This window comes from Frigoribacterium sp. CFBP9030 (genome assembly GCF_034045195.1).
Classification (GTDB): Bacteria; Actinomycetota; Actinomycetes; order Actinomycetales; family Microbacteriaceae; genus Frigoribacterium.
This window is the reverse complement of sequence record NZ_JAXCWG010000014.1, coordinates 1-57,671: the sequence shown is the minus strand read 5'-3', so window position 1 is coordinate 57,671 and position 57,671 is coordinate 1. Positions and strand designations below refer to the sequence as shown.

The window sequence follows — 57,671 nt, the reverse complement described above, 5'->3', positions numbered from 1 at the left end:
ACCCCTCTAGGAAGGACCCACCCGTGGCACAGAAGGCAGTGGGCATCGACATCGGCGGCACCGGCATCAAGGGGGCGATCGTCGATCTCGAGTCGGGAGAGCTGCTCACCGACCGGATCAAGAAGCCGACCCCCGAGGGCGGCGAGCCCGACGACATCGTCGCGGTCGTCAAGCAGATCGTCGACGAGCTCGGGGTCGACGACGACTCGATGCCCGTCGGCGTGTGCTTCCCCGCCGCGATCATGGACGGCACCACCCTCTCGGCCGCGAACGTGTCGAAGAAGTGGATCGGCTTCGAGGCCGAGAAGCTCTTCGAGGAGACCCTCGGCCGCGACATCCACTTCGTGAACGACGCCGACGCCGCCGGCTACGCCGAGACGCGCTTCGGTGCGGCCCGCGGAATCAAGGGTCTGGTCATCATGACGACCCTCGGCACCGGCATCGGCACGGCGCTCATCAACGACGGCGTCCTGATCGTCAACGCCGAGCTCGGGCACCTCGAGATCGGCGGCAAGGACTACGAGACGAAGGCCTCGTTCGCCGCCAAGGAGCGCGACGACCTCACCTGGAAGCACTGGGCGAAGCGTCTGCAGAAGTACTACTCGCACCTCGAGGCGCTGCTCTACCCGCGCCTGATCATCGTCGGCGGCGGAGTCTCGAAGCACCACGCCGAGTTCCTGCCGCTGCTCGACCTCCGCGCCGAGATCGTGCCGGCGACGCTCCGCAACAACGCGGGCATCATGGGCGCCGCGGCCCTCGCGGCGTCGTCCGACCCCGCGGCCTGAGCCCGCCCGCCTCTCGCGACCCGCGCCTCCCGGGGTCGCGCCTCCTGACCCGCGCCTCGCGGTGTCGCGCCTCCCGCCAGGTGCCTCCCGACCCGGCGCCTCCCGACCGCCCTCCCCGGGCGTGCAATTCGCGACCAGGGGAGGTCGACACGCCGCTCGCGTTCGCGTGCAGACGGCGTGTCGCGGGCCTCAGGTCGGGTTCGGCACGCGGAGCACCGGCTGAGCGGTCGGGTTCGGCACACGGAGCACCGGCTGAGCGGTCGGGTTCGGCACACATCGGGTCGCGGCCAGCACCGACCGTCAGGGGCGGTGCGGGCAGCCGACCGGACGTGACGATGCCCTGCTGCAGGAGGCGCGCCTCCTGAAGCAGGGCATGTCACGTGGTGCGAATGGGCCGGCTGCTACGCCGGGTTCTGTCTCGATGCTCTCGCACCGTGGACGGCCATCTCTCTCGGAACTACGTTGCCGCAGCTCTCCAGCGGTCTACCCGAGGACTCGGCGAGCAACCTCGACGCCCTCTGTCTGACCTTGCTCCGGGCGAGGTTTACCTAGCCGGTCGGTCACCCGAACCGCTGGTGGTCTCTTACACCACCGTTTCACCCTTACCCCGGTCGCGCCTCGCGGCGACGACCGTGGCGGTCTGCTCTCTGTTGCACTGTCTCGCGGGTCACCCCGGGTGGGTGTTACCCACCGCCCTGCTCTGTGGAGCCCGGACGTTCCTCGGCGGCACGGGCGGACCCGTGCCGACGCGACCGTCTTGCCGACCCATTCGCGCACCCAGCCTAGCGGCGACCGCGGCCGTCGTGGCCCTCGGGTCAGATGCCGGACTCCTGAGTGCGGACCAGCACGGCGTCGCTGTCGGGGCAGAGCAGCACGTCGTAGGCCGAGGCGGCGCGCACGGCGGCGAGATCGCTGCCGGTGAGGGTGACCCCGCTGGCGCTCGACACGCCACCGCGCAGCAGAGACGCCCCCACGCCGTAGCGCTCGCGCTGGCGCTCGTAGAGGGCCAGGAGGTCGGCGGGCACCCGGGCCGCGATGGTCTCGCGGTCGGCAGCCACCTGCACGCGCTCGCGCTCGAGACCGGCCAGCGACTCGTCGCGCGACGTGGTCGCCTCGTCGCGCCGACCGTCGATCTGGTCGAGCTCGCCCTGGGTCAGTCGGGCGACGGCGCCGAGGCTCTCGACGCGCTCCATGACGTCCATCTGCAGATCTTCGAGGTCGGAGGTCCGCTTCGAGAGCGCCGCCAGCTCGCCCTCGAGCGCCTGCACGTCTTTGACCGACGACGTCGACGCGAGACGCTGCTGGTCACGCGCGACCCGCGCCTGCACCACGGCGACGTCGGACTCGATGCGCTTCAGCTCGACCTCGGCGTCTTCGAGGGCGCCCTGCTCGGAGGCGAGACGGCTGCGCAGTCGTGAGGCGTCGCCGTCGATCGTGGCGAGGACGGCGGTCTCGGGCAGGTTGCGGGCCCGGTGGGCGAGCTGCTGCAGGGTCGTGTCGAGCTTCTGGAGATCGAGCAGCAGGGCCTGGTCGTCGGGGCTGGCGGTCAACGGCATGCGTGGCCTTCTTCGTGTCGGTGCAGATGGTCTGGGATGGAGGTGCCGAGGAGGCGCGGTGCCGGCGGGCGGGTCGGCGTCACTGGACGACGGCGAAGTCCCACGGGTCGGTCCGCAGATCGCTCAGCGTGACCTCGACGTCGTCGAGGGCCTCGCGGAGCTGGGCAGCGGCCGTGTCGAGCCACAGCCATTCGGCCGCCCAGTGCGAGATGTCGACCAGGGCCGGGCCGCGACCGAGGAGCATGAGCTCGCGGGCGTCGGAGGCGGGGTGGTGACGCAGGTCGCTGGTGATGAAGACGTCGGCCGCGCGGACTGACGGGTCGTCGAGCAGCGAATCGCCCGCACCGGCGCAGAGCGCGACGGTCTGGACGAGATGCTCGGCGTGACCGGCGACCCGGATGCCGGAGGCGGTCGGCGGCAGCACATCGCGGAGTCGCGTCGCGAGGGCCACCAGCGGGATCGGCTCGGACAGCCGGCCGACGATGCCGAGCCCGGTCGTCTCGCTGCCGCCCGCCGTGATCGGCCGCTGGTCGACGAGGCCGATCTGGTGGGCGAGCACCCTCGAGGTGCCGGTCTCGACCACGTCGGCGTTCGTGTGGGCTGCGACCAGAGCGCAGCCGGCTCGGATCAGCCGAGCGATCACCGCACCCTTCGTCGTGTCTTCGGACACCGTGCGTGCGCCTCGGAAGAGCAGCGGGTGGTGGACGAGCAGGAGATCCGCGCCCAGGGCGATCGCCTCGTCGGCGGTGTCGAGCACGGCGTCGACTGCCAGGTGGATGTGCGTCACCGGCCGCTCGGGATCGCCGACGACGAGACCCGGGGAGTCCCACGACTCGGCCCCGCTGAGGGGCCAGAGTCGTTCGATGACGGCGGAGACGGACGCGAGGGTGGACACCCCGTCAGCCTAGTCGCGAGCGGAGCGGCGGACCCCGGTGAGCAGGACGGCGACGACGAGCGCCGACACCGCGGCGACGAGCAGCGCCAGCACCACGGCGACCCCGGCGGCGGGACCGGATGCGCCGACGCCGGAGACGAGGTAACCCTGCCAGCCGAGCGCGGCGGCGGCGGGCGACAGGATGCCGAAGCCGAGCGCAGCGGCGATCACGACGGACGCGACGACGGCGATGGGGCCGCGGCGGTCGACGAGCCCGGCGTCGCCGGCGCGGCGCGAGACCGCGACGACGCCGACGAAGGCTGCGAGGGCGCCGATCAGCGGGACGGCCAGGGTGGCGACGACGGCCGTGCCGAGCGACTCCCCCGCGACCAGAGCGAGCACGAGGGTGAGCGCGACCACGACGACGACGGCACCGGCCGAGATCGTCAGCACGGGGTTGGCCCGGGTGATCGACGCACGGAGGGTCGCCAGACGGCCCTCGCCCGCGGCGGACGGGGCGACGGCGGGGGTGTCGGAGGCGGGGGCTGCATCGGAGGTGGAGGCGACGGCACCGGTGGAGGCGACGGCACCGGTCGAGGCGCCGTCGGAGGTGGAGGCGACGGGCGACGACGGCACGACGGCCGGAGCGGAGCCGGTCGAGGTGGTGGCAGCGGCAGCGGCCGCCGTCTCCCCCGTCGACCCGGCGGCCAGCCGCTCGCGCTCGGCGATGCGGGCGGTCTCCTGGCGGGCGGCCAGATCGGCCGCGACCTCCTCCGGGGTGACGATCGGGATCAGATTGGTGTCGCTGTCGTCGAGATCGGGGGCGACCGGTGCGGCGGCACCCGGCGCACCTGCAGCACCCGCGCCTCCTCCGATGACGTCGATGACGCCGGTGAAACGCAGACGGGTGCGCTCGAGCACGAGTGCCGCCTCGTCCGTCCCGACTCGGCTGATCTCGTTCTCCCAGCGGGCGAAACGGGCTGCCTCGGCACGTCGAGCGAGCATCTGGGCCTGGACGACGGCCATCAGGTCGACGGTGGCGGTGTCGTCGAACCGCCTGGTGACCAGTCGGGCGAGCACGTCGTCGTCGAGCGTCACACGCTCGGGCGGCTGGGGCAGGTCGGGGCCGACGGGCACGGCGAAGACCGGGATGGTGATCGCCGAGGTGGCGACCGAGTGCCGGGGCGCGCTGGCCGGACGGGAGTCGGCCACGTCGTTCTCGACGACGGTCGGCGCGGGCACGTCGGCACGGTGGGTGGGGATCGAGGCGGGGCGCGGGGCGATGCTCTCGCGCGCCTCCGGGAGGACTGTCTGGGACACGGGGTGGAGCTCCTGCGGGGTCGGCGTCGTGAACGGCGCCGGGGTGGGGGTGGGCTCGACGAACGACGAGCGGAACCGATGCGGATCGCCCTCGGGAGGCGCGTCGGCGGCCGTCCACAGCAGGTTCGCATTCTCGGTCATGCGTGGATGGTACGTCCGCGGGAGCGTGATATCCGAGCGGCTCGCCGGGCCGACCGGGACAAAAGCGTTCCGCAGAAGGCGCGGCGCGGCCCCCGCGGGCGACGAGGCGCTCAGCGCCCGGCGATCGCCTCGGCGAGGTAGGGGGCGGTGCGGCTCTTGGACGAGGCGGCGACCTCCTCCGGGGTGCCGACCGCGACGACCCGGCCGCCGGCGTCGCCGCCCGCCGGACCCATGTCGACCACGTGATCGGAGGCCGCCACGACGCCCATGTGATGCTCGACGACCACCACCGTGTTGCCCGCGTCGACCAGCCCCTGCAGCTGCGCCACGAGCAGTTCGACGTCGGCGGGGTGCAGACCCGTGGTCGGCTCGTCGAGCAGATACAGGGTGTGACCCGTGCGGGCGCGCTGCAGCTCGGTCGACAGCTTTATGCGCTGCGCCTCGCCGCCGGAGAGCTCGGTCGCCGGCTGCCCGAGGCGCAGGTAGCCGAGCCCCACCTGCAGCAGGGTCTCGAGGGCTCGGGAGGCGGCCGGCACTTCGCCGAGGAACGCGGCGGCCTCCGTGACGGTCATCGCGAGGACGTCGGCGATGCTGCGACCGTTCCAGGCCACCTCGAGGGTCTCCGCGTTGTACCGGGCGCCGTGGCACTCGGGGCACGGCGCGTAGCTGCCCGGGAGGAAGAGCAGCTCGACCGAGACGGCCCCCTCGCCCTGGCAGACCTCGCACCGGCCGCCCACCACGTTGAACGAGAAGCGCCCCGCCGTGTAGCCGCGGGCCCGCGCCTCGTCGGTCGCCGCGAAGACCGAGCGCACCGCGTCGAACAGCCCGGTGTACGTCGCCAGGTTCGAGCGCGGCGTGCGACCGATCGGACGCTGATCCACCTGCACCACGCGGTCCACGCCCTCGTGGTCGACGGCCGTCTCGGCGAGGACGCCGCCGACCAGCGTCGACTTGCCGGAGCCGGACACGCCGGTCACCGCCGTGAGGACGCCGCGCGGCACGTCGACGTCGACGCCCTGCAGGTTGTGCCGCGACACGCCTCGCAGCGCCAGGACCCCGGTGGGCTCACGCCGCGGGCGCGCCCTGGACGCGGGATCGGGCGCCGGGTCGAGGAACCTCCGCGTCACCGAGCGGTCGACCCCGGCGAGGCCGGCGACCGGGCCGCTGTAGAGCACCGCGCCTCCTTCGCTGCCGGCACCCGGTCCGACGTCGACGACCCAGTCGGCGCGACGGACGATGCTCATGTCGTGCTCGACGACGAAGACCGAGTTGCCGCTCTCACGCAGCTCCTCGAGCACGGCGACCAGCGGTTCGGCGTCGGCCGGATGCAGACCCGCGCTCGGCTCGTCGAGCACGTAGACCACGCCGAAGAGACCGGAGCGGAGCTGCGTGGCGATGCGCAGGCGCTGCATCTCGCCGGGCGAGAGCGTCGGAGTGGCGCGCCCGAGGCTGAGATAGCCGAGCCCCAGACCGTCGAGGACGGCCGTTCGGGCCAGGAGGTCGGCGGCCAGGGTCACGGCGACCTCGGTGACCTCGCCGGAGGACGCGTTCGACACGGCCGCCGTCGCCGACGTCAGGGTCGCGGTCGGGCGCAGCACCTCGCCCAGCTCGGCCAGGGGCAGCGCGTTCAGATCGGCGATCGTGCGACCGGCGAACGTGACGGCGAGGGCCGCGCGCGTGAGACCGCTGCCGCCGCAGAGCGTGCAGGGTCCGCTCTCGACGAAGCGCAGCACCTTGGTCCGCTGGGTCTCGCTCTGCGAGTCGGCGAGGGTGTGCAGCACGAACGCCCGGGCGCTCCAGAACCGGCCCTTGTACGGCTTGGCGACGCGATCGCGCTGCGGGACGACCTCGACGACGGGCTGCTCCTCGGTGTAGAGCAGCCAGTCGCGGTCGGCCTGCGGCAGCTCGCGCCACGGGCGGTCGATGTCGTAGCCGAGCCCGGCCGTGACGTCGCGGAGGTTCTTGCCCTGCCACGCCCCCGGCCAGGCGGTGATGGCTCCGTCGCGGATGCTCAGACCGGGATCGTGCACCGCGGAGGCCTCGGTGACCTCGTGGGCGACGCCCAGCCCGTGGCAGCGCGGGCAGGCCCCCGCGGCCGTGTTGGGCGAGAACGAGTCCGACTCGAGGCGCGCCGCGCCCGCGGGGTAGGTGCCCGCCCGCGAGAACAGCATGCGCATGGAGTTCGAGAGGGTGGTGACGGTGCCGACGGTCGACCTCGAGCTCGGGGCCCCGCGGCGCTGCTGCAGGGCGACGGCCGGGGGCAGACCGGTGATCTCGTCGACGTGGGGCGACCCGCCCTGCGCGATCAGTCGACGCGCATAAGGGGCGACGGACTCGAAGAACCTGCGCTGCGCCTCGGCGTAGATCGTGCCGAACGCGAGCGACGACTTGCCCGAGCCGGAGACGCCCGTGAAGGCCACGATGCTGTCGCGCGGCACGTCGACGTCGACCGCCCGCAGGTTGTTCTCGCGGGCGCCGCGGACCCTGACGAAGCCCCGCGCGTGCACGTCGATCTCGGAGCGGGGCAGGTCGGGAGGCGCGGTGTAGGGCATCCGGTCGATGGTAGAGGTGCACGGCGGCGGGGGGCCACCGGCGTGGCCTCGGATGTCGGTGGTCGCTTCTAGCGTGGCAGCGTGCCTGAGCCGATCGACAGCTGGTGGGCGCGACGGCGGACGTCGCGCGGGCTCGCCGTGCCCTACGCGGTGGGGGCGTACCGCGAGGCGTGGGCGTCGTTCCCGGTGCTCGTGCGGCAGTACCGACCCGAGCACAACGACGGCATCGTGCTCAGTCAGATCCCGCCCGCCGCCGACGTGTACCTCTGCTGGCTGTGCGACGCCGGGCACCTGTTCGTGGCCACTCCCGACGAGCAGCGGAACCGACCGGGGCGCGAACGGCGCCGCTCGTCGTGGTGCCCCGACTGCAGCGAGCAGGCGAAGCCGCGGGCGCTGCCGATGCGACCGCCGATGGCACCGGCAGCCGTCGTACGGGAGCAGGCGGCGAGCCTGGGAGGCGCGGCGCAGGTGGTCGGATCGCCTCGCGTCGCGCAGACGGCGGGGCCGCCGCCGGCCGAGCTCGCGCCCGTGCGCGCCGATTCGCCTGTGCGCCCGACCGCGGTTCGACGGGCGAAGCCGACCCGTGCCTCCCAGCCGGTCTGCGACAGGACCCCCGCCGTGCCGACCGGCACCCCGTTCGTCAGCGTCTGCGCGCCGAGACCGGCCTCGGCGGTGGAGGCCGAGCTGCGGGCCGAGCTGACCGCCCGACTCGAGTTCGAACCCGGCCTGAACGCCGTGCGGGTCGGTCGGCCGTTCTTCGACCACGTCGAGGTGTGGCCCGACATCGTCCTCTCCGAGCTGCGGGTCGCGATCGAGTACGACTCCACCGGCCGGCACGGACTCGAGCACGTCGGCCGGCGCGAGGTCGCCGACCGCCGCAAGGACGCGGCGCTGCGGGCAGCGGGCTGGCAGGTCGTCCGGCTGCGGACGGGCAGGTTGCCGATGCTCGGCCCCCACGATCTGCAGCTGTCGGGGTTCACCCGCCAGACGGTGCCGAGACTGCTCGACGAGCTGCGGGTCATCCGCGGGTCGCTGTTCGTCGACGCCTACCTGAGGGGGTGACTCCTGCGCGTCTCAGCCCTGCGCGTCTCAGCCCTGCAGCGTCTCAGCCCTGCGCGTCTCAGCCCTGCAGCGCGAGCGCCTCGCTCGTCCAGCGGGCGTGTCGACTCCACGGGTCGTCCGTGCCGGCGGTGAGGGTCGCCACGTGCACATCGAGCATCTCGTTGACGGCGAACCACTCGGTGCGTCCGAACCGCCAGGCCCCGAACTGCTCGTGGCGACGCTGCTCGACACCCCGGTCGCCGCGCTCGAACGCGAGGACCTCGTGATGCCAGAGGCGCCCGAGACGCTGCCGGGGGTTGGCCGTCGTGCCGATCTTGATCCGGTCGTCGAAGCGGATGTAGTAGACGACGTCGACCCGAGGAGGCGCGAGGTCATGGTCGGGCACGTCACCCTGCCGCCACTCGCACACGGCGCAGAGCCACCCCGACGGCCAGTGCACGCCGAGCCGCGACCCGCAGGCCGCGCAGGGCGAGGGCAGGAGGTCGGTCGCGCCGTCGACGACGGCGGCGCGGGCAGCCGCCCACTCGGTCGCGACGACCAGATGGCATTCACAGAGGGCGACGGGGCTGCCGGCGACCACGGGGTGATCGCAGGGTGCTTCGGCGGGTCGACCCGCGCCTCCTCGGCAGGTGTCGACGGGTCCGAGCTCGGAGGTGTCCATGTCGGCACGGTAGGCGGGGCCACCGACAGTCGGCCGCCGGGGCCGTGCGTCGATCGCGGTCTCGGCCGAGCTGCCGGTCGAGCTCGCGGTCGAGCGGTCAGTCGAGCTCCCGGCCGAGCGGTCAGTCGAGCTCTCGGTCGACGCGGAGGCCGAGCGGGTGCGGCCCGAGCAGCAGCCAGACGGCCCCGGCGCCGATCGGGAACAGCACGACGGCGATGGTCCAGATGGTCTGCTCGAGCGCTGTCGTGTCGGCTCGTCGCCGGACGGCCCGCACGATGCTCAGCACGATCGCCGCGTAGACGGCCACGGCCACCACCGCGAGCACCACCGTGCCCCATTCGCCCCATCCGCTCATGCCGACAGACTACGGGTGCGGCCCGGTGGGCGTGCCGATCCGTGCACACCACTCAGTGCGTGCCGCTCAGTGCGCGCCGCTCAGTGCGCGCCGCTCCGCGCACGTCGCTCAGTGCCTGCCGCTCAGCAACGCGAGCACGTCGGCGTAGCGCCCCTCGGCCTCGGCGTGACGGAGGAACCCGACCCGCTCGACGAGGATCTCGTGGGCGTCGGGCTGCGACTCGAGCAGCAACATCGTCTCGTCGAGGTACTCGTCGAGCGGCATCGCCGAGGGGTCGTCCTGCTGACCGAGCAGGGTGGTCTGCACCGCCGGCGGCACGAGCTCGACGATCTGCACCGACGTGTCGGCGAACTGGACGCGGATGCCCTCGCTCAGCGAGTGGATCGCCGCCTTCGTCGCGTTGTAGGTCGGCGTCAGCGGCAGGGGCACGCTCGCGAGCCCCGACGACACCGTGACGAACGCCGCCGCGGGTCGCGCCTGCAGGTGCTCGGTCCAGGCGGCGAGCAGTCGGATGGGCCCGAGCAGATTGGTCGTGACCGTCGCCTCGGCCGTCTCGACGAACGCGGCGGTCGTGACGTCCTCCGGCAGCATGATGCCGGCCATCGCGACGACGACGTTCGTCTCGGGCCAGCGCCGCTGCACCTCGCGCGAGACCGCGACCACGGCCTCGGGGTCGGTGGTGTCGAGCACGATCGACTCGATGCCGGGGTGGTCGCGCACGATCTCGTCGAGCAGCGCGGCACGGCGGCCCGCCACGACGACGGTGTTGCCCGCCGCCTGCAGCCGGAGCGCCAGCCCCAGACCGATGCCCGACGTGCCGCCGGGGATGAACACGGTGTTGCCGCTGATCTTCAAGAGGTGCTCCTTCTCGTGGTGGATGTGACACCACCCTCACCCGAGGAGGCGCGGCCCGGCAGAGCGCGCCTGTCCAGGGATCGACGCTCCCTGGTCGGGCGCCATCGGGGCTGACAGCATGGCGGCATGGACCGTGCCGAGCTCGCCGACTTCCTCCGTCACCGACGCGAGTCGCTCCGCCCCTCCGACGTCGGCCTGCCCGACGGGGAGCGTCGACGCACCGCCGGTCTCCGTCGGGAGGAGGTCGCCGCGCTGGTCGGCATGTCGACCGACTACTACGCCCGCTTGGAGCAGCAGCGCGGGCCCCAGCCGTCCGAGCAGATGCTGATAGCCCTGACCCGCGGACTGCGCCTCGGTCTGGACGAGCGCGACCACCTCTACCGGCTGACCGGGCACCATCCGCCGCGTCGTACCAGGGGCGGGGAGCACGTCAGCCCGGCTCTGCTGCGGGTGCTCGACCGGCTCGACGACACCCCGGCGCTCGTGCTGAGCGACCTCGCCGAGACGTTGGCGCAGAACCCGCTCGCGGTGGCCCTGCTCGGTGATCAGCGTCGGCACGAGGGGCTGGCCCGCAGCGCGTTCTACCGGTGGTTCACCGATCCGGCCGAGCGCGCCTCCTACCCCGCCGACGACCATGAGCACCAGCTCGCGCTGCAGGCGTCGGGTCTGCGTGCCGCCCTGAGCATGGCGGGCGGCGGCGGCCGACCCCGCGAGCTCGTGGAGGCGCTGCTGGACGCGAGCGACGAGTTCGCCGCGCTGTGGCGGCGGCACGAGGTGCACCAGCGCTTCGACGACCGCAAGACCCTCGTGCACCCCGAGCTCGGGCTCATCGAGGTCGACTGCCAGGCGCTCTTCACGGAGGATCAGTCGCAGACCCTGCTCGTCCTGACCGCTCGCCCCGGGTCGCCGGACGCCGAGAAGCTGCGACTGCTCGGTGTGATCGGCAGCCAGCGCTTCGTGGAGTGAGGAGGCGGGGCGTCCGCCGGCGACGGCGCGGGGCACGGCATGATGGGCGCACGACGACGTGACCCCGAGGAGCAGCCATGCCCGCACCAGCATTCCCCACTGCGACGCACACGCCCCTTCGCGGGGGGCCGACTCTGCGCTGGGGGGTCATCGGCCCCGGCGAGATCGCCGGCGACTTCACCGACGCCCTGCATGCTCACACCGATCAGCGGGTGGTGGCCGTCGCGTCGCGCAGCCTGGATCGGGCCGAGGCGTTCGCCCGAGCACACGGCGTCGGGTCCGCCTTCGACAGCGCGGAGGCGATGGCGGCCTCCCCCGACGTCGACGTCGTCTATGTCGCGACTCCTCACACCCGGCACCTGCCCGACGCGCTGATCGCCATCGCCGCCGGCAAGCACGTGCTGATCGAGAAGCCGCTCGCGACGACTCCGGCGGAGGCCGACCTCATCGGGGCCGTCGCGAGCGACGCCGGGGTGCTCGCCATGGAGGCGCTCTGGACGCGCTACCTGCCCCACACGACGGTGATGGCGCGCCTCCTCGCCGACGGCGCGATCGGCGACGTGCGTCTCGCGACGGCCGACGTCGCGTGGGCGAACGACCTCTCGGCGCCCGGCCGCATGACCGACCCCGCCCTCGGCGGCGGGGCGCTGCTCGACATCGGCGTGTACGCGTTCTGGTTCACCCAGTTCGCCACCGGCCACCCCGTCGAACGGCACGCCACCGGATCGACCCGAGCCGACGGCGTCGACCTCGACGCGGCCGTCGTCACCCGCACGGCCGACGGGGTGCTCGCGACGGCGGCCACGAGCCTGCGGGCCACATCGCCGGGCATCGGAGCCGTGCTGGGGTCGGGCGGGTCGCTCCGCACCCTGCGGAACCTCGTCTTCCCGACCTCGTTCGAGCTCACCACGGCGAGCGGCACGGCGATCTGGGATGACCCGTCCGTGCCGACCGGACGCCAGGGGCTCGCCTACCAGGCCGCGGCGCTCGCCTCTTTCGTCGACGCCGGACTCCGCGACTCGCCCCTGCACTCGCTGGCCGACTCGAGGTCGATCCTGTCGACGATCGAGGCGGCCCGCGCCTCCCTGACCGTCGTCGACGACGTCTGAACGGGAGCGGCCGGGCGCGCCTCCTCGACGGTCGTCGGCGGCTCCGGGTCGGGAGCGGCGACCGGAGCGCCGCTCAGTAGGCTGTCGCCATGACGCGCGCCCGCCTGATGGTCCCCTTCCGACTCGTCCTCGCCGTGCTCGGCCTCGCGGCCGTCGGCACGCAGTTCGGCGTCACCCTGACGAACGACTACGGCATCGTCAACTTCTTCTCGTACTACACGAACCTCAGCAATCTGTTCGCCGTGGTCGTCTTCACCGTCGGGGCGGTGCGCACCCTGCGACGGAGACCCGGCAGTCGCGCCTGGGACACCGTGCGACTCGTCAACGTCGTCAACATGGTGTTCGTCGGTCTCGTCTTCAACCTGCTGCTCGCCGGCGTCGGGGGCGGAGTCATCCCGTGGGTGAACGTGGTCGTGCACATGCTCGTGCCCGTGGCCGCGCTGATCGACTGGCTCGTGCTGCCGGCCGGTCGACGACTCCCCTGGTCGGCCGCCCTGGTGGGCCTCGTGACCCCGGTGGTCTACAGCGTCTACACGATCGTGCGCGGGGCCCTCATCGGCTTCTACCCGTACCCGTTCTACGACCCGGCGGCCCAGGGCGGCGCGGGTGGCGTGGCGATCTACGTCGGGGTGCTGCTGCTCGCCCTCATCGCGCTGTCGTTCGCCCTCGTCGCGGTGGGGCGCCTGGCCGGCCGTCTCTGGAAGTCGACGCGGCGCGGCTGAGTCGACCCGCGCCTCCTCGGAGCCCGTGAGGGGTCGATGAGTCGGAACACGCCGCGGGTCCGTCTGCGGGCGCGGCGTGTTGCGACTCATGGAGGGTGGGGGCTGGGGGCTGGGCGCTCGCAGTCCGGTCGATGAGTCGAGACACGCCGCAGGACTCATGGAGCCGCGGCGTGTCATGACTCCTCGACCCCGCGCTCGGTTATCAGGCGCCTGACGCGAGCTACGAAGGCGTCGGCGAGAGGTCCCAGATCGTCGTCCGTCGCCTGGACCTGCCGCCAGCCGGCGTCCTCGAACGCCTCGCGGCGCCGTATGTCGTCGCGGTACGTGAAGCGATCGGTGCGGTGGTGGTCTCCCTGGTATTCGAGCGCGACCTTGGCCCCGAGATGAGCGACGTCGACGTACCCGATGAGCCGCCCGTCGGAGTCGTGGACGGGCTCATTGACCGACAAGCCGGTGATCCCCGCACGCACGAGGAGCAGTCGCAGGTCGGTCTCGCGAGGCGACCAGACATTCGGCACCGCCAACTCGAGCGCCGAACGCGCCGTCGTCGCCCCGCGCCGTCTACCGCCTGCCCTGATCGCGGACGAGAGCACCTCCCGGTCCAGCTCTCTCGCCTGCGGATGCGTCGACCACCTCCCCATCAGGGCGTCGGCGATCGTGACCACGTCGTCCAGCGTCATCGAGGCCGCGGACTGCGACCACGCCGTGACGGGATCGACGACCGGCAGCCCCCTGAGATCGACCGAGGGTCCGAGGCGTGCCGCCGTCGCCGTGTGCCCGACGACTCCTGGTCGCCGAACACGTCTGTCTCGCGGGGACACGACATGCAGCGGGCCCCGCGCGGGATCGTGCCCTCGCGGGAGAGGCAGCCCCCAGAGGGCCAAGGCGGTCAGGTGGCTGAACGCGGTGCCGTGGCCCAGGGCGGGGGCGAGCGCGCGACACCGGTCGTCGAGTGCGACGCCGGCGGACCAGGCGCGCACGCCCCAGTGCGGCGCCACGAGGTCGCTCCGCCGAAGTCGAGCGAGGCCGATCCCGAGCGCCCGGCCTTCCGTGACTGAGAACGGGCGGCCGACGAGGGCGGCGGGCAGGGGCTCGGGTGGAGGCATGCGGACAGGGTCGCGCTACTGGCACCGCGCCTGGGGGTTGCTCGGGGCGACCTGTACAGGGAACGGGATGCGCGGCTTCTGTGCAGGGGTGAGCCGGGGCGAGCAGGGGCGAGCCTGGGCGACGAGGAGTCACGACACGCCGCGGGGCTCAGGGTCCCGCGGCGTGTCGCGACTCCTGGACCTGGACTCGGGGGCTCGGACCCGGGGGCTCGGACCCGGGGGCTCGGGCTCGGGGGCTCGGGCTCGGGCTCGGGCTCGGGCTCGGGCTCGGGCTCGGGCTAAAATTCGGGCTGTCGGGGCGGTCGATGAGTCACGACACGCCGTGGGGGCGTCCGGGGGCGCGGCGTGTTGTGACTCATCAACCCCATAGCCAGTGGGGCGGAGCGGGGCGGGGTCAGGCGCCGAGGAGGAGGCGCAGACCGAGCACGGTCATCACCACCGCGATGATGGCGTCGAGCACCCGCCAGGCCCCGGGCCTCGCGAAGACGGGACGCAGGAGGCGCGAGCCGAATCCGAGGGCCGAGAACCAGACGAGACTGCCCACCACCGCACCCGCCGCGAACCACCAGCGGAGCTCCCCCGGCTGCTGATTCGCCACCGAACCGAGGAAGACGATCGTGTCGAGATAGGTGTGCGGGTTCAACCAGGTGAAGGCGAGGGCCGTCAGCACGGCCGTCGAGACGCGGACCGTCTGTACCGGCTGGCGACCGTCAGCACCGCCCGGGGCGGCGACGGGGACCAGCGCACCCACCGGCCGCAGCGCGCGGACCGCCGCGAACGCCGCGTACACCAGGAGGAACCCGGCACCCACGAGTCGCACCACGACGACGACCTCGGGCACGGCCGTGATGAGGGCGCCGACGCCGGCCACTCCGGCGCTGATCAGCACGGCGTCGCTGACCGCGCAGACCACCACGACGGGCACGACCACGCGGGTCACCCCGGTCAGACCGACCCGCAGCACGTACGCGTTCTGCGCACCGATGGCGACGATGAGGACGAGGCTGGTGCCGAAGCCGAGGAGGGCGATCGGAAGGCTGGTCTCTAGGTGCACGACGTCGACGGTACGGGCCCCTTCGGCATCTCTCCAGCTCATGTTCTCGATGGCGCATAAGCTCAGCTCATGGCCCGGTTCACCCTCGATCAGCTCGACACCCTGCGGACGATCGTCGACGAGGGCACGTTCGAGGCGGCGGCTCAGCGGCTGCACATGACCCAGTCGGCGGTCTCGCAGCGCATCAAGCTGCTCGAGACGGCGGCCGGCGCGGTGCTCCTCCGACGGACGAGCCCGGTCGCGACGACCCCGGCGGGGGACGTCGTGCTCCGTCTCGCCCGGCAGATCGACCTGCTGTCCGCCGACGTCGCCTCCGAGCTGGGAGGCGCGGGCACCGACCACGGACCGTCCACCCTGCCGATCGCCGTCAACGCCGATTCGTCGGCGACGTGGTTCCTCGACGCGCTGGCGGACGTGGCGGCGAGTCATCCGGTGGTGTTCGACCTCCGCCGCGCCGACCAGGAGCACACCTCGGCGCTGCTCCGGGCGGGCGACGTGCTGGCCGCGGTCACTGCGACCCGGGCGCCCGTGCAGGGCTGCGTCGTCGAACCGCTCGGCGTCATGCGCTACCGCGCCGTGGCGAGCCCCGCCTTCGTCGAGCGCCGGTTCGGCGGCCGCGTCGACCTCGACCTCGTCGACCGGGTGCCGATGGTCGTCTTCGATCGGACGGACACCCTGCAGCACGAGTTCGTCCGACGCGTCACCGGCCGAGACGCCCGCTCGCCTCGCCACCATGTGCCGGCCTCGGCCGACTTCGCCAGGGCGACCGTGCTCGGACTCGGATGGAGCATGCTGCCCGAGGAGCAGGCCCGGCCCGAGATCGAGGCGGGCCGTCTGATCGAGCTCGCCCCCGACTCCCCCGTCGACGTCACCCTGTTCTGGCAGCGCTGGACGCTCGGGTCGCCCCTGCTCGACGCCGTGACGGAGGCGGTGCTGCGGACGGCGGGGCGCAGACTGCACCCGATCTCGAGCGGTCCGCGCCCCGACGGACGCAGCGGCGCCTAGTCGCCGCGGGGCTCCCGAGGGGGCGCGGTGTCGGCATCCGCATCGGCCGGCGGCACCACGGGAGCACCCGACGCGACCGCGGCGGCCGTGGCCGACTCGCCGGCGGCGGAGGTCGCAGCAGACGTCGCGGCCGACGGCGCAGGTGTCGAGCGACCGCGGCTCGCCGCCTCCAGCTCCTCCGCTTCGTCCCCCGAGACGGCCTCGCCCCGCGCGACCATCCCGGCCACGTCGCTCAGCGCGATCTGCGGCAGGAACAGCGCCAGGATCAGCGCCACCGCGATGAACGGCACCAGGTACGCGAACACCGGCGCGAGCGAGTCGGCGTAGGCCTCGACGACGAGGCGGCGGATGGCCTCGGGCAGCTCGTTGAGTGCGGCCGGGTCGAGGGTCGCCGTCGCGGACGATGCATCGCTCGGCGACGCCCCCGCGTCGGTGAAGACCGTCGTCAGGTTCGAGGTCAGGCGGCTGGTGAACATGGCGCCGAAGACCGCGACGCCGAGCGCCGCCCCGACCTCGCGGAAGTAGTTGTTCGTGCTGGTCGCGGTGCCGACGTTCGCGGCGTCGACCGAGTTCTGCACGACGAGCACCACGACCTGCATGATGAGGCCGAGCCCCGCGCCGAAGACGAACAGGAACACGCAGATCAGCGACAGCGGGGTGTCGGCCGTCAGAGTCGTAAAGAGCAGCATTGCGATGCCCGTGAGGATCGTGCCGACGATCGGGAAGATGCGGTATCGGCCGGTCTTGGAGATCAGGTTGCCCGAGAGGATCGACGTGCCGATCAGACCCGCCATCATCGGCAGCAGCAGGAGTCCCGACACCGCCGCGGAGGCGCCGGACGACATCTGCAGGAACGTCGGGACGAAGGCGATCGCCGAGAACATGCCGATGCCGAGCACGAAGCCGATGCCCGTGGCGAGCACGAACACCTTGTTGCGGAAGAACGACAGCGGGATGATCGGGTCGTCGGCCCGCGACTCGACGAACACGAACAGCCCGACGGCGACGAGCACGCCCGCGCCCCAGAGCCAGGTCTCGCCGGCGCCCCAGCCGTGGTCGGCCTGACCGCCGAACTCGGTGAAGAAGATGAGGCACGTGGTCGCCGCCGACAGCAGCACGACGCCGAGCACGTCGATCCGCTTGGTGGCCTTCTTCCCGGGCAGGGTGAGCGCCATCCACGCGATGATGAACGCGGCGACGCCGACCGGGATGTTGATGTAGAACGCCCACTGCCACGTGAGGTGGTCGACGAAGAAGCCGCCGAGCAGCGGGCCGCCGATGGCCGAGAGGCCGAAGACGGCACCGAGCGGGCCGAGGTACCTGCCGCGCTCGGAGGCGGGCACGATGTCGGCGATGATCGCCTGCGACAGGATCATGAGCCCGCCGCCGCCGAGCCCCTGGACGGCGCGGAACACCACGAACATCCAGAAGTCGTCGGCGAAGGCGCAGCCGATGCTGGCGAGCGTGAAGATCGCGATGGCGGCCAGGAACAGATTGCGTCGACCGAGCACGTCGCCGAACTTGCCGTAGATCGGCATGACGATCGTCGTGGCGAGCAGGTAAGCGGTGGTGATCCAGGCCTGGTGCTCGACGCCGCCGAGCTCGCCGACGATGGTCGGCATGGCGGTCGACACGATGGTCTGGTCGAGGCTCGAGAGCAGCATGCCCGAGATGAGGGCGCCGAAGATGATCCAGATCCGCCTCTTGGTGAGGAGGAACGGCGCGTCGCCCTTCGTGGCGGTGGCGGTGGTGGACGTGGTCATGGTCGACTCAACGGGCCTCTCGGTCGGACGGTTCGGTGGTGATGGGGGTCGTGGCGGGGGTCGTGATGGGGGTCGCGGCGGGGCTCGCGGCGGCCGTCGTGCTCGAGACGGCGAGCAGATCGCGGGCGAGGTCGAACCAGCTCGCGAGGACGTCGTCGAACCGGCGCGACGGGGCGTCGAGCTCGAAGAAGAACTGCTCGACGGCGCGCTGGGTCAGCGCGGTGGCGAGCGTGAACGCGGCGTCGACGCGCGGGTCGTCGACCGGGAGCCCCTCGTGGCGGGCGATGGCGGCGATCACCCGGCGCTTCTGCTCGTCGCCCTGGCGCATGATCGCGGCGAAGAGCCTGGGCTCGCGCTCGAGCACGGCGCGGAAGGCCGCGGCGCGCTCGCGTGTCAGCCCGACCTGCTCGATCCGGGCCACGATCAGGCGCGACAGGTCGTCGAACACGGTCTCGAGCGGCAGGAGGCGCGGGTCGCGTGACGAGGCCGCGTACGCCTCGAGGGCGTGGTCGTCGTCGTCGATGGCCGTGCCCACGACGACGTCGTCCTTCGAGGCGAAGTGGTTGAAGAACGTGCGACGCGAGATGCCCACGGTGGCGCACAGCTCGTCGAGGGTGAAGCCGGCCAGCCCGTCGGCCGCCGTCCGTCGGCGGGCCTCGGCGATCAGCTCGGCACGGACGCGGACCCGCCGGAGGGCCGTCTTGCCGATCGTCTCGGGGGCGGCCCCGGTGCTCGTGTCGGTCATCGCGCCTCCTGCTCGATCGTCGTCCCGATGGTGCGGCGCCGATGCCGAGGGCGGAATGCCCGAGATGCACTATTGCACTCTGGGTGCCAGAGTGCAACAGCCGAAGTCGGCCAGGCAGACGCGCCGGACCTCCGGGCCTGCGAGGATCGACGCATGACCTGGCGCAGAGTCCTCAAGGCCTTCCCGACCGTCGTGCTCGTCGTCGACATCGTCATCCGCGTGGTGGCCGTGGTGCTCGTCCCCCGCAATCGGCGCCCGAGCTCGGCGATGGCGTGGCTGATGGCGATCTTCGTCGCGCCCATCCCCGGCAGCGTCCTCTTCGGGCTGATCGGATCGACGAAGCTGCCGCAGGACCGCCGCGACAAGCAGCGCGAGATCAACAGCCTGATTCTCGAGAACACGCAGGGTCTCGACTCGCGGGCGCCCACGGTCACCCAGCCGCCGTGGTTCGGCACCGTCGTGCAGCTGAACCGCACGCTCGGCGCCATGCCGCTCATCCCGGGCAACACCGCGACGCTGCTGCCCGACTACGCCGACTCGGTGGCCGCGATGACCGCGGCGGTCGACGACGCCGAGCGCTACGTGCACGTCGAGTTCTACATCCTCACCCGCGACGAGACGACCTACCTCTTCTTCGACGCGCTGAAGCGCGCCCACGACCGGGGGGTCAAGGTGCGGGTGCTCTACGACCACTGGGCGACCATCCGCAACCCCCAGGGCCGAGTCACCCGCCGCTGGCTGCGCGACGCCGGCATCCGCTTCGAGGAGATGCTGCCGTTCCACCCGACGAAGGGCATGTGGCGGCGTCCCGACCTCCGCAACCACCGCAAGATCGTCGTGGTCGACGGTGACGTGGCCTTCACCGGGTCGCAGAACATGATCGACCCGAGCTACAACAAGCGGGGCAACATGCGCCGGGGCCTGCAGTGGAAGGACCTCATGGTGCGACTCGACGGGCCCGCCGCCATCGGCCTCAACGCCCTCTTCATCACCGACTGGTACAGCGAGACCGACGAGCTGCCGACCGACTCCGAGGCCGAGCCGATCGTCGAGCAGCGCACGGGCCCGGACACCATCGAGTGCCAGGTCGTGCCGAGCGGCCCCGGGTTCGACGGCGAGAACAACCTGCGCCTCTTCAACGCGCTCGTCTACGGCGCCCAGGAGCGCCTGATCATCGCCAGCCCGTACTTCGTGCCCGACGAGTCGATGCTCTATGCGATCACCACGGCGGCCGAGCGGGGCGTCGACGTGCAGCTGTTCGCCTGCGAGGTGGCCGACCAGTTCATGGTCTACCACGCGCAGCGCTCGTACTACGAGACGCTGCTTCGTGCGGGCGTCCGCATCTTCCTCTACGAGAAGCCGACCGTGCTGCACTCGAAGCACTTCACGGTCGACGACGACGTGGCCGTCATCGGGTCGAGCAACATGGACATGCGCTCGTTCAGCCTCAACTTCGAGGTCTCGCTGATGGTGCGCGGGTCGGGCTTCGTCGACGAGGTGCGTCTCATCGAGGACGACTACCGTTCGCGGTCGCACGAGCTCACCCTCGCCGCCTGGCTGTCACGACCCGCCGGGCTGCAGGTGCTGGACAACGTCGCCCGGCTCACGGCCGCCGTCCAGTAGGCCGCGGCTCACCCGGCGAGGGTCTCCCGGAGCGTCCGCACGATCTCGACCCGCGCCTCCCTGCCGGCCCGTGTCGGCAGCAGCGGGTACGCGTGGATCCGCCCCCGACCCTCGTGCCAGTCGAGGTCGACCCCCGCGGTGCGAGCACGGTCGCGCAGGAGGTGCGCGTCGGGATTCAGGACGTCGCGCGTCCCCGAGAACACGGTCAGCGCCCCCAGCCCGGCGAGATCGCCGAACAGCGGGCTGACCACGGGGTCGCGCAGGTCGAGACCGCCCCTCCAGTGCTCGGACAGCACCCGACCGCCCGGGGTGCCGAGCCACGGGTCGCTCGGCTGGACCACGGGGATCCGCGGGTTGCTCCAGGTGAGGTCGAGCGCGGGGGCGATCAGCACCGTCCGCGGCACGACGACGCCCGCGTCGCGCAGCGACAACGCCGCCGAGAGGGCGATCTGGCCGCCGGCGGAGTCCCCCGCGAGAGCCACGGGACCATCCGCCGTGGTGACGAGGTCGACGATGCCGACCCGCGCCTCCTCGGCCGTCCCGAACGGGACGAGGGGGTAGATCGGGAGCGCGACCGTGGTGCCCGCCTCTGCCGCGATCTGCGCGGCGAGGTGCCAGTGCTGCGACACGATCTCGCCGACCCAGCCGCCGCCGTGGGCGTAGATGACGGTGCCGCGGGACGCTCCGTCGCGGCGTGAGACGCGGTACACCGGCCAGCCGGAGCGCTGCTCGACGTCGACGCGGACGTCCGACCGCAGGGCGCTCGGCGGACCGAACGGCGCAGGGCGCAGCGACCGCGCACGGATGCGACGACGGGCGCCCGCCGCGCTGACGAAGGTCCGGTTCGCCGCCGTCAGCCGCAGGAACCCCACCACCACCGACTGCGGAACGACGAGACGCGCCGCCGTCGGCACCGTCGCACGGAGGTCGGACGAGGGGGCTGGGCGACGGCCGCGGGTGCTCATGCGCCGACCGTACCCCGCGCACCCCGGCCGTGACGCGGGCACGGAGGGGCCACGGAGGAGGCGCGCGTACCGTCGGGACGACACGCACCACCAGAGAGGACCGCACGATGACCACTCCCATCCGCACCGTCATGAGCCCCGCCCGCTACGTCCAGGGCAAGGACGCCATCACCCGGCTCGGCGAGTTCGTCGCCCCGATCGGCTCGAAGCCGCTGATCGTGTCGGACGACGTTGTCTGGGGTCTCGTCGAGCAGTCGGTCACCACCAGCTTCGAGTCGGCCGACCTGCGCATCGAGCGCGTCGGATTCGGTCGCTTCGCGACACCCGCCTCGATCGACGAGCTCGTCGAGACCATCCGAGGGGCGTCCGCCGACGTCGTCGTCGCGATCGGCGGCGGCAGCGCCATCGACGCCGCCAAGGCCGCCGGGCACCTCGCCGGCATCCGCTGGGTCAGCGTGCCCACGGTCGCCTCCACCGACGCGCCGACCTCGGCGCTCGCCGTCGTCTACACCGACGAGGGCGAGTTCATCGAGTACCGGTTCTTCCCGCGGAACCCCGACCTCGTGCTGATCGACACGCAGCTCGTCGCGAACGCGCCCGTCAAGTTCCTCGTCGCGGGGATCGGCGACGCCCTCGCCACGTGGCTCGAGGCCCGCGCCTCGGCCCGCTCGCACGCGACCACGATGGCCGGCGGCCTCCCGACGCAGGCCGGCACGGCGCTCGCCGAGCTGTCGTGGCGGATCATCCACGAGAACGCCTTCTCGGCCCTCGCCGCGGCGGAGGACGGCGTCGTCACGCCCGCCCTCGAGGCCCTCGTCGAGGCCAACACGCTGCTGTCGGGTCTGGGCTTCGAGTCGGGCGGACTCGCCGCGGCGCACGCCATCCACAACGGCCTGACCGCGGCGCCGCAGACCCACGGGCTGACGCACGGTCAGAAGGTCAACATCGGCTCGATGACGCAGCTCGTGCTCGAGGGCGCGCCCCGCGACGAGATCGAGGACTTCGTCGAGTTCACCACCCGCGTCGGTCTGCCGAACACGCTGACCGAGATCGGACTGACGGTGGACGACCTCGACGAGCTGACCGCCGTGGCCGAGGCCGCGACCGTCGAGACGGAGACCATCCACAACATGCCGTTCCCGGTGACGTCCGCCGACGTGGTCGCCGCGCTCGTGTCGATCGAGCGCCTGTCGCGGTCGATCCGCTCGGCGAAGGGGCTGCCGGAGCCCGAGCTGTACGTCGCCGGGCACTGAGTCGACGCCGCGCCGGGCCGGCGCGTCACAGGCGAGTCACCGGGGTTTGACATCATGACCCCGTGATGAGACGAGACAGCGCAGACCCGGGCGACCGAGGGAACCCCCTCGAGGTCGCCCGGGTCTTCTCTCTGCTCGGGCTGACGTCGTTCGGCGGGCCGGTCGCTCACCTCGGGTACTTCCGCTCCGAGCTGGTCGAGCGCCGTCGCTGGCTCGCCGACGGGCGGTACGGCGAGCTGGTCGCGCTGGCGCAGTTCCTGCCCGGGCCGGCGTCGAGCCAGGTCGGCTTCGGGCTGGGCCTGCTGCGGGCCGGTCCACTCGGCGCGCTGGCGGCGTTCGTCGCGTTCACCCTGCCATCGGCCCTGCTGATGTTCGCGGTGGCGCTCGGCCTCGGGGCGCTCGACGGGCCCGTGGGCTCGGCCGTCGTGAGGGGACTGACCATCGGCGCGGTGGCGGTCGTGGCCCACGCCGTGACGGGGATGGCGCGGTCGCTGGCGCCCGACCCGACCCGCGCCTCCCTCGCCGTCGTCGCCGCGGTCGCCGCCCTCGCGCTGACCGGCCCGGCCGGGCAGCTGGTCGCGATCGCGGTCGGGCTCGCAGGAGGGCTGCTCTTCTGCCGGTCGGACGAGGAGGCGCGGGTCGGGTCCGCGCCGTTCCCGATCGGTCGGCGGGCGGGTGCGGTCTGCCTGAGTCTCTTCGTCGCCCTCCTCGCCGGGCTGCCCGTGCTGGCCGCCGCGACACGGTCCGAGACGATAGCTCTGATCGACATCTTCTACCGGGCGGGGGCGCTCGTCTTCGGTGGCGGTCACGTCGTGCTGCCGCTGCTGCACGCGGGGCTGGTCGAGCCCGGCTGGGTCGACGACGGCGTCTTCCTGACCGGCTACGGGGTGGCGCAGGCCGTGCCGGGTCCGCTCTTCACCTTCGCGACGTACCTCGGGGCCGTCGCCGATCTCGGGCCGGGAGGCGCGCTCGGCGCCCTGCTGGCCACCCTCGCGATCTTCGCGCCGGGGCTGCTGCTGTTGGCGGGCGTGCTGCCGTTCTGGGATGCAGTGCGGGGGCGCCGCCTCGTCGGCGCGCTCCTCCGCGGGGTGAACGCGGCCGTCGTCGGGCTGCTGGCCGCGGCGCTCTACGACCCGGTGTTCGTCACGGCGGTGACCGACGTCGGCGCCTTCTGCCTGGCCCTGGTCTGCTTCGTGCTGCTGGTCGTCTGGCGGGTGCCGGCGTGGGCCGTCGTGATGATCGCCGCCGGGGGCGGTGTGCTGCTGACGGGGCTCACATCGACGCCAGGCGCCGGCTGACCGCGATGCGACGTGCGTCGGGCGGAGACCGCATGGTGCTCGGTGCAGACCTGTCGGTCTGGAAGGCGCTAGCGTCATCGACATGACGACGAATGGTTCCACCACCGCCTCCCTCCCCCGCCGGTCCGCAGGCCTGACCCGTCTCGCGCTCGGAGCCGCCGCGGCGCTCGCCACCGTCACGATGCTCACGTCGTGCGGTCTGGTGGACCAGTCCGAACCGGAATCGCAGGAGGCGGCGAAGCACCTGAACGAGACGTACGAGGCCTACGGGTCCGACCTCTCCGGCGAGGATTACGAGGCTGTGGCGTACGGCGCCTTCCACATCACCCTCGAGATCGACGGCGAGGACGTGGACGTCAGGATCTGCGACCCCGACGTGAGCCCCACCGAGACGACGTTCTGCACGAACGACGATCAGAACCCGACGCCGATCCCCCTCCCGAACGACTGACCCGGGAGCAGTGCGGAGATTTGCTATATTATAGCAAATCCGCTCAGGAGGCCCCGTGACTCTCAACCCGTACACGCCCGGCGCCGGCACCCGACCGCCGACCCTGATCGGTCGGGAGTCCCAGCTGGCGGTCGTCGGCTCTCTCGCCGAGCTCGTCGAGGCGGGCCGCTCGTCGAACCCCGTCGTCTTCACCGGCCTGCGAGGAGTGGGCAAGACGTCGCTCCTCCAGGAGGTCGGCGCCGTGCTGCGCTCCAGAGGATGGCTCGCCGGCTACTACGAGGTGCGGCGCGACGTCGAACCGGGTGTCGCCGTGAGATCCATCGTCCGGGACAGCGCCGATCTCACGCAGGGCCGGCTCCGGAAGGCGCTGTCCTCGGGGGCGCACTCGATCGGGGGCATGAAGCTGTCGCTGGGGCCGACCGGCTTCACCTTCGCCGTCGACGCTGCGGCACCGCGACGCGAGGACTCCGACCCCTTCCCCGAACTGGTGCGGTTCCTCCGACTGCTCGGACGGGACGCCAGTCAGAACGGGGTCGGCGTGGCCCTTCTGATCGACGAGCTGCAGGTCTTCCGTAAACGGGACATCGCCGTCCTCGTCCAGGCCCTGTCGGCGCTCAAGGACGAACCTATCGTGCTCATCGGCGCCGGGCTGCCCTACCTCGCGTCCGAGCTTTCGAAGGCGAACACCTACGCCGAGCGCTTCCGCTTCGAGGTGATCGACCGGCTGGGCGAGGCGGATGCGCGCTCGGCCGTCACCGATCCCGCCTTCGACCTCGGCACCATCTGGGACGACGACGCGCTCGAGCGGGTCCTCGAGCTGGCCGACCGGTACCCCTACTTCCTCCAGCTCTACGCGAGCGAGTCGTGGACGTCCGCCGCCGGCGCCGCTCGGATCGATTCGACGCATGTCGACGAGGCCATCCCGGCCGTCCAGCGGCAGCTCGACGCCGGGCTGTACTCCGCGCGCTACGACCGGCTCTCCGAGCGCGAACGCGAGTACGTCGACACCATGGTCGCCGTGGCCGACGCGTCGCCCGACGGTGGGGACGACGCCCGTCCCCGGCCGAGCGTCTCGCCTCGGGTCCAGTCCGGCGCAGTGGCGGCCGAGCTGGGCAAGTCGCTGACGCAGGTGGCGACCACCCGCGACCGCATCATCCGCAAGGGCATCATCCACGCGCCCGTCTACGGCGAGCTCGAGTTCTCCGTCCCCGGCTTCGCGGACTACGTCCGCCGGCGCACGGGCCGCGCCCGCTGACCGACCTCGTCCAGTCAGCGTCGACTGGGTCGACGACGCGATCGTCTACCGGGCGGGCGGGAAACGCTCGGCGAGCAGCACCGCGAGCTGGTCGAGGTCTCGGCGGACCGCGTCAGCATCGGCCTGGAACTCCTCCTCCGACATGCCCTCACGGCGGAACAGGGTGAAGACGGCTTCGCTGCCCTCGTCGTTGGCGACGATGCGGAAGGGGTTCCGCACCACCGATCCGTCGGGCAGGGTCACGTCGTGGTCGAGGATCCCCAACTCCACCGGCCCGGTGAAGGTCACCTCGACGATGCCCAGGGGCGAATCCGTGATCCATCGCCCGTCCTCCTGACGGATACCGGTGCTGAGACCAGCCGCCCACTCGGGGAGGTTCGCAGGGTCTCCGGCGACGCTGGACACGGTCGCGACGTCGTGGTCGAGCGAGCGCGAGATGTGGACGGCGGGCCAGGTCATGCCCGGAAGCTAGCATCTCAGGACTCGTGCTCGCATCCGACTTGTGGCCGCCCGCTCGGCGGTGGGCTGGCGGGCATGATCCTGCTCCTGCCATCGGGTCATGGAGCAGCGATGCCTTCCCAGAGCACCTCTCCGTCGACGAGGGTCGTCGTCGGTGCGAGCCCGAGCCTTTCGGCCACACGTGCTGACGCCGTGTGGTCCGGATGGACGTGAGCCTGCCGGCGTCCGACGCCGATCGACGGCAACCACGCCACGACCGCCGAACCCGCTTCCCGCGCCAGCCCCCGGCCCTGCTCCGACACGGTGACCAGCCACGCGAGGTCGGCGACGAGCTCGACGCCCCTTCGCGTGAGCGTCGCCTGGACGAATCCGATGGCCGGCCCGCCGCCGATGGGCCGGATGATCCAGTTCAACCACCCGGCGCGTCCGTCGTCGGACCGGCCTCGTGCCTGACGTCGGTAGCGCGCCTCGAGCTCGTCGTACGTCGGGGGTTCCCCACCGGTGAACCGGTAGAGCGCCAAGGGCGCCAGTGCCCTCGTCATCTCGCTCGCGTGCCGCACGGCGAGCGGCTCCAGCGAGAGACGATCCGTTCGCAGGGCATCGGCCCGGGGCCACGACGCGTCCTGATTATCGCCGGCCGGCCGGACACCCGTCACGGTCGGGACCTCGGGTGACGAGCGCCTCTCCCCCTCCATCTAACGGACGCTCGCTCCGCGCAGCGACAGGCTCGTGCCTCCTGCGGCGACGAGCACCAGCGCGACACCCACGACGGCGAGCCACCAGAACTCGAACGCCGCAGCGATGTCGGCGAGCGACGGGGCGAGCGCCAGGAGGAGGCCTGCGAGCACGAGGACCGCGACGACGGCCACTCCGAGAGGGCCGCGCGGGCCGAACCGCAGCCAGACCCCGCCGAAGACCGCACCTACCGTGAACGCCGTCAGCGAGCCGAGGAACATCACGAGCAGCAGTACGACGACGTTCCCCGCGCCGAGGATGGCGGTGTCGAAGACGTAGATGCCGACGAACCAATGGCCGGTGAGCAGCTCGAGGCCGAGCATCGCGGCCGCGACGACGGCGAGGTAGGCGGACACCAGCGCGTGAGTGAGGAACGTGCCCGCCGCGAAGCCGCGGCGTGTGGTGCCGAGCGACGACGCCACCGGGAACACGGACGAGATGCTGGCGACCCCCGTCGCCACGAGGTACCCGGAGACGGACCAGGCGAGGGCCGGATTGTTGCGAGCGCTGTCGGCGTAGCCGGGCGAGCTCGGAGACATCCCCGTGGCGCGCTGGATCGCTAGCTGGATGATCACGGTCGCCACGCCTGCGACGAGCATGATGCCGAGAGGCACGAGGAACCATGTCGTGCGGCGCACGAGCTGGAGTCGGACGACAGCGGTTGCACGGCTCACGACAGGGCTCCTTCGGTGGTGACGGATGCGGCACGGTCGTCCACGCCGGGCGTCGGCGTACCGGCGCCCAGGGCTGCGACGAAGTGCTGGAGCGACACGGATCCCAGCTCGACCCCGGCCTCGCGGGCCTCGCGCCGGAGGGCGTCGTCGACGCTCCCCGCCACGGTGACGCTGGCGAGGCCGCCGAGGGCGTGCCGGGCGAGCACCCGCCGGGAGCCGACGACCCGATCGACCGCACCTGCGGCTCCTGCCGCCGTCCAGGCCGAGGCGCGAGCCGTGTCGACGTCGGCGTCGAGGACGACCCGTCCCTCGTCGAGCACGACGACCTGCTCCAACAGGGATTCCGACTCGTCGACGAGGTGGGTGGAGAGCAGGACGGTGCGCGGGTGTTCGGCGTAGTCGGCGAGCAGGCGATCGTAGAAGATCTGGCGAGCGGTGGCATCGAGGCCGAGGTAGGGCTCGTCGAAGATCGTGAGCGGCGCCCGCGATGCGAGCCCGAGCACGATCGCGACGCTCGAGGCCTGACCCCGCGACATCTTCTTGATCGGTGTCCGAGTCGGAACGCGCAGGTCGGCCACGAGGTCGCGCGCCAGTGCCGGGTCCCAGCCGGCGTGGAAGGCCGGGGCGACCGAGAGCACGTGACCGATGCGGAAGTCGTCGGGCCAGCGCTGGCTGTCCCGTACGAAGGAGGTGCGCGACAGGACCTCCACGCTCTCGACCGGGTCGTGCCCCAGAGTGCGGACCGTGCCCGAACTCGGACGCTCCTGCCCGGCGATCATCGAGAGCAGGGTGGTCTTCCCCGCCCCGTTGCGGCCGAGCAGGCCGCAGATGGCGCCCTCCCGGACGGTCGTGCTGACGCCCCGGAGGGCGGTGGTCGACCCGTAGGTGCGGTGCACCCCGGAGACTTCGACGGCGGTGCTCATGACGGATCCTCCTGATTGATCATGCGCGTGAGGGCTGCAGCGTCGATGCCGAGCGCGGCGGCCTCGCGGACGAGCGGTCGGACGTACTGCTCGGCGAAACGGGCACGACGCTGCTCGACTAGCAGGTCACGGGCGCCGGGGGCCACGAACATGCCGATGCCCCGTCGCTTGTAGAGCACCCCGCGGTCGACGAGCAGGTTCATCGCCTTGCCCGCCGTAGCCGGGTTGATGCGGTAGAACGCTGCGAACTCGTTCGTCGACGCCACCTGCTGCTCTTCCGCGTAGGTGCCGGCGAGTACGTCGTCCGCGATGCGGTCGGCCAGCTGCTGGAAGATCGGGCTGCTCTCCTCGAACACGGCGACCCTCCTCATTGGTTAGTTGGTTCAGTAATGAACCTATTGACCAGGAGCGATCGTGTCAAGGAGGCGGCGATCTCGTCCGCCTCGAGGCGGCGACCTCCGACTCGCCTACCGTGCGGCCGGATCGCCCTTGAGGATCCGCGCGTTGAGATAGATCGTGATGAGTGCGCCGCCCAGCGTGAAGTACATGCTCGTGCGAGAGGGATCGATCACGAGCAGTGTCACTGCAGCGATGGCCACGAGCGACGCGACGATCAGCAGGAACACGGCCACGGACCGCTTCGTTCGTCGGCCGTCGTAGGTATCCATGCTTCTACGGTCTCTCGCCGGAGGGCCGCCGTCAAGAGACCGCCGGCATCGACGCCGATCGTGATGACCTAGATGACCAGGGACTTCTCTGGTGGGCCCTACCGGGCTCGAACCGATGACATCCACGGTGTAAACGTGGCGCGGGGCCTACGTTGTTGCCGCCTGTTGCGCAGAAGTGCCGGTTTTATGGGGTGAGGAGTGCAGCTGCGTGCAAGAGAAAGCAGCGGTGCGCAGCCCTTGACCAACACCACACCAACACGAGCACGGAGCTTTGACGGCGCACGAAGCACCGTCATGCGCTGAATCGGAACTAGGACCGTTTGCGCCACGCATTCAGGTCGGCGACCGGCGCGAGCGACGCATCGCGAAGGTAGCCCGTGCTCCTCAACCGCACGACGCCACCGCCCTGGATGGAGAACGCAACGATCCCGAGCATAGGGTCCTGGACGTCCTACGCACGGACGTCGAGAAGTCAGGAGAGCTCCGCGAAGGCCTGGCTGCGGCCGCGCATGTCGCTCATGACCTGGGTGAGCAGACTGGACGACTCAGGGCGAAGGTCAGATCCCGGATCACCGCGGCGGAAGCCGGCCATCGAGAGCTGCTTGGCGAGCGTGCTGTAAGTCCAGTCAGAGATGACGCCGAGCCGGTGGGCACGAAGCTTGAGCGCCATTGGACTGACGCGCCAACATCGCTTCAGCATCAGCACGTCTTCGAGCATCAGGTTGTTGCCGCGAATGGCGCCGATGACATCGGAACGCGGCATCAGGAACGAGCTTGCAAAGTCGTTGGCCGCCTGCTCTTTCTCCTTGCCGGATTCAACGTTGAGCGATTCCCCGTGCATGACGAGATGGCCCAGCTCATGTGCCAGGTCGAATCGAAGACGCTCGGCGGATCTGTGAACATTGAGGAAGACGACCGGCGTTGCGCCGTGACGGAACGAGAATGCGTCGATGGCCTGCAGCGGGCCACCATCGGAGTAGACCTTCGCACCCTTCAATTCCAGGAGCTGCAGCAAGTTCTTGATGGTCGCCACGCCGAGTCCCAATGCACCACGGACAGCCTCTGCGGCCTGCTCCGGGGCGAGCTCGTCGTCTGAGCGACTCCAGTCCTGCACCTCTGGGACGGCCGGCGCTGGCGAGTCATGGGTTGCCTTGATCCAGTCTGACAACTCTATGGCGAGCGTCGACAGGCTTCGCCTGCACGGTGCAGCAACCGCCAGATCTTCCGCGCACCGCGACCTAGGTGCCGATCCCAGAACACCTGCTCGATCTCGGTCACCAGTGCTTGGTCAGCGAGTTCTCGAGCAAATCGCGACCGCATCTTGAACGCGTAGTAGCCCGACGGGCGATCGGGACGCCGTTCTCGGTGAGCACACGACAGATCGGCTCGACCCCGAAGCGGTCCCGATGTTCGTCGATGATCTGGATCACACGGCAGTCGCGGGTCGAGCCCCCGTGCGAAGAACGAGGACGCCGCCAACAGGATCTATTGACGCCAGTCGGGACTGCTGTCGATTGAGCGGATTCGGAGGGCCAGAGACACGGCTCACTGAGATGCGACCTTGGCCGAACGCTGCACAGCCGGCAGCCGGACGGGAGTCAGCTGTTCGTGGTCGGGCAAGACCGCCGGCATCTTTTCTAGGCGGCTGAGCGGCGATGGCGGACGACGAGGGCCGCCCCGATGGCCAGGAGCATCAGAGCCAACGCGAGAACCCGGGCCAACGACGCACCTGTCAGGGCGAAGTCGTCAGCGCCAACAGCTGTTGTCGGCGGCCCCGGTGCCGTAGCTTGCGAGTCAGTCAGCAGGAGGGACACGGTGCCGGGCCGTCACGGTCGGACCCGGACCTCGAGCACTCTGCCGCGTCTCCAGGCTGAGCGCGCCGGCGCACGGAACACTCGCCAAAGCACTTGGAGCCGGGGCGCATGGGGCAAGTTGCATCGCAAGTGCCGCAGGAGAGGAAGGGCGTCGGCGCATCGCGCGCAGACGCCCTTCTCATGCCCGATGCCGGGCGTGGTTCGAGCTAGGGAATGGCAATGTCACCCTGGTGCAGGACGCGGGGGTTCGCGTAGGTGTCCTTGATCGCCTGTTGCGTGTTCGCGGACTCGAGCTGCTCCGACCAGTGCATGAACCACGTCCAGTTCGGCTGCGCGGCCAACTGCGCCGACGTGGGCATCTTGCCGATCTCACCCAGAGCGATCGGCTTGCCCGCCGCGATCGATTGCATCGTCTGGTATTCGGCTGCACTCGGGAAGGTCTTGTACCAGGCGTCGAGCGTGACGACGTCGACGTACGAGCTGCCCGGGTAGTAGCCGGCCAGCCCGCCGGCCGGGTTGTCCTGCACGTTCCAGGCCCAGATGAGGTTCGTCATGCCCTTCGTACCAGCGAGGTAGTCGCGGGTGATCTGGTAGAGCTTCGCGGAGCCGGCCGATCCCGAACGTCCGCCCCACCAGGCCCACTGCTCGTTCATCTCGTGCAGCGGGCGGAAGACTGCGGGAACGCCCGCGTCCCTCAGCTGCTGCAGGTAGGGGACGACCTCGTCGAGTCGTGACTTCCACGCCGAGTTCAGCGCCGTCCCGTTCGTGGTCAGCTGCGACCACTGCGCGTCGGTGAGGTTCGCGTTGACGTCGTTCCAGGAGCACGACGAGCCGACCGTCGGTGGGCAGACGTGCCATGTGAGCGAGACGAGCGCCCCGTTCTTCCACTCCGTCTTGGCCTGGTCGACGACCCGCTGCCGGTTCGCCACGTCGGAGGCGGCGAAGAGGAAGTCCCCGCCCCAGAGCGCCGGGTAGACCCCGGTGATGTCCTTGACGCGCTGTGTGTACTGGCTCGGCTGCCCGGCGGGCTCCTTGTTGTGTTGCCCGCTGATGGTCTTCTGGCCCTTGATGCTCGCCAGGTAGTTCAGCACCGTGCTCTTGCCGGTCGGGCTGAACGCCTCGGCCGGGGTCGCCGCGGGGGCGCCCACGGCGAGGATCCCCGCCAGGAGGAACGCGATGCCGGCCCCGAGGGCGGTGTGCTTCGGACGTGTGGTCATGATGCTTCTCCTCGCTCGACCACCGCGGTGGTCGTCGATGCGAGCCGACGTCGTCGTGCGGCTCGGAGTGCGACGGCACCGGCGATGACCGATGCCAGGGCGGCCAGGGCGAGTGCCGTGGTCGAGGTCGAGCCGGTGAAGGCGAGACCTGTGGAGGCGGTGGTCGCGGAGGCCGGGACGGTGCCGATCCCGCTGACGGGCACCGCGCCTCCTGCACCGGACTCCGGGCCTGCGCCCGGTCCGGCACCCCCACCGGGCGTAGCGGGCGTGCCCGGCGTGCCCGGCGTACCCGGGTCGACAGGCAGGACCGCGGCAGGGTCGACCGTCGTGACGACGTCGTCCACGAGCAGCTCGCCCGCGCCATCGCCGCCGAGGTAGAACGCGAGCTGCGTCACGGTCGACGGGTCGAGGGCGGCGTCGCCCGCCCAGGCAGGCGGCGCGAACGCCCTGAAGGGCACGTCGACCTGCTGCCACCCCTCCCCCTCGACCGCGAGGGTGGTCTCGAAGTACGACCCGCCCGCCACGATCTGCACGGTGACGTCGTCTCCGGCCGGGGCACGCAGCGAGAGCGAGAGACCGGTGTAGCCCCACCAGTCCTGCGGCTCGGCGAGGGTGCGGACGACGCCCGCGTAGCCGGGGCCCGCGAGGTCGTAGGCGAACTGTCCCGCCTGCGAGCCCGTGGACGGGTTCTCACCGAGGGTGGGCGTGACAGCTCCGCCCCCCGTGTTGCGCACGTAGGTGCTGGTGAGGGCGGCGTCGTCGGCGTACTCCTCGAAGTCCTCCACCACGAGCGCCTCCGTCGGGAGGGGACGGGTGGAGAAGGACGCCGTCGTGGGTACCGACGTCGTCGTGCCGACACCGTTCACGGCCTCGACCGACCAGCGGTAGGTCGTGCCGGGCTCGAGCGTGACGTCGGGCCGGTACGACGTGCCCGTGAGACCGTCGGCCGAGGCCACGACGGTGCCCTCAGCGTTCGTGATCGCGAAGCGGTAGTAGGCGGCATCGGTCGCGGCCGTCCAGGCGAAGTCCGGCGTCGAGGTGGTGCCCGTCGTCTCGTCGAGGGGCGCCTGGAGCGAGAACGCGCCGGGCGCCGTGGTGGGGTCGACGGCCGCGGACCGCAGGGTGGCCCGCGTGAGGTGCGCGTCTCCGGTCAACACGACGCGGACGTGGTCGTCGGCGAGGCCGTCGGCGACGACCGAGCCCTCGTCGGTGACGACCGTGGCGGCGGGCACCCAGGTGCTGCCGTCGGCGCTCGTCTCGACGCGGGCGGCGGGCGGCTCGTCGACCTGGAACTCGGCACGGGTGAGCCCGGCACGCTGCCAGGCCACCGAACCGGACGTGTCGTCCGTCGCGATCACGGACCCTCCGTCGGGGTCGGCCGCGACCGTCACGCCGTCGTGTGCGGACGAGAGGCGCCAGTCCTGCACAGGATCGACGAGCACGTCGCCGCCGTCCGGGTGGACGACGTCGGACGCAGGTCCGGTCGTCCCCGCGCCGTCGAGTGCCCGGACACGGTAGGAGGCGCCAGCCGGGGACTCGATGTCGGTGACGGTCCCGGCCGACGCGCCCAGCGCCTCCTCGGTGACGGTCGTCCACGGCTGGTCGGCGACCTGTCGCTCGACGACGTATCCGGCTGCGCCGGCCGTTCCGCGCCAGGTGATGGTCGAGATGCCCTGGGCTCGCTGCACGCTCGTCACGAGCGGGGCCTCGAGAGGGAGGGCGGGCAGCACGATGCCGATGTCGCGGGCGTACTGGCGGATCGCCTCGGCCCGAGACTCCTCGGACGGCGTCCCTCCGGGCAGGTGGAAGGTGAAGCCGTCGTCGTGGGGCACGAGGCCGGCGCGGTCGTCGTGGCCGAACAGCGACCAGGCGAACATCCCGGAGACGGCCGGGTCCTGGGCGAGCGGGCCCAACAGCGCGGGCGTCGCCGCCGTCGAGGCGTACTCGCCGGCGATGTAGACCTTCCCGGCGGAGGTGACGGTCGCCGCGTCGGCCGAGACGCGGGCGGCCGTCGGCGGGTAGTAGTGGACGTCGACGATGTCGAGTGCCGTCGCGGCGAGGGTGTCGGGGTCGATGTCGAACCGTCGGCCGGCGGCGACGAGCTGTGACGGGGCGAGCTGCTTGATGTGGGCGACCTGGTCGTCGATCCACGGGAGGGTCATTCCCTCGAGTTCGTTGCCGAGCTCCCACGCCATGATGGTCGGGTCCTCGGCGTAGGGGACGCCGGTCAGCGCGTTGGTGCGCCCGACGACGTGGTCGACGTAGTCCTGGTACGCGGCGATCGCCCGCGGGTCCGTGTAGAAGTCGGCGGACTCGAGGCCGAGGGGCGTCGTGAAGTCGCGGTGGCCGCCGTGGTAGTACTCCCACTCGTCGGTGAGCGGCAGGATCAGCCGGATGCCGAGCGACCCGGCGTACGCGACGGCGAAGTCGATCGTGGCGAAGGCGTCGTCGTCGTACTCGCCCAGGCTCGGCATCAGCGCGAGCGTGTTCGCGTCGTCCTGGCCGGTCGAGGTGCCCATGTGCGACCGGACGACGGTGATGCCGGCACGGTGGGCCGAGTCGAGGGTGTCCTTGATGCGGAAGAAGGTGGGGTAGTCGACCCCGCCGACGTTCTCGTCGAGGCCGAGCCAGTAGATGTTGGCCCCGCTGGCCCGGAAGGTCTCTCCCCCGAGCTGGAGCCGCGAGGCGTCCCGGGTGACGAACTCTGTGTTCTGGGTCGTCCACTCGGCGCGGGGCGCGGCGGACGCGGCCTCCGCCTGGTGCGGAGTGAGGGGTGCGAGCGAGCCGAGCAGGACGCCCGTGGCGACCACGGCGCACACTCGGATCGACCGCCTCCGTGTGGGTCTCGGGGTCGTGCGGGACGGATGGTCGTGGCTGGGGACGCTGATGGCGGTCGGTGTCGTCATGGGTGCTCAGGCTCCTTCGGCTGTGCGGTGATCAGGGCGCCCCGGTCGGGCGGCCTGGTGTCAGGTCGTGCTGACCAGCCGCCGCGTGTCGACCCGGTTCGGGTCGACCATGTCGGGGCGGTGGACGAGTGCGCCGGCTCCCAGCAAGGGAGCGGCGGATCTGAGAGCTGCCGGGACGATGAGCACCTCGACGGCGTAGGCGAGCACGGTGGCTCGACGGGCCTCCTGGCGCACCAGGTCGACGTAGTCGGGCACGACGCCGGCGAAGCCGCCGCCGATGGCGACGGCGTCCAGGTCGAGCAGCGTGGTCGTGCTGGCGATCGCCTGGCCGACGGCGGCGGCGGATCGGCGGACGGCCGCCAGGGCGGTCGGATCCCCGTCGGCGCACGACAGGGCGAGGTCCTCCCCCGAGGTCCCGGCCCAGCCGTTGCTCCGGGCCCAGGACACGGCGCTCGTCCCGGACGCGACAGCCTCGAGAGTGGTCGTTTCGACGACCCCTGCATCTCCCCCGAAACCCGCAACGTGGATCTGGCCGATGTGTCCGGCGTTCCCCGTCCTGCCCGACACCAGGGCGCCGCCGACGATCAGCCCACCGCCGACCCCCGTCGAGACCACCATCGACATCGTGTTCGCGAGCCCGGCCGTCGCTCCGAGCCAGTGCTCGGCGAGAGCGATGCAGGTGCCGTCCAGGCGCAGCCGGACCGGCAGGGCCGGGAGGCGCTCCTCGACTTCTCGGCGCAGGTCGAACCCGGCGAGCACAGGCAGGTTCTTCGGACTCACCGTGCCCGCGACGAGGTCGACGGGACCGGCCGACCCGATGCCGGCTCCCCGCAGCTCGCCGCCGGCCGGGAGGGCGGCCAGGGCACCGTCGACCACGGTGCCGACGGCACCCCGCAGCTCTGCCCGTGAGGCCGCCGCGCCCGTGGCGGCGCGCACCCGGCTGCCCCCGACGATCCGGCCGTCGTCGTCGACGAGGGCAGCCTCGATTTTGGTGCCGCCCAGGTCGACGGCCAGGGCGATCCTTGACATCGTCAGGCCCAGTCGACGACGAGCTGGTTCGACGTGCGGAGCACGCTCGCCGAGGTCAGCTGCTCGGGGGTGAGGTCGGCATCGCTGCTCACGCGGAACGTCACGGACTCCCCGGGCAGCAGGGTGACCATCATGTCGTCGACGACGGCGTGCACGTCGACCTTGTCGACGAGCAGCGTCACGTCGCGAGCCAAGGAGGCGCTGGTCACCACGACGTCGTAGCCGCCGTGGACCGCGGTGACGGTCGTCGTCAGCTCGGCGGCGGTCAGGGCCGAGTCGCGCTGCTCGACCGGGAACCACAGCCCCCGCTCGGCACCGACCGTGGCGACGACCAGCTCGCGGGCCGGATCGCCGAAGGCGGTGACCGCGGCGGGGATCGCGACCGTGCTGGTGGTGCGGGCGTCGAGCGCCAGGTCGACCGTCGCGGAGGCGAGCACCTCGCCGTCGTAGGAGAGCCTCTCGAGGACGACCTGCGCCTCCCACGCCTCGAGCGAGTCGTTCGAGACGGCGGCGACGAGGTCGTCGCCGCGCGGCTGGATCGTGACGAGGCGGTCGGCGTAGACGTGCTTGAGGGCGTAGAGCAGCGGCTTGGCGCGTCCGTAGCCGTCGACGGCGGCCCACGAGGTGACGGGCCAGCAGTCGTTCAGCTGCCAGACGATCGACCCCATCGTGGTGGGGCTCCACGACCGCCAGTGCTCGATGGCGAAGGCGACGGCGTGGGCCTGGTTCAGCGACATCGCCCAGTGCCAGTCCTCGGTGTCGTCGGGCAGCGGGAGGTGCGCGACGAGGCCGTCGGTCAGCTTGTCGTTGCCGTCGGTCGCCTTCTGGTGCCAGATCATGCCGGGCGACTCGGGCGTCAGGGGCGAGTCGGAGATCGACTGCTGGATCGTGGACCAGGTCGCGGGGCCCTGCCAGCCGAACTCGGCGACGAAACGGGGCACGGTGTCGCGGTAGTGCGGGTAGTCGACGCGGTTCCACAGCTCCCAGAGGTGTACCGAGCCGTGCTCGATCTCGTTCGCCGGTCGTTCGGGGTCGCCCGACCAGGGGCTGCCGGGCGTGTAGGACCGCTCGGGGTCGAGCTCGGCGACGAGGCGCGGCAGCAGGTCGAGGTAGTAGCCCAGGCCCCAGGTGCGGCCCTGGAGGCGCTTCTCCCAGCCCCACTCCTCGAAGCCCCAGATGTTCTCGTTGTTGCCGTTCCAGAGCACGAGGCTCGGGTGGGACATGAGGCGCGTCACGTTGTCGCGGACCTCGGCCTCGACCTCGCCGCGGAGCGGCTCCTCCTCGGCGTAGGAGGCGCAGGCGAAGAGGAAGTCCTGCCAGGTCATGATGCCGCGTTCGTCGCACAGCTCGTAGAAGTCGTCGGACTCGTAGTAGCCGCCGCCCCAGACGCGCAGCAGGTTCATGTTCGCGAACTCGGCCTGGTCGAGGCGGGCGGCGACGCGGTCGCGGGTGACGCGGGTGACGAAGGCGTCGTCGGGGATCCAGTTCGCGCCCCTGGTCCAGACCGGCTGGCCGTTGACGACGACCCGGAAGCTGGTGCCCTCTGGGTCGGGCTCGAGTTCGACGACGACCGTGCGGAAGCCGATGCGGGTCGACCAGGCGGCTGCGGGCTGGTCGTCGACGCCGAGGTCGACGGCGAGGTCGTAGAGGACGGCGTCGCCGTGGCCGCGGGGCCACCAGAGCGCGACGTCGGCGACGTCGAGGTCGACGACGGCCTCGGTCGCGCCCGGGGAGACGTCGACGCTGGCCGTGGCTGCCTCGGCTCCGCCGGGGCTCGTCACGGAGCCGGAGACGGTCACCGCGGCGTCGGACCCGGCCGCCCTCTCGATCGTGACGTGGGCACGGACGTGGCCCGCGCCTCCGTCGGTCGTCACGACGGGGCGGACGCTGTCGACGCGGGCGCCCGACCAGGAGTGCAGGATGACGGGCTTGTGGATGCCCGAGGAGGCGGCGTCGAGGCCCCAGTCCCAGCCGAAGTTGCAGGCCGCCTTGCGGATGGCGTTGAAGGGGTGGAAGTAGGTGTGCGGCCGGTAGCCGATGTCGAGGCTGGCCTGGTCGGCGTAGGCGACGGGCGAGGCGAAGTGGACGACGAGGTCGTTGTCGCCGTCGACGAGCACCCCGTCGGCCGGGAGGCGGTAGGCGCGGTGCTGGTTGACGGTGCGTGCCAGCTCGGTGCCGTTGAGGGTGACCGTTGCGACGGTGTCGAGGCCCTCGAAGACGAGGTCGTGGCGGTCGTGGCCGTCGGGGCTCCACGCGAACGTGGTGCGGTATTCCCAGTCGCTCTCGCCGATCCAGGTGACCTTCTGCTCGTTCCGGTCGAGGTAGGGGTCGGGGATGAGGCCGGCGGCGAGGAGGTCGGTGTGGACGAGGCCGGGCACCGTCGCGGGGACGGTCGCCGCGGCGATGTCGGCGGGCACCGGGCCGCGGGTCGAGCGGACGGACCAGCCGTCGTGCAACGGGCGGCGGGTCTCGGTCGCGGTGGTGGGGAGGGTGGTGGTCACTTGGTGGCTCCTGCCGTGAGGCCGTTGTAGATGTATCGCTGGAGGAAGAGGAAGGCGATGAGGGTGGGGACGATCACGAGCAAGGTCCCGGCCGCGATGACCTCCCACTGCGCGCCGAAGGGGCCCATGAAGCGGAACAGGGAGGTCGAGATGACGCCGAGGTCCTGCGAGGGCATGTAGAGGAACGGGATGTAGAACTCGTTGTAGACGGCGATGCCCTTGATGATGACCACTGTCGCGATGGCCGGCTTGAGCAGCGGCAGGACGATCCGCCAGTAGACGGTGAAGCGGCTCGCGCCGTCGAGCATCGCGGCCTCGTCGAGCGAGACGGGGATCGACTGCATGAACTGCAGGAAGATGTAGATCGCGACGATGTCGGTCCCCATGAAGATGAGGATCGCCGCGCCCCGAGTGTTGAAGAGGTCGAGGGCGCTGATCACCTGGAAGGTCGCGACCTGCGTCGTGACCGACGGCACGAGGGTCGCGAGCAGGAACCCCCCGAGCACGAGCTTCCGGCCGCGGAAGCGGAACCGGTCGATGGCGTAGGCGGCCATCGTGCCGATCAGGATGGTCCCGACGACGGACACGACGAGGATTATCCCCGTGTTGACGAAGCCCATCAGCATGCCGCCCTGGGTGAAGGCGGTGACGAAGTTGTCGAGGTTGAGCCAGTTGCCGGGCGGGGTGAGCGGGGTCGTGGTCCGGTACTCCTCGTCCGTCTTGAACGCGAGCATGACGATGGTGACGAGCGGGACGAGGGCCGCGAGGCACGCGAGCACGAGGCTGACGTACTTGACGGTCGTCCCGGTGCGGGCGAGCGCGCGCGAGCGGGTGAGCGACTCGGTGGTCACGAGGCCTCCTCCTTCTTCTCGTCGGGGAACAGCAGCCGCTGCACCGCGGTGATGACGAGCACGATGACGAGCAGGACCACGGCCATGGCAGAGGCGAGGCCCACCTTCGAGAAGCGGAACGCGGTGTCGACGGTCTGGATGACGAACGTCTCCGACCCGTTGGCGCCTCCGGTCATGATGTACGGCATCTCGAACGCCGAGAGGGCGCCCGCGATCGCGAGGATGAATGACAGGCCGAGGATGCGTCGGATGCTGGGCACGATGATGTAGAGGAACTTATGCCACGACGTCGCGCCGTCGAGGTCGGCCGCTTCGTACTGCTCGGACGGGACCGACTGGATCGCGCCCAGGAAGAGCACGAAGTTCAGGCCCATGTAGCGCCAGACGCTCGTGGCGGCGAGCGAGGTGTTGACGACGCCGGGGTCGCCGAGCCACTGCGGGGTGTTCTCGACCCCGACCAGGGCGGCGAGGGCGTCGAGGGTGCCGCCGGGGCGGAAGAAGTAGAGGAAGACGAGGCCGATCGCGACCCCGTTGATGAGGTACGGGAAGAAGATGATCCCCTTGAACAGGTTCGAGAAGCGGGTCTTGAAGCTGAGGAGGGTCGCGAAGTACAGGGCCAGGACGAGCTGGGCGATGGCGCCGGCCAGGTAGAAGAGGCTGACGAAGAAGACCTGGAAGATCTCGGGCCGGGTGAAGATCTCGACGAAGTTCTCGGGGCCGACGAACTCCTTGACCGGCGACAGGCCGTCCCAGTCGGTGACGCTGTACCAGAGCAGGTTCGCGACCGGCACGTAGGTCAGGACGACGAGGAACGCCAGCGGCACGACGAGGAAGAGCCACGGGGTGACGCGGAGGCCGCGCCGGCCCACGCGCCCGGCCGGGCCGGCGCCGGGGCGGGTGCCCCGGCGCCGGCCGTCGTCGGTGACGGTCGCCGCGACCTCGGGAGGCGAGGCGAGCTGGGTCATTCGGAGACCTTCTCCTGCGCTGCGGTCCAGCGGTCGTTGAGGTCGGAGAAGAACGAGTCCTCGTCGCCGTCGGCGGCGCCGCGGGCGGTGTCGATCAGCTTCTGACGGTAGGTGTTGCCGAAGATGTCGATCTCCGCCTCGTTGGCGATGTCGGTGAGCAGCGCCTCCTTGCCGACCGGGTCCGGAGCCAGCTCGAGGTACTGGACGTCGAGGGCGGTGAAGTCCGAGAGGGTGTCGGGCTCGGGGTCGCTCTTGACGGGGCTGATGGCTCCCTGGCTCTCGGCGTAGCCGGACTCGTTCGTGAACCAGTCGACCCAGGCCTTCGCGGTCGCCTTGTTGTCGCTGTTCTTGCTGACGCCGAGCACCTTGTCGCTGGCCGTCACCGAGGTGAACTGGCCGTCGACCTGCCAGGGCATCGGCCAGAAGCCGATGTCGTCGCGCGAGGCGCCGGCAGCCTCGGCGGCGTCCTGCATCTGGCTGACGGCCCAGGAGCCGAGGACCATCGAGCCGATCTTGCCCTGGGCGAGGAGGTTCTTGGACTCCTCCCAGTTGGTCGTGGTCGGGTCGGCCTCGCTGAGGCCGGCCTCGACGGTCTGGAAGAGCAGGTCGTCGATCTTGTACTGGTCTGTGCCCTCGGTCCAAGGGGCGTCGTCCTCGGCCATCTCCATGCGGACCTCGGGCCCCTGGGTGGCGCCGAGGTTGCCCTCGAGGGTCGCCAGCGGCCAGCCGTCGGCGTAGTTCGTGTAGTACGGGTCGGCATCGGTCTTGTCGCGGATGGCCTGCAGGTCGGTGAGGTACTCCTCCTGCGTGGTCGGGGCCTCGGTGACGCCTGCGTCGGCCCAGACCTTCTTGTTGACGACCATGCCCATGGCCGAGCCGAAGGTCGAGATGCCGTAGACCTGACCGTCGTAGGCGCCTGCGTCGACGAAGCGGTACTTCTCGCTCATCTCGTCGACCGTGCCGAGTGGCTCGAAGAAGCTCGAGTACTGGTCCTTCGTGACGTTCGAGCTGGGGATGAGCAGCGCGTCGCCGTAGTCCTTCGAGTTCAGGCGGATCTTGACGTCGCCTTCGTAGTCGGTCAGCGCCTCGAACTTCACGCTCGTGCCCGGGTACTTGTCCTCGAACGTCTTCGCGTAGTCGGCGAAGGTCGTGTCGACGAGGTCGGTGCGGTTGGTGAGCACGGTGATCTCGCCCGAGGGGTCGCCGTCGTCGTTGGACGCCGACGAGCAGCCGCTGAGGCTGATCGCGGTGAGCGAGACCATCGCCATGCCCATGAGTGCTGTCTTCTTCATGCGTGCGAACTCCTTCGTTCGTGGGTGCCGGCGAGGTGCCTCGGCCGTTCTGTCCGGCAGGTCTCGGCGGGTGCGAGCTGGTCGGGTGCCTCAGCTTCGCCCGCGGCATCATGCCGTGTCAAGACTTTGATTATTAATTTATGCACTTTGCTGTGGCCGAAGCGGACAAGGCGGGCAAGGAGCGTCCGCTCTCGGGGACGTCAGCGCGCGGGCGGGCCGGTCGTCGCCCGGGGCACGAAGACGATGGGAGGCGCCTCGAGGGTGGGCGGTCTCTGGCCGTCGAGAACTGCCAGCACTGTCTCGCCCACCATCTCGCCGATGCGCTGGACGTCGTGGCTGAGGGCGGAGAGCGGCGGCTCGGAGAGCTGGCACTGGGCCGAGTCGTCCCACGCGACGATCGAGAGGTCACCAGGCACGCTGAGACCTCGGCGTTGCGCCTCTGCGAGTCCACCGAGCGCCATGAGGTCATTGTCGAAGACGACCGCGGTCGGAATAGCAAGGGCGCCCACGATGGTCGGGTCGTCAAGGCAGGCCTGCGCGTCGAGGAGCGCCGACAGGGCGCGTTCACCCGACTCGAATGAGTAGTCCCCCGTCATCGTCGACGCAGTCAGGCCCCGCTCCTCGCAGACCGCGATGAAGGTGTCCCGGCGGGCGACGGAATGAGCGAGGCGCAGCGGACCGCTCACGTGGGCGAGATGGACGTGGTGCAAGAGTGCTAGCGCATCTACCGCCTCCTCGACGGCGACGTCGTCGTTCGTCCAGACGGCGGGGAGCCCGCTCGAGATGGCGGGCGACGACACCGAGATCGCGGGCAGGTCGAGCTCGGATACCAGTGACACCCGCGGGTCGTCCACGCCCAGGTCGACGAGCACCACGGCGTCCACGACGCCCCCGGCCGACCACCGGCGGCACAGGTCGAGTTCGGCCTCACGGTCGGGAAGGACCCGGAGCAAGACCGCATGCCCGCGCGGCCGCACGACACGGTCGAGGCCGGCGGTGAGCTCGTGGAAGTACGGCTCGGCCCCGTAGATCTCGCTGGGACGCACCAGGGTCAGGCCGATCGGCCGCGGGAGGCGCGACGGGCGGTCGCTCTCGGTCAGGGTCGCGTCTCTCATCGCCTCGTCCTCCTCGGCCCCGATCATGGTGCCGTGCGCTCTCTCGTGACCGCTATCGTGTCACCGACGCGGGCCAGCAACACACCAGGGCTCGCCCGAGGTGCGGAGGACGACGTGGCCAGACCCGAGTCCTCCGCGTCCGGTCCGGGCAGCAGGGCACTCGTCGTCGATGTCATCCGCTCGTCCGGCCCCATCAGCAGGGTCGAGCTAACCGAGACGACCGGTCTTACCCAGCCCAGCATCTCCAACATCGTCCGCAAGCTGCTCGTCGAGGGCATCGTGCGAGAGAGCGGTCGGGTGGCCTCGGGCGGCGGCAAGCCTCGGACCCTCGTCGAGATCAATCCCGGGGCCCTCTACGCGGTGGGCGTCCAGCTCGGTTTCGAGTCGATGACCTTCGTGGCGACGGGTGCGGGAGGGGGGATCGTCGCTCGGCAGCTCGTGGACGGTGCGTCGCTCGATTCGCCGGACGAGGTGACCGATCGCCTCGTGGCGCAGTTCGACGCCTTCGTCGACGCCGCTGGCATCTCACGGGCGTCGATCGCTGGTGTCGCCGTGGTCGCCCCCGGCCCGCTGTCGGCCGACCACGGCGCCATCCTCCGCTCGCCGACGCTCCGCAGGTGGGAGGGCTTCTCGCTCCGCGACAGGCTCTCGGAACGCCTGGACGTCCCCGTCCTGATCGACAACGACGCCGCGGCCGCGGCCGTGGGCGAGTTCTGGACGCGTCGTGTCCCTCGCACCGAGACCTTCGCCGGCATCTACATGGGCACGGGCCTCGGCGCCGGCATCATCATCGACGGGGCCCTGTACCGCGGTGCGAGCTCGAACGCTGGCGAGCTCGGGCACACGTCCGTCGACCTCGATGGCGAGCCTTGCTTCTGCGGCAACCGAGGATGCGTGGAACGTTATGCGGCGCCCGCCGCCGTCCTGCTTCAAGCCCGTGAGCAGTCAGGACGCTTGACCGGCCTCGGGCTCGCCTTCGAGGATCACACCGTTGCCCAAGACTTCGACCGTCTGGCTCGCGCTGCTGTGGGCGGGCACCCAGTCGCCGAGAGCTTGATCGCCACGTCCGCGCGCTATCTCGCCGCCGCCGTCGTGTCGTTCGTCAACGTCCTCGACGTCGACCGGCTCGTGCTCTCCGGTCCGAGCATCGCGGTCGCGGGTTCCGTGTACGCCCGGGCCGTCCGAGAACGTCTCACGGAGAGCGCATTCGCTCGGCAATCGCACGACGTCCGAGTCGAGTTGGCCACCAACCCGAGAGACTCAGCCGCGATCGGAGCAGCAGCGCTGGTCTTGCAGAGCTCTGTCTCTCCGGGACACGGCCCGCAGCTCATTCAGCCGAACTGACCAGCGGAAGCCCGGAGCCAGACCCACGATCTGAGCGAGGGTCCTCTCAAGCAAGATGCGATTGGCGTCCACGACGTAGGAAAGTGGGTCGTCCTTCACCAACACCACACCGACACGAGAATGCTTGTGCAACGGCATACGAGGCATTGCTCTCGGAAAGACTTGCCTCTGACCGGCAACTACTCCGGTGGGCCCTACCGGGCTCGAACCGATGACATCCACGGTGTAAACGTGGCGCTCTACCAACTGAGCTAAAGGCCCCTGCGCCGGTCTGGCCGGGCGGGTCGTATCAGGTTAGCGGCTGAGGAGGCGCGAGTCGCGCCTCCTGGGCGGTGTCCCGTCAGACGGTGGCCGGCACCAGGGTGTCGAGGGAGGCGCGGTAGTCGTCGATCGAGCGCTCCTGACCGGGTTCGGTGACGAAGTGCTCGCGGATGATGCCGTCGACGTCGATCAGGAACGTGGCCCGCGTGGCGAAGCCCTTGTGCTCGAGGAACACGCCGTACTCCTTCGAGACCTCGCCGTGCGGCCAGAAGTCGGCGAGCAGCGTGAAGTCGTAGCCCTTCTCGTCGGCGAAGGCCCGGAGCGTCGCCTTCGAGTCGACGGAGACGACGAGCAGCTCGACGCGGTGGTCCTGGAACATCGCCAGGTTGTCGCGGAGCGTGCACAGCTCCTTCGTGCAGGTGCTCGAGAACGCGAGGGGGAAGAACACGAGCGCGACGGGCTTCACACCTCGGTAGTCCGACAGCCTGACGTGCTCGCCGAACTGGTTCGGCAAATCGAAGTCGGGAGCCTGGATGTCGTTCTCCAGTGCCATGGTGCGATCCTTCCGCGTCGGCCCGGGCGGCCGGCGACAAACACGATCAGTGATCCTACGCCGCACGCGGGCGAGCGCAAGGACCGCTCTCAGCGCGTGCGGAGACTCTCTCGGGCAGGGTCGGTGTCAGTCGGGGTCACTAGACTCTGGCGAGTCAGGTGGCAACGTGTTCGGAACCCGGGCGCGGACGACCTGACACTCGTCTGTCCACCACATACGGTGCGACCCACACACGGTGCTATCAACACCACGAGATTGATTGAGGTCAAGGGTGACGGTAAACGACCAGGACCCGTACACGGTCGACACGACCGATCGCGATCCCGAAGAGACCGCCGAATGGCGGGAGTCGCTCGACTCCCTCGTGGCGGCCCAGGGGCACGAACGGGCTCGCGAGATCATGAAGAGCCTGCTGAGCCGGTCGAGCGAACTCCACCTCGGCGTGCCGATGGTCCCCAAGACGGACTACGTCAACACCATCGCCACCGAAGACGAGCCCGAGTTCCCCGGCGACGAAGAGCTCGAGCGCCGTTACCGCCGGTGGATCCGCTGGAACGCCGCGATCACCGTGCACCGCGCCCAGCGCCCCGGTGTCTCGGTCGGCGGTCACATCTCGACCTACGCCTCGTCCGCCGCCCTCTACGAGGTCGGCTACAACCACTTCTTCCGCGGCCAGGACCACTCCGGTGGCGGAGACCAGATCTTCTTCCAGGGCCACGCCTCCCCCGGCATGTACGCCCGCGCCTACCTCGAGGGCCGTCTCGGCACGGACCAGCTCGACGGGTTCCGCCAAGAGAAGTCGCACGCGTCGGGCGGGCTGAGCTCGTACCCGCACCCGCGTCTCATGCCGTCGTTCTGGCAGTTCCCGACCGTGTCGATGGGTCTCGGCCCGATCAACGCGATCTACCAGGCGCAGGTCGCGAAGTACCTCACCAACCGCGGCATAAAAGACGCCTCCGACCAGCAGGTCTGGGCGTTCCTCGGCGACGGCGAGATGGACGAGGTCGAGAGCCGCGGTCAGCTGCAGGTCGCAGCCAACGAGGGTCTCGACAACCTGAACTTCGTCATCAACTGCAACCTGCAGCGACTCGACGGCCCGGTGCGCGGCAACGGCAAGATCATCCAGGAGCTCGAGAGCTTCTTCCGCGGTGCTGGCTGGAACGTCATCAAGGTCGTCTGGGGTCGCGAATGGGACGACCTGCTCGCCCGCGACACCGAGGGCGCGCTGCTCAACCTCATGAACACGACGCCCGACGGCGACTTCCAGACCTACAAGGCCGAGAGCGGCGCCTACGTCCGCGAGAACTTCTTCGGTCGCGACCCCCGCGCCCTCGAGCTCATCAAGGACTTCACCGACGACCAGGTCTGGAACCTCAAGCGCGGCGGGCACGACTACCGCAAGGTCTACGCCGCGTTCAAGGCCGCCGCCGAGCACAAGGGCCAGCCGACCGTCATCCTGGCGAAGACCGTCAAGGGCTACGGTCTCGGGCCGTCGTTCGAGGGCCGCAACGCGACCCACCAGATGAAGAAGCTGACGCTCGACAACCTCAAGCAGTTCCGTGACGAGATGCGCATCCCGATCTCCGACTCGCAGCTCGACGAGAACCCGTATCTGCCGCCGTACTACCACCCCGGCAACGACGACGAGGCGATCCAGTACCTCCACGAGCGTCGGCGCGCCCTCGGCGGCTACGTGCCCGAGCGTCGCTCGAAGTACACGCAGATCTCCGTCCCCGAGTCGACGTCGTACGACGTCGTCAAGAAGGGCTCCGGCAAGCAAGAGGTCGCCACCACGATGGCCTTCGCGCGACTGCTGAAAGACCTGCTGCGCTCGAAGGACTTCGGCCACCGCATCGTGCCGATCATCCCGGACGAGGCCCGCACGTTCGGCATGGACGCCTACTTCCCGACGTCCAAGATCTACAACCCCAACGGGCAGCACTACACCTCGGTCGACCGCGAGCTGCTGCTGGCGTACAAGGAGAGCCCCCAGGGTCAGCTCCTGCACGTCGGCATCAACGAGGCCGGCGCGTTCGCGGCGTTCACCGCCGTCGGCACGTCGTACTCGACGCAGGGCGAGCCGCTCATCCCGGTCTACGTCTTCTACTCGATGTTCGGCTTCCAGCGGACCGGAGACGCCATGTGGGCGGCCGGCGACCAGATGGCCCGCGGGTTCATCATCGGCGCCACGGCCGGTCGCACGACGCTCACCGGCGAGGGCCTGCAGCACGCCGACGGCCACTCGCTGCTGCTCGCCTCGACGAACCCGGCGGTCGTCTCGTACGACCCCGCCTTCGGCTACGAGCTCGGTCACATCGTCAAGTCGGGCATGGACCGCATGTACGGCACCGACGAGAACGGCGCCCCGACGCACGCCGACCCGAACGTCATGTACTACGTGACCGTCTACAACGAGCCGATGCAGCAGCCGGTCGAGCCCGACGACGTCGACGTGGACGGCATCGTCCGCGGCATCTACAAGCTCAAGGGCGCCGAGAACCTGGGCCCCCGCGCCCAGCTGCTCGCCTCGGGCGTCGGTGTGCCGTGGGTGCTCGAAGCCCAGCGTCTGCTCGCCGACGACTGGAACGTCGCCGCCGACGTGTGGAGCGTCACCTCCTGGAACGAACTGCGACGCGACGGCCTCGCCGCCGAAGAGCACAACTTCCTCAACCCGGAGGCCGAGCAGCGCACGCCGTACGTCACCGAGAAGCTGCAGGGAGCCGAGGGTCCGTTCATCGCGACCAGCGACTTCATGGCCGCCGTGCCCGACCAGATCCGAGAGTACGTCCCCGGCGACTACCTCACGCTGGGCGCCGACGGCTTCGGCTTCTCCGACACCCGGGCCGCAGCCCGTCGGTTCTTCAAGATCGACGGCCCCTCGGTCGTCGTCCGCACACTGCAGGCCCTGGCCCGCCGTGGCGACGTCGAGCCGGGCGTCGTCCAGCAGGCCATCGACAAGTATCGGCTGAACGACGTGACCGCCGGCACCAGCGGCAACGCCGGCGGGGAGAGCTGACCGGCCCCGTGAGCGCCGAGCGGGTTCCGAGCTCGCCCATGGAGCCGTCCGCAGCCACGAAAGAGCGCACGCTCGCGTGGCTGCGGACGGTCTCGGGCGAACTCTCGACCAAGACCATCAAGCGACTGGAAGAGACGCTGCCCTGGTACGGCGACATGCCCCCGGGGCGGCGCTCGGCCGTGGGTCTCGTCGCCCAGGCGGGCATCACGTCGTTCATCAGCTGGTTCGACGACCCTCGATCCACCCCGTGGATCGCGGCGGACGTCTTCGGGGCCGCGCCCCGCGAGCTGCTTCGCTCGATCAGCCTCCAGCAGACGCTGCAGCTCATCCGCGTCACCGTCGAGGTCGTCGAAGAACGGGTGAAAGACGGCGACGACTCGCTGCGCGAGGCCATCCTGCTCTACTCGCGCGAGATCGCCTTCGCCTCGGCCGACGTCTACGCGCGTGCCGCCGAGGCGCGCGGTCTCTGGGACGCCCGTCTCGAGGCGCTGGTCGTCGACTCCATCCTCAGCGGCGAGTACGACGACGAGCTGCCCAGCCGCATCGCCGCGCTCGGGTGGCACGGGCACGGCGAGGTGTCCGTCCTCGTCGGGACGACGCCGCGGATGCTCGACGTCGACATGCTCCGCCGCACGGCGCGCCACCTGGCCGCCGACGTGCTCATCGGCGTCCAGGGTCGACGACTCGTGCTGGTGATCGGCCGAGCCGAAGAGACCCTCGACGAGAACGGCACCCCGACCTCCACCAGCCGACCCTCGTTCACCGACATCGCGAAGGCCCTCGAGCCCGGCTTCGGCGACGGTCACCTCGTGCTCGGACACGAGGTGCCCAGCCTCGTCGACGCCTCGAAGAGCGCCAAGACCGCGTTGGCCGGCTTCTCGGTGGCCCGGTCCTGGCGGAACGCCCCCCGCCCCGCACTCGCCGACGACCTCCTGCCCGAACGCGCCCTCGCCGGCGACCCCGTCGCCCGCTCGACACTCGTCAACCGCGTGTACAAGCCGCTGAAGAACCATTCGACCGAGCTCCTGACCACGCTCTGGTGCTACCTCGACAACGGGCGGTCACTCGAGGCGACCGCTCGCGAGCTCTTCGTGCACCCGAACACCGTCCGATACCGCCTCAAGCGGGTCTCCGACGTCATCGGCTGGGACGCCACCGGCGCCCGTGAGGCGCTCATCCTGCAATCGGCGCTCATCCTGGGGTCGATAGCCGACCACGACGGGCAGGCGGGGCGGCGTCGCTGAGGCCGACCCGCGCCTCCTCGGCAGTCGTCCTGGCGAGAAGCGACAAGCCCCGCCCCGATCTTTGGTCGAGTTGCTACACCTGCGAGGCCCCTCGGGGCGGCATGATGGATCAGTGATCGTTGTCGTTGCGCCCGGCCAGGGCTCCCAGAAACCCGGATTCCTCGAACCGTGGCTCGCCGACCCGCAGCTCGCCGAGCTGCTCGGCAGCCTGTCGGCCGCCGCCGACGTCGACCTCGTCGCCCACGGCACGACCTCCGACGCCGACACCATCCGCGACACCGCGGTGGCGCAGCCCCTCATCGTCGCCGCGGGCATCCTCACGGCCCGCGCCCTCTTCGACCGCGTCGACCGCGCACGCGTGGCCGGTGTCGCCGGGCACTCCGTCGGCGAGTTCACCGCCGCCGCGGTCTCGGGGGTCCTCACCGACACCGACGCCGTCGCCCTCGTCGCCGAACGGGGCCGGGCCATGGCCGAAGCCGCCACGCAGGCCGAGACCGGCATGAGCGCCGTCCTCGGCGGAGACCAGGCCGAACTGCTCGCCCGCCTCGACGAGCTCGGACTCGAGCCGGCCAACTACAACGGCGGCGGTCAGATCGTCGTCGCCGGCGAGCTCACCGCCCTCGCTGCCCTAGCCGAGCAGCCGCCCGCCAAGGCGCGCGTCATCCCCCTGCAGGTCGCCGGCGCCTTCCACACCCGTCACATGCAGCCCGCGGTCGAGCGACTCCGCACCGCCGCCTCCGCCGTGACCACGGCCGACCCCGATCTGACGCTCTGGACGAACCACGACGGCAGCGTCGTCACCGAGGGCGCACGATTCGTGGACCTCATGGTCGGTCAGGTGTCGTCGCCCGTCCGCTGGGACGCCACGATGGAGTCGTTCTCCGCCGCCGGAATCACGGGCCTGATCGAGCTGGCACCCGCCGGCGCCCTGACCGGACTCGCCAAGCGCGCGCTGAGGGGCGTCCCCTCCGTCGCCATCACGACACCCGACGACCTCCAGGCCGCCGTCGACCTCATCGAGGGAGCAGCATGACCACCCCCCAGCTCAGCCAGAACACCGGCGCGCAGTTCACCCGCATCTACGCCATCGGCGCCGCCCGCGGCGAGAACGTCGTGCCGAACGCCGACATCGTCGAGCCGATCAACTCGTCCGACGAGTGGATCCAGCAGCGCACCGGCGTCGTCACCCGCCGGCGGGCCGGCAAGGACGTCAAGGTCGTCGACCTCGCCGAGACCGCCGCGAAGGAGGCGATCGAGAAGTCGGGCATCCGCCCCGACCAGATCGGCGCCGTCCTCGTCTCCACCATCGGCGGCGGCGTGGCCACCCCGTCGGTGGCGTCGCTGCTCGCCGAGCGCGTCGGGGCCAACCCCGCGGCGGCCTACGACATCTCCGCCGCATGCGCCGGCTACACCTACGGCATCGCGCAGGCCGACTCGTTCGTGAAGTCGGGTCTCGCCGAGTACGTGCTCGTGGTCGGCGCCGAGAAGCTCAGCGACGTCATCGACCCGACCGACCGCACGATCTCGTTCCTCCTCGCCGACGGCGCGGGCGCGGCGATCGTCGGCCCCGCCGAGTCGGCCGGGATCGGCCCGACCGTCTGGGGCTCCGACGGCTCCAAGTGGGACGCCATCGGCATGACGAACACGATGGTCGAGTACCGCGAGGGCAACGGTGACGTGCCGTGGCCCACCCTGCGCCAGGAGGGCCAGACCGTGTTCCGCTGGGCCGTCTGGGAGATGGTCAAGGTCGCGAAGCTCGCCCTCGAGCGCGCCGGCGTGACCTCCGACCAGCTGGCCGCGTTCGTGCCCCACCAGGCGAACATGCGCATCATCGACGAGTTCGCGAAGCAGCTCGGTCTGCCCGAGTCGGTCGTCATCGGCCGAGACATCGCGACGATGGGCAACACGTCGGCCGCGAGCATCCCGCTGGCGACCCACCGCCTCCTCGACGAGCACCCCGAGCTCAGCGGCGGTCTCGCCCTGCAGATCGGCTTCGGCGCGGGCCTCGTCTTCGGCGCCCAGGTCGTCGTGCTCCCGTAGCGCGCCGCGCCTCCCCCCGCTTTCCGCCTGTATAGGCTTTACCCCGGTCAACCGACACCCCACAAGGAGAACAACACCATGGCACTGTCCACCGAAGAAGTCCTCGCCGGCCTGGCCGAGCTCATCAACGACGAGACCGGCATCGCGACCGACACGGTCGAGATGGGCAAGTCGTTCACCGACGACCTCGACATCGACTCGATCTCGATGATGACCATCGTCGTCAACGCCGAAGAGAAGTTCGACGTCAAGATCCCCGACGAAGAGGTCAAGAACCTCAAGACCGTCGGCGACGCCGTCACCTTCATCACCAAGGCACAGGACTAGACGTCAGCGGCCCGGTCGTTCCCTCCCGGGACCGACCGGGCGCCCACGTCGACGGGACCGCCCGTCAGGCAGGCCGCACGCCCGTCCCGGGCAGTCCCTTCAGGAGAACAGTCATGACCAAGAAGATCGTCGTCACCGGCCTCGGTGCCACCACCCCCCTCGGCGGCACCGCCACCGAGAGCTGGCAGAACCTGCTGGCCGGCCAGTCGGGCATCACCACCCTCGAGCAGGAGTGGGTCGCCAAGTACGAGCTGCCCGTCACCTTCGCCGGGCAGGCCCGCGTGCCGTCCGCCGACGTGCTCGACCGTCGCGAGACCAAGCGCCTCGACCCCTCCAGCCAGTTCGCCCTCACCGCGGCGCGCGAGGCCTGGGCCGACGCCGGTTCGCCCGAGGTCGTCCCCGAGCGGTTCATCGTCGACTGGGCCACCGGCATCGGCGGCGTCTGGACCCTCCTCGACGGCTGGGACACCCTCCGCGAGAAGGGGCCCCGCCGCGTCCTCCCGATGACCGTCCCCATGCTCATGCCGAACGGCCCCGCCGCCGCGATCTCGATGACGCTCGGAGCCCGGGCCGGCGCCCGCACGGTCGTCTCGGCCTGCGCCTCCAGCACCGAGTCCATCGCGATGGCCTACGAGCACCTCCAGTCCGGTCTCGCCGACATCGCCATCGCCGGCGGTTCCGAGGCTGCCATCCACCCGATGCCCCTCGCATCGTTCGCCGCCATGCAGGCGCTCTCGAAGCGCAACGACGACCCGGCCACCGCCTCCCGGCCGTACGACGTGACCCGTGACGGCTTCGTCCTCGCCGAAGGAGGCGCGGCGCTCGTCCTCGAGACGGAGGAGCACGCGCTCGCCCGCGGCGCCCGCATCTACGCCGAGCTGATCGGCGGCGCCGTCACCAGCGACTCGTACCACATCACCGCGCCCGACCCCGAAGGCAACGGGGCCGCCCGAGCCGTCATCAGCACCCTCGAGAACGCCGGCGTCGACCGCGACCAGGTCGTGCACGTCAACGCGCACGCGACGAGCACCCCGGTGGGCGACATCGCCGAGTACCACGCCATCAAGCGCGTCTTCGGCGAGCACACCCCGAAGCTGATCGTCTCGGCGACGAAGGCGGCCACCGGGCACCTGCTCGGCGGCGCCGGCGGCATCGAGGCCCTCTTCACCGTGAAGGCCCTGCACGAGCGCCTCGCTCCCCCGACGATCAACGTCACCCAGATGGACGACGAGATCGACATGGACGTCGTGGTCGGCGAGCCCCGTGCGCTGCCCGACGGCGAGATCGTCGCGCTGAGCAACTCGTTCGGCTTCGGCGGCCACAACGCCGTCATCGGGTTCCGTTCGGTCTGAACCATCGAAGGAGGCGCGGGTCGTGACGATCACGACCCGCGCCTCCTTCGTCCGCCGCGACCGCACCGACCGCCGCGCGCTCGGCTCAGCCGACCTTGTGCAGCCAGACGACGGGGTTGCCCTCGCCGCTGTAGCGGAACGGCTCGAGTTCGTCGTCCCACGCCTGACCGAGGGCGAGACGGAGCTCGCGGTGCAGCTCGAGGGCGTTCGATCCGGCGACCTCCATCGCGTAGCGGACGCGGTCTTCCGGGATGACGGTGTTGCCCGCGGTGTCGGTCTGGGCGAAGAAGATGCCGAGATCGGGCGTGTGCATCCACCGGCCGCCGTCGTGCTGCGAATCGGGGTCTTCGGTCACCTCGTAGCGGAGATGCTCCCAGCCGCGGAGGGCCGAGGCGATGCGGGCACCGGCACCGTCGTCGCCCTGCCACGAGAACTCCGTGCGCTGCGAACCGCCGAGCACGGGCTGGTCGACCCACGCGAAGTTGACGGCGTGCCCGAGGGCACGACCGACCGCCCACTCGACGTGTGGGCACAGTGCACGAGGGGACGAGTGCACGTAGAGCACTCCCCGAGTCATTGCAGCAGCCACGATTACTCCATTCGGTTAGGTGCGACTTCCCCATCGACCTGGTGAACGAGTGAAACGGTGGCTTCTCGTGCTGTATGAGATTGTGTGGGCGGACTGGTCCGCTCGCTGAATCATCGCAGACGGATGCACGGGATCACAACTGTGTAACTCCTGCCAGTTCGCCCTGGCGCCCCTACTTGGCCTGCGAGTAGTCGTCGACGACCGCGATCGTCACCGGGAACCGCACGGGCGCCTGCCCGAAGAGCAGCCGACCGGCGGCGGCGGCGCTCCGCTCGACGATCCCCACGACCTCGTCGGCGACCTCGGACGGCGAATGGACGACGATCTCGTCGTGGAGGAAGAACACCAGGTGCGGCGCCCCGTCGCCGAGCCCCGCGAACCGCGAGTGCAGCTCGGCGCGCGTGGCACCCATCCAGCAGAGCGCCCACTCGGCCGCGGTGCCCTGCACCACGAAGTTGCGCGTGAAGCGACCCCAGGCCCGGGCGTCACGACCCACCGGGCCCCGGTCCATCTCCGGAGGGAGGTCTGCGGCGACATCGTCGCCCGGCCGCGGCGAGCTGCGCCCGAGCAGGGTGCTGACGACGCCCCCCGACTCGCCCGTGCGGGCGGCGGCCTCGACGTACTCCATCGCTCGGGGGAACCTCTTCGCCAGACGCGGGACCAGACGACCGCTCTCGCCCTGCGTCGCCCCGTACATGGCGCCCAGCATCGCCACCTTGGCCTCGGCGCGCGACGCCACCGCCCCGCTCGAGACGATGCCCTCGTACAGATCGCCGTCGCCGGCCGCGGCCATGGCGGCGTCGCGCGACAGCCCCGTGAGGATGCGCGGCTCGAGCTGCGAGGCGTCGGCCACGACGAGCTTCCAGCCCGGGTCGGCCACGACGGCGGCGCGGACCGCCTTGGGCAGCTGCAGCGCGCCTCCGCCGCTCGTCGCCCACCGCCCGGTCACGACGCCGCCGGGCACGTAGTCGGGCCGGAACCTGCCCTGCCGCACCCAGGAGTCGACCCACGACCAGCCGTTCGCGACGAGGAGGCGCTGGCGGCGTTTGTACCGCAGCAGCGGCTCGACGACGGGGTGCTCGAACCGCGAGACCTCCCACTTGCTCGTCGACGCCACCGACAGCCCGGCCCGCTGCAGCGCCTTGAGCAGATCGGCCGGCGAGTCGGGGTTCAGGTCGGGCGCATCGAGGGCCGCTCGGATCTCGACCACGTCGGCGCTCATCAGCGTCGGGCGGTCACCGCCACGGGGAGGCCTCGACCCGAGCGCCTCGGTCAGCAGCCGATCGTGGACGACCGCGGACCACGGGATGCCCCGGTGCTGCATCTCGCAGGCCACGAGGGCCCCCGTCGACTCGGCCGTCGTCAGCAGCTCGAGCCCGTCGCGAGCGGCGCTCGACTCGACGGCCCGGCGCTGCCGCACGAACTCGGCCACCGGATCGGGCAGCGACTCGGGCACCACGTCGAAGAGCCCGTCGGAGTGCCCCAGTTCGGCCTGAGCGGTGTCGTACGGCCCGCGGGCCGCCCCGTGCAGCTCGCTGCCGACTGTGGCCGCCGATCGCCGCAGGATCGCATGGCAGAGGCGCAGATCGATGCAGCGGGCGACACGGACTCCGAGGCCGAGGAGGCGCGGGTACCACCGTCGGGTGTCGTCCCACACCCAGCGGGGCGACGCCTCCACCTCGCGCGTGGCCACTGCCATCGCCAGCTCGCCCTCGGCCACCACGACGGACTTCCCCGCGACCGGCGCGGCCCCGGGCGCCGGGCGGTCGACGGGCGTCAGCTCGACACGGCCGTCGGGCAGACGGTGGAGGACGATGAACACCCGTCGATCATGCCACCGGCCACCGACGGCGACGGGCGCGGCCGCCGCCGCCCGCAGCCGCAGCCGCCACCGCCACCGCCCGATCAGGCCGGATCGTCGCCGGCCAGCCGACGCAGCTGCTGCTCGAAGGGCACCAGGTCGGCGAACGGATCGTCACGGGTCGTCGAGTGGCGTGAGACGAGGTCGGCGAACTCGTCGGCGGCACGGGTCACGCGCTCGGGCAGACCCGTCGTCGTCTCGTCGCCGGCGCCCCAGTCCTCGGACGCCGCGAAGACCGAGGTCGGGCTGACGACCGACCGGAGGTACGAGAACAGGGGGCGGAGGGCGTGGTCGAGCACCAGTGAGTGCCGGGCAGTCCCCGCGGTGGCGCCGAGGAGGACCGGGGTGCCGGCCAGCGCCTCCTTGTCCATCACGTCGAAGAACGACTTGAACAGACCGCTGTACGAGGCGGTGAAGACGGGCGTGACGGCGATCAGGCCGTCTGCGCGGGTGACCCGATCGAGCACGCCGGCCAGCGCCTCCGGAGCGAACCCCGTCAGCAGGGCGTCGGTGATCTCGTGCGCGAGATCGCGGAGTTCGACGACCTCGAACTCGGCCGGGACGCCCGACCCGAGCAGGCTGCGCGCCGTGGCCTCGGCCAGACGGTCGGCGAGGAGGCGCGTGGAGGAGGGCTGACCCAGCCCCGCGGAGACGACGACGATGCTCTTGGATGCCATGGTGCGCCTCCTCGGCTCAGCGGGTGGCGACGGCCGGAGCCGCCGCGACGTCGACCGACCCGTCGGCACGTGCCAGCCGGGCGGCGTGGGTCGGCGCGTCGGGCACGTGCTCAGGGCGGTTCGTCGCGAACTCGCGCCGCAGCACCGGGACGACCTCCTCGCCGAGGATGTCCAGCTGATCGAGCACCGTCTGCAGGGGCAGCCCCGCGTGGTCGATCAGGAACAGCTGGCGCTGATAGTCGCCCACGTAGTCGCGGAAGCCGAGTGTCTTGTCGATGACCTCCTGCGGGCTGCCGACCGTGAGGGGGGTCTGACTCGTGAAGTCCTCGAGGCTCGGACCGTGGCCGTAGACCGGCGCCTCGTCGAAGTACGGACGGAAGGCGCGGACGGCGTCCTGCGAGTTCTTGGCCAGGAAGACCTGGCCGCCCAGGCCGACGATCGCCTGGTCGGCACGACCGTGACCGTGGTGCTCGTAGCGCGAACGGTAGAGCTCGACCATCTGCTTCGTGTGCGAGGCCGGCCAGAAGATGTGGTTGGCGAAGAACCCGTCGCCGTAGTACGCGGCCTGCTCGGCGATCTCGGGGCTGCGGATCGACCCGTGCCAGACGAAGGGCGGCACGCCGTCGAGCGGGCGCGGCGTCGACGTGAAGCTCTGCAGCGGTGTGCGGAAATGGCCCTTCCAGTCGACGACGTCCTCGCGCCACAGGCGGTGAAGCAGCGCGTAGTTCTCGATGGCGAGGTTGATGCCCTGGCGGATGTCCTTGCCGAACCAGGGGTAGACGGGGCCCGTGTTGCCGCGACCCAGCGTCAGGTCGACGCGACCGCCGGCGAGGTGCTGGAGCAGCGCGAAGTCCTCGGCGATCTTGACCGGGTCGTTCGTCGTGATGAGCGTCGTCGCGGTGCTGAGGATGATCCGCTCGGTCTGCGCCGCGATGTAGGCGAGCAGCGTCGTGGGGCTCGAGTTGACGAAGGGCGGGTTGTGGTGCTCGCCGGCGGCGTAGACGTCGAGGCCGACCTCTTCGGCCTTCTTGGCGATCGCGACCATCGCGAGCAGGCGCTCGTGCTCGGTGGGCGTGCGGCCCGTGGTGGGGTCTGGCGTGATGTCTCCGACGGAGAAGATTCCGAACTGCATGCGGACCACCTTAGCTGTTGTTCATGCGGTTGTATGCAGTTGGGGGAACGGCGGGGCGCGGTGGAACATTCCCGCGGTCGCGTCGGCTGCGCTCCGGGTCGGCAACTCCTCACCTGTGCGCGCGGGCGGGGCTGGGCGGCCTGTGCTGGCGTGGCGCGCGGCACGGAGGAGGAGTTGCCGACCGGGACGGGCCACCGGGCTGCGCCGCGCGGGAGGAGGAGTCGCCGACGCGCCGGGCCGCGGGCCTGCGCGTTCGGACGGAGGAGCACTCACGCGCCGGGTCGGGAACTCCTCACCTGTGCGCGCGGGCGGGCTGGGCGGCCTGCGCTGGCGTGGTGCGCGGCACGGAAGAGGAGTTGCCGACGCGCCGGGCCGACGGACTGCGCCAGGCGGGACAGGGAGGAGGACTCGCCGATGCGCCCGGTCGCGGGGCCGCGCCGTCGGGAACTCCTGCCCCGTGCCGAGGCAGGGGTCGGGACCCGAGCGGATACGGCGCCACGCGGCAAAGAGGAGGAGTTACCGACCCCAGCACGGCTGCGAGCAAGCGGGAGCGGGACGGGACACAGCTTGGACGGGCCCGACCGCGGGAGGGCGGGCCGGCGCGGGCGCAGGCGCGGGCCGGCGGGCCGGGCCAGCGCGGGCGCAGGCGC

50 protein-coding genes, 1 tRNA gene and 1 other RNA gene are annotated in these 57,671 nt (G+C 70.9%); 18 read left to right on the top strand and 34 right to left on the bottom strand.

The features are described from left to right. Positions 1-23 precede the first annotated feature (23 nt). Entirely contained in the window at positions 24-785 is a 762-nt protein-coding gene (gene ppgK, locus SOM13_RS13400; RefSeq protein ID WP_320479999.1) for a polyphosphate--glucose phosphotransferase, read from the top strand. A 386-nt stretch (positions 786-1,171) separates the two neighbouring features. On the opposite strand, the gene rnpB is transcribed toward ppgK, so the two are convergent. From rnpB to SOM13_RS13375, 5 genes are all read right to left on the bottom strand, one after another. Further along, an RNA gene (gene rnpB, locus SOM13_RS13395) (RNase P RNA component class A) lies at positions 1,172-1,553 on the bottom strand. A 47-nt stretch (positions 1,554-1,600) separates the two neighbouring features. Further along, positions 1,601-2,341 carry a zinc ribbon domain-containing protein gene (locus SOM13_RS13390; RefSeq protein ID WP_320479998.1) on the bottom strand — a complete coding sequence of 247 codons (741 nt, stop codon included), beginning with the start codon at positions 2,339-2,341 and terminating at the stop codon, positions 1,601-1,603. 79 nt (positions 2,342-2,420) lie between these two features. After that, a complete protein-coding gene (locus SOM13_RS13385; protein ID WP_320479997.1) occupies positions 2,421-3,236 on the bottom strand; it encodes a Nif3-like dinuclear metal center hexameric protein in 816 nt (271 codons plus the stop codon). A gap of 9 nt (positions 3,237-3,245) precedes the next feature. Beyond that, entirely contained in the window at positions 3,246-4,676 is a 1,431-nt protein-coding gene (locus tag SOM13_RS13380; RefSeq protein WP_320479996.1) for a hypothetical protein, read from the bottom strand. 110 nt (positions 4,677-4,786) lie between these two features. Next, positions 4,787-7,228, bottom strand: a complete 2,442-nt coding sequence (locus SOM13_RS13375; protein WP_320479995.1) for an excinuclease ABC subunit UvrA — start codon at positions 7,226-7,228, stop codon at positions 4,787-4,789. Positions 7,229-7,309: 81 nt separating this feature from the next. Here SOM13_RS13375 and SOM13_RS13370 point away from each other — a divergent pair, with 81 nt between their 5' ends. Beyond that, positions 7,310-8,290 (top strand): hypothetical protein, encoded by a 981-nt coding sequence (locus SOM13_RS13370; RefSeq protein WP_320479994.1) that lies wholly within the window; start codon positions 7,310-7,312, stop codon positions 8,288-8,290. A 58-nt stretch (positions 8,291-8,348) separates the two neighbouring features. Here the strand turns inward: SOM13_RS13370 and SOM13_RS13365 are convergent, their stop codons facing one another. The 3 genes from SOM13_RS13365 to SOM13_RS13355 all read right to left on the bottom strand — a co-directional run bounded on the left by SOM13_RS13365 (position 8,349) and on the right by SOM13_RS13355 (position 10,161). Then, positions 8,349-8,951 (bottom strand): GIY-YIG nuclease family protein, encoded by a 603-nt coding sequence (locus SOM13_RS13365; protein ID WP_320479993.1) that lies wholly within the window; start codon positions 8,949-8,951, stop codon positions 8,349-8,351. A 121-nt stretch (positions 8,952-9,072) separates the two neighbouring features. Next, positions 9,073-9,306, bottom strand: coding sequence for a hypothetical protein (locus SOM13_RS13360; protein ID WP_320479992.1), 234 nt, complete (start codon positions 9,304-9,306; stop codon positions 9,073-9,075). 108 nt (positions 9,307-9,414) lie between these two features. Next, positions 9,415-10,161 (bottom strand): SDR family oxidoreductase, encoded by a 747-nt coding sequence (locus SOM13_RS13355; protein ID WP_320479991.1) that lies wholly within the window; start codon positions 10,159-10,161, stop codon positions 9,415-9,417. A gap of 126 nt (positions 10,162-10,287) precedes the next feature. Between SOM13_RS13355 and SOM13_RS13350 the strand changes: the two genes are divergently transcribed. From SOM13_RS13350 to SOM13_RS13340, 3 genes are all read left to right on the top strand, one after another. Beyond that, complete coding sequence (locus tag SOM13_RS13350) at positions 10,288-11,127, top strand: helix-turn-helix transcriptional regulator (RefSeq protein WP_243214054.1); 840 nt, start codon at positions 10,288-10,290, stop codon at positions 11,125-11,127. A gap of 77 nt (positions 11,128-11,204) precedes the next feature. Beyond that, positions 11,205-12,236: a Gfo/Idh/MocA family oxidoreductase gene (locus tag SOM13_RS13345; protein ID WP_320479990.1), complete on the top strand. Its 1,032-nt coding sequence runs from the start codon at positions 11,205-11,207 to the stop codon at positions 12,234-12,236. 89 nt (positions 12,237-12,325) lie between these two features. Then, complete coding sequence (locus SOM13_RS13340) at positions 12,326-12,958, top strand: Pr6Pr family membrane protein (protein ID WP_192060238.1); 633 nt, start codon at positions 12,326-12,328, stop codon at positions 12,956-12,958. 173 nt (positions 12,959-13,131) lie between these two features. Here the strand turns inward: SOM13_RS13340 and SOM13_RS13335 are convergent, their stop codons facing one another. Beyond that, the gene (locus SOM13_RS13335; RefSeq protein WP_320479989.1) at positions 13,132-14,064 is read right to left on the bottom strand and encodes a hypothetical protein; all 933 of its coding nucleotides are present in this window, start codon (positions 14,062-14,064) and stop codon (positions 13,132-13,134) included. Positions 14,065-14,458: 394 nt separating this feature from the next. Beyond that, positions 14,459-15,160: a LysE/ArgO family amino acid transporter gene (locus SOM13_RS13330; RefSeq protein WP_320479988.1), complete on the bottom strand. Its 702-nt coding sequence runs from the start codon at positions 15,158-15,160 to the stop codon at positions 14,459-14,461. Positions 15,161-15,187: 27 nt separating this feature from the next. On the opposite strand from SOM13_RS13330, the gene SOM13_RS13325 reads away from it, so the two are divergent. Continuing rightward, complete coding sequence (locus tag SOM13_RS13325) at positions 15,188-16,123, top strand: LysR family transcriptional regulator ArgP (protein ID WP_320479987.1); 936 nt, start codon at positions 15,188-15,190, stop codon at positions 16,121-16,123. Here the strand turns inward: SOM13_RS13325 and SOM13_RS13320 are convergent. Together SOM13_RS13320 and SOM13_RS13315 are read right to left on the bottom strand one after the other, a co-directional pair. After that, complete coding sequence (locus tag SOM13_RS13320) at positions 16,120-17,886, bottom strand: MDR family MFS transporter (RefSeq protein WP_320479986.1); 1,767 nt, start codon at positions 17,884-17,886, stop codon at positions 16,120-16,122. The genes SOM13_RS13325 and SOM13_RS13320 overlap by 4 nt on opposite strands. A 7-nt stretch (positions 17,887-17,893) precedes the next feature. Next, on the bottom strand, positions 17,894-18,631 hold the full coding sequence (locus SOM13_RS13315; protein WP_320479985.1) for a TetR/AcrR family transcriptional regulator: 738 nt from the start codon (positions 18,629-18,631) through the stop codon (positions 17,894-17,896). A 153-nt stretch (positions 18,632-18,784) separates the two neighbouring features. Between SOM13_RS13315 and cls the strand changes: the two genes are divergently transcribed. Then, positions 18,785-20,254 carry a cardiolipin synthase gene (gene cls, locus SOM13_RS13310; protein WP_320479984.1) on the top strand — a complete coding sequence of 490 codons (1,470 nt, stop codon included), beginning with the start codon at positions 18,785-18,787 and terminating at the stop codon, positions 20,252-20,254. A gap of 8 nt (positions 20,255-20,262) precedes the next feature. Here the strand turns inward: cls and SOM13_RS13305 are convergent, their stop codons facing one another. Further along, complete coding sequence (locus SOM13_RS13305) at positions 20,263-21,219, bottom strand: alpha/beta hydrolase fold domain-containing protein (RefSeq protein ID WP_320479983.1); 957 nt, start codon at positions 21,217-21,219, stop codon at positions 20,263-20,265. A 107-nt stretch (positions 21,220-21,326) separates the two neighbouring features. Here SOM13_RS13305 and SOM13_RS13300 point away from each other — a divergent pair, with 107 nt between their 5' ends. The 4 genes from SOM13_RS13300 to SOM13_RS13285 all read left to right on the top strand — a co-directional run bounded on the left by SOM13_RS13300 (position 21,327) and on the right by SOM13_RS13285 (position 25,476). Continuing rightward, complete coding sequence (locus tag SOM13_RS13300) at positions 21,327-22,472, top strand: glycerol dehydrogenase (RefSeq protein WP_320479982.1); 1,146 nt, start codon at positions 21,327-21,329, stop codon at positions 22,470-22,472. A 65-nt stretch (positions 22,473-22,537) separates the two neighbouring features. Then, on the top strand, positions 22,538-23,770 hold the full coding sequence (gene chrA / locus SOM13_RS13295) for a chromate efflux transporter (RefSeq protein WP_320480004.1): 1,233 nt from the start codon (positions 22,538-22,540) through the stop codon (positions 23,768-23,770). An 82-nt stretch (positions 23,771-23,852) separates the two neighbouring features. Further along, positions 23,853-24,221, top strand: a complete 369-nt coding sequence (locus SOM13_RS13290; RefSeq protein ID WP_320477130.1) for a hypothetical protein — start codon at positions 23,853-23,855, stop codon at positions 24,219-24,221. 55 nt (positions 24,222-24,276) lie between these two features. Then, positions 24,277-25,476, top strand: a complete 1,200-nt coding sequence (locus SOM13_RS13285) for an ATP-binding protein (protein ID WP_320479981.1) — start codon at positions 24,277-24,279, stop codon at positions 25,474-25,476. 45 nt (positions 25,477-25,521) lie between these two features. Here the strand turns inward: SOM13_RS13285 and SOM13_RS13280 are convergent, their stop codons facing one another. From SOM13_RS13280 to SOM13_RS13205, 15 genes are all read right to left on the bottom strand, one after another. Next, positions 25,522-25,935 (bottom strand): SRPBCC family protein, encoded by a 414-nt coding sequence (locus SOM13_RS13280; protein WP_320479980.1) that lies wholly within the window; start codon positions 25,933-25,935, stop codon positions 25,522-25,524. Between the two features lie 98 nt (positions 25,936-26,033). Next, entirely contained in the window at positions 26,034-26,591 is a 558-nt protein-coding gene (locus SOM13_RS13275; protein ID WP_320480003.1) for a GNAT family N-acetyltransferase, read from the bottom strand. A 39-nt stretch (positions 26,592-26,630) separates the two neighbouring features. Further along, positions 26,631-27,344 carry a hypothetical protein gene (locus SOM13_RS13270; RefSeq protein WP_320479979.1) on the bottom strand — a complete coding sequence of 238 codons (714 nt, stop codon included), beginning with the start codon at positions 27,342-27,344 and terminating at the stop codon, positions 26,631-26,633. Beyond that, positions 27,341-28,267: an ATP-binding cassette domain-containing protein gene (locus SOM13_RS13265; RefSeq protein WP_192060224.1), complete on the bottom strand. Its 927-nt coding sequence runs from the start codon at positions 28,265-28,267 to the stop codon at positions 27,341-27,343. Before SOM13_RS13265 ends, SOM13_RS13270 begins: the two co-directional genes overlap by 4 nt. Further along, on the bottom strand, positions 28,264-28,623 hold the full coding sequence (locus tag SOM13_RS13260; protein ID WP_320477124.1) for a GntR family transcriptional regulator: 360 nt from the start codon (positions 28,621-28,623) through the stop codon (positions 28,264-28,266). The genes SOM13_RS13265 and SOM13_RS13260 overlap by 4 nt, the downstream gene beginning before the upstream one ends. Positions 28,624-28,734: 111 nt before the next feature. Beyond that, positions 28,735-28,935, bottom strand: coding sequence for a hypothetical protein (locus SOM13_RS13255; RefSeq protein ID WP_320479978.1), 201 nt, complete (start codon positions 28,933-28,935; stop codon positions 28,735-28,737). Positions 28,936-29,407: 472 nt separating this feature from the next. After that, positions 29,408-29,968, bottom strand: a complete 561-nt coding sequence (locus SOM13_RS13250) for an ImmA/IrrE family metallo-endopeptidase (RefSeq protein ID WP_320479977.1) — start codon at positions 29,966-29,968, stop codon at positions 29,408-29,410. 987 nt (positions 29,969-30,955) lie between these two features. Further along, the gene (locus tag SOM13_RS13240) at positions 30,956-31,966 is read right to left on the bottom strand and encodes a glycosyl hydrolase (RefSeq protein WP_320479976.1); all 1,011 of its coding nucleotides are present in this window, start codon (positions 31,964-31,966) and stop codon (positions 30,956-30,958) included. Further along, entirely contained in the window at positions 31,963-34,872 is a 2,910-nt protein-coding gene (locus tag SOM13_RS13235; protein WP_320479975.1) for a carbohydrate binding domain-containing protein, read from the bottom strand. Before SOM13_RS13235 ends, SOM13_RS13240 begins: the two co-directional genes overlap by 4 nt. 60 nt (positions 34,873-34,932) lie before the next feature. Continuing rightward, the gene (locus tag SOM13_RS13230) at positions 34,933-35,901 is read right to left on the bottom strand and encodes an ROK family protein (RefSeq protein WP_320479974.1); all 969 of its coding nucleotides are present in this window, start codon (positions 35,899-35,901) and stop codon (positions 34,933-34,935) included. A gap of 2 nt (positions 35,902-35,903) precedes the next feature. After that, positions 35,904-38,402 (bottom strand): beta-mannosidase, encoded by a 2,499-nt coding sequence (locus SOM13_RS13225; protein WP_320479973.1) that lies wholly within the window; start codon positions 38,400-38,402, stop codon positions 35,904-35,906. Beyond that, positions 38,399-39,253: a carbohydrate ABC transporter permease gene (locus SOM13_RS13220; protein ID WP_320479972.1), complete on the bottom strand. Its 855-nt coding sequence runs from the start codon at positions 39,251-39,253 to the stop codon at positions 38,399-38,401. The genes SOM13_RS13225 and SOM13_RS13220 overlap by 4 nt, the downstream gene beginning before the upstream one ends. Next, complete coding sequence (locus SOM13_RS13215; RefSeq protein WP_320479971.1) at positions 39,250-40,218, bottom strand: sugar ABC transporter permease; 969 nt, start codon at positions 40,216-40,218, stop codon at positions 39,250-39,252. The genes SOM13_RS13220 and SOM13_RS13215 overlap by 4 nt, the downstream gene beginning before the upstream one ends. Beyond that, positions 40,215-41,510 carry an ABC transporter substrate-binding protein gene (locus SOM13_RS13210; RefSeq protein ID WP_320479970.1) on the bottom strand — a complete coding sequence of 432 codons (1,296 nt, stop codon included), beginning with the start codon at positions 41,508-41,510 and terminating at the stop codon, positions 40,215-40,217. Before SOM13_RS13210 ends, SOM13_RS13215 begins: the two co-directional genes overlap by 4 nt. A gap of 200 nt (positions 41,511-41,710) precedes the next feature. Continuing rightward, positions 41,711-42,625: a substrate-binding domain-containing protein gene (locus SOM13_RS13205; RefSeq protein WP_320479969.1), complete on the bottom strand. Its 915-nt coding sequence runs from the start codon at positions 42,623-42,625 to the stop codon at positions 41,711-41,713. Between the two features lie 114 nt (positions 42,626-42,739). Between SOM13_RS13205 and SOM13_RS13200 the strand changes: the two genes are divergently transcribed. Beyond that, entirely contained in the window at positions 42,740-43,969 is a 1,230-nt protein-coding gene (locus SOM13_RS13200) for an ROK family protein (protein ID WP_320477113.1), read from the top strand. A gap of 188 nt (positions 43,970-44,157) precedes the next feature. On the opposite strand, the gene SOM13_RS13195 is transcribed toward SOM13_RS13200, so the two are convergent. Together SOM13_RS13195 and SOM13_RS13190 are read right to left on the bottom strand one after the other, a co-directional pair. Continuing rightward, a tRNA-Val gene (locus tag SOM13_RS13195) sits at positions 44,158-44,230 on the bottom strand. A gap of 79 nt (positions 44,231-44,309) precedes the next feature. After that, entirely contained in the window at positions 44,310-44,783 is a 474-nt protein-coding gene (locus tag SOM13_RS13190) for a peroxiredoxin (RefSeq protein ID WP_192057889.1), read from the bottom strand. 271 nt (positions 44,784-45,054) lie between these two features. On the opposite strand from SOM13_RS13190, the gene aceE reads away from it, so the two are divergent. From aceE to SOM13_RS13160, 6 genes are all read left to right on the top strand, one after another. Continuing rightward, the gene (gene aceE / locus SOM13_RS13185) at positions 45,055-47,799 is read left to right on the top strand and encodes a pyruvate dehydrogenase (acetyl-transferring), homodimeric type (protein ID WP_320479968.1); all 2,745 of its coding nucleotides are present in this window, start codon (positions 45,055-45,057) and stop codon (positions 47,797-47,799) included. A gap of 38 nt (positions 47,800-47,837) precedes the next feature. Then, positions 47,838-49,043, top strand: a complete 1,206-nt coding sequence (locus tag SOM13_RS13180) for a PucR family transcriptional regulator (protein ID WP_192057901.1) — start codon at positions 47,838-47,840, stop codon at positions 49,041-49,043. Positions 49,044-49,155: 112 nt separating this feature from the next. Continuing rightward, the gene (locus SOM13_RS13175; protein WP_320479967.1) at positions 49,156-50,076 is read left to right on the top strand and encodes an ACP S-malonyltransferase; all 921 of its coding nucleotides are present in this window, start codon (positions 49,156-49,158) and stop codon (positions 50,074-50,076) included. Further along, the gene (locus tag SOM13_RS13170) at positions 50,073-51,083 is read left to right on the top strand and encodes a beta-ketoacyl-ACP synthase III (protein WP_192057905.1); all 1,011 of its coding nucleotides are present in this window, start codon (positions 50,073-50,075) and stop codon (positions 51,081-51,083) included. Before SOM13_RS13175 ends, SOM13_RS13170 begins: the two co-directional genes overlap by 4 nt. Positions 51,084-51,161: 78 nt before the next feature. Continuing rightward, positions 51,162-51,410 carry an acyl carrier protein gene (locus tag SOM13_RS13165; protein ID WP_055797067.1) on the top strand — a complete coding sequence of 83 codons (249 nt, stop codon included), beginning with the start codon at positions 51,162-51,164 and terminating at the stop codon, positions 51,408-51,410. Positions 51,411-51,523: 113 nt separating this feature from the next. Continuing rightward, a complete protein-coding gene (locus tag SOM13_RS13160; RefSeq protein WP_320479966.1) occupies positions 51,524-52,762 on the top strand; it encodes a beta-ketoacyl-[acyl-carrier-protein] synthase family protein in 1,239 nt (412 codons plus the stop codon). Positions 52,763-52,847: 85 nt separating this feature from the next. Here the strand turns inward: SOM13_RS13160 and SOM13_RS13155 are convergent, their stop codons facing one another. The 4 genes from SOM13_RS13155 to SOM13_RS13140 all read right to left on the bottom strand — a co-directional run bounded on the left by SOM13_RS13155 (position 52,848) and on the right by SOM13_RS13140 (position 57,021). Beyond that, positions 52,848-53,339, bottom strand: coding sequence for a DUF3145 domain-containing protein (locus tag SOM13_RS13155; protein ID WP_192059171.1), 492 nt, complete (start codon positions 53,337-53,339; stop codon positions 52,848-52,850). Between the two features lie 184 nt (positions 53,340-53,523). After that, complete coding sequence (locus SOM13_RS13150) at positions 53,524-55,173, bottom strand: bifunctional 3'-5' exonuclease/DNA polymerase (protein ID WP_320479965.1); 1,650 nt, start codon at positions 55,171-55,173, stop codon at positions 53,524-53,526. An 83-nt stretch (positions 55,174-55,256) separates the two neighbouring features. Next, positions 55,257-55,889, bottom strand: coding sequence for an FMN reductase (locus tag SOM13_RS13145; protein WP_320479964.1), 633 nt, complete (start codon positions 55,887-55,889; stop codon positions 55,257-55,259). 16 nt (positions 55,890-55,905) lie between these two features. Next, positions 55,906-57,021, bottom strand: a complete 1,116-nt coding sequence (locus SOM13_RS13140) for an LLM class flavin-dependent oxidoreductase (protein ID WP_192057913.1) — start codon at positions 57,019-57,021, stop codon at positions 55,906-55,908. Positions 57,022-57,671: the final 650 nt, after the last annotated feature.

Coding starts and splice junctions, on each gene's coding strand:
- SOM13_RS13390 (WP_320479998.1), bottom strand. CDS start 2,341: ATGCCGTTGACCGCCAGCCCCGACGACCAGGCCCTGCTGCTCGATCTC.
- SOM13_RS13380 (WP_320479996.1), bottom strand. CDS start 4,676: ATGACCGAGAATGCGAACCTGCTGTGGACGGCCGCCGACGCGCCTCCC.
- SOM13_RS13375 (WP_320479995.1), bottom strand. CDS start 7,228: ATGCCCTACACCGCGCCTCCCGACCTGCCCCGCTCCGAGATCGACGTG.
- SOM13_RS13365 (WP_320479993.1), bottom strand. CDS start 8,951: ATGGACACCTCCGAGCTCGGACCCGTCGACACCTGCCGAGGAGGCGCG.
- SOM13_RS13360 (WP_320479992.1), bottom strand. CDS start 9,306: ATGAGCGGATGGGGCGAATGGGGCACGGTGGTGCTCGCGGTGGTGGCC.
- SOM13_RS13350 (WP_243214054.1), top strand. CDS start 10,288: ATGGACCGTGCCGAGCTCGCCGACTTCCTCCGTCACCGACGCGAGTCG.
- SOM13_RS13345 (WP_320479990.1), top strand. CDS start 11,205: ATGCCCGCACCAGCATTCCCCACTGCGACGCACACGCCCCTTCGCGGG.
- SOM13_RS13340 (WP_192060238.1), top strand. CDS start 12,326: ATGACGCGCGCCCGCCTGATGGTCCCCTTCCGACTCGTCCTCGCCGTG.
- SOM13_RS13335 (WP_320479989.1), bottom strand. CDS start 14,064: ATGCCTCCACCCGAGCCCCTGCCCGCCGCCCTCGTCGGCCGCCCGTTC.
- SOM13_RS13330 (WP_320479988.1), bottom strand. CDS start 15,160: ATGAGCTGGAGAGATGCCGAAGGGGCCCGTACCGTCGACGTCGTGCAC.
- SOM13_RS13325 (WP_320479987.1), top strand. CDS start 15,188: ATGGCCCGGTTCACCCTCGATCAGCTCGACACCCTGCGGACGATCGTC.
- SOM13_RS13320 (WP_320479986.1), bottom strand. CDS start 17,886: ATGACCACGTCCACCACCGCCACCGCCACGAAGGGCGACGCGCCGTTC.
- SOM13_RS13315 (WP_320479985.1), bottom strand. CDS start 18,631: ATGACCGACACGAGCACCGGGGCCGCCCCCGAGACGATCGGCAAGACG.
- cls (WP_320479984.1), top strand. CDS start 18,785: ATGACCTGGCGCAGAGTCCTCAAGGCCTTCCCGACCGTCGTGCTCGTC.
- SOM13_RS13305 (WP_320479983.1), bottom strand. CDS start 21,219: ATGAGCACCCGCGGCCGTCGCCCAGCCCCCTCGTCCGACCTCCGTGCG.
- SOM13_RS13300 (WP_320479982.1), top strand. CDS start 21,327: ATGACCACTCCCATCCGCACCGTCATGAGCCCCGCCCGCTACGTCCAG.
- chrA (WP_320480004.1), top strand. CDS start 22,538: ATGAGACGAGACAGCGCAGACCCGGGCGACCGAGGGAACCCCCTCGAG.
- SOM13_RS13290 (WP_320477130.1), top strand. CDS start 23,853: ATGACGACGAATGGTTCCACCACCGCCTCCCTCCCCCGCCGGTCCGCA.
- SOM13_RS13280 (WP_320479980.1), bottom strand. CDS start 25,935: ATGACCTGGCCCGCCGTCCACATCTCGCGCTCGCTCGACCACGACGTC.
- SOM13_RS13265 (WP_192060224.1), bottom strand. CDS start 28,267: ATGAGCACCGCCGTCGAAGTCTCCGGGGTGCACCGCACCTACGGGTCG.
- SOM13_RS13255 (WP_320479978.1), bottom strand. CDS start 28,935: ATGGATACCTACGACGGCCGACGAACGAAGCGGTCCGTGGCCGTGTTC.
- SOM13_RS13240 (WP_320479976.1), bottom strand. CDS start 31,966: ATGACCACACGTCCGAAGCACACCGCCCTCGGGGCCGGCATCGCGTTC.
- SOM13_RS13235 (WP_320479975.1), bottom strand. CDS start 34,872: ATGACGACACCGACCGCCATCAGCGTCCCCAGCCACGACCATCCGTCC.
- SOM13_RS13230 (WP_320479974.1), bottom strand. CDS start 35,901: ATGTCAAGGATCGCCCTGGCCGTCGACCTGGGCGGCACCAAAATCGAG.
- SOM13_RS13215 (WP_320479971.1), bottom strand. CDS start 40,218: ATGACCCAGCTCGCCTCGCCTCCCGAGGTCGCGGCGACCGTCACCGAC.
- SOM13_RS13210 (WP_320479970.1), bottom strand. CDS start 41,510: ATGAAGAAGACAGCACTCATGGGCATGGCGATGGTCTCGCTCACCGCG.
- SOM13_RS13205 (WP_320479969.1), bottom strand. CDS start 42,625: ATGAGAGACGCGACCCTGACCGAGAGCGACCGCCCGTCGCGCCTCCCG.
- SOM13_RS13190 (WP_192057889.1), bottom strand. CDS start 44,783: ATGGCACTGGAGAACGACATCCAGGCTCCCGACTTCGATTTGCCGAAC.
- SOM13_RS13180 (WP_192057901.1), top strand. CDS start 47,838: ATGGAGCCGTCCGCAGCCACGAAAGAGCGCACGCTCGCGTGGCTGCGG.
- SOM13_RS13170 (WP_192057905.1), top strand. CDS start 50,073: ATGACCACCCCCCAGCTCAGCCAGAACACCGGCGCGCAGTTCACCCGC.
- SOM13_RS13165 (WP_055797067.1), top strand. CDS start 51,162: ATGGCACTGTCCACCGAAGAAGTCCTCGCCGGCCTGGCCGAGCTCATC.
- SOM13_RS13160 (WP_320479966.1), top strand. CDS start 51,524: ATGACCAAGAAGATCGTCGTCACCGGCCTCGGTGCCACCACCCCCCTC.
- SOM13_RS13155 (WP_192059171.1), bottom strand. CDS start 53,339: ATGACTCGGGGAGTGCTCTACGTGCACTCGTCCCCTCGTGCACTGTGC.
- SOM13_RS13145 (WP_320479964.1), bottom strand. CDS start 55,889: ATGGCATCCAAGAGCATCGTCGTCGTCTCCGCGGGGCTGGGTCAGCCC.
- SOM13_RS13140 (WP_192057913.1), bottom strand. CDS start 57,021: ATGCAGTTCGGAATCTTCTCCGTCGGAGACATCACGCCAGACCCCACC.